Source organism: Pseudomonas sp. KCJK9016 (genome assembly GCF_046231795.1).
Taxonomy (GTDB): domain Bacteria; phylum Pseudomonadota; class Gammaproteobacteria; order Pseudomonadales; family Pseudomonadaceae; genus Aquipseudomonas; species Aquipseudomonas bananamidigenes.
The window spans coordinates 55,309-109,136 of record NZ_JBJJMM010000016.1; the positions used below are offsets into that span (position 1 = coordinate 55,309).

General features: G+C 61.2%; 58 protein-coding genes and 1 pseudogene (1 of these 59 running past the window's edge). 25 read left to right on the forward strand and 34 right to left on the reverse strand.

From position 1 onward, the window contains the following. Nucleotides 1–1,627 carry the 3' portion of a malate dehydrogenase (quinone) gene (gene mqo / locus ACK6BI_RS17035; RefSeq protein WP_409317960.1) on the forward strand. Its footprint begins 23 nt before the window's first position, so the window shows 1,627 of its 1,650 coding nt (coding positions 24–1,650); its start codon lies off the left edge, out of view; its stop codon occupies nt 1,625–1,627. A gap of 67 nt (nt 1,628–1,694) precedes the next feature. Here mqo and ACK6BI_RS17040 read toward each other — a convergent pair whose 3' ends face one another. Next, nucleotides 1,695–2,123, reverse strand: a complete 429-nt coding sequence (locus tag ACK6BI_RS17040; protein WP_409317961.1) for a nuclear transport factor 2 family protein — start codon at nt 2,121–2,123, stop codon at nt 1,695–1,697. Between the two features lie 419 nt (nt 2,124–2,542). On the opposite strand from ACK6BI_RS17040, the gene ACK6BI_RS17045 reads away from it, so the two are divergent. The 3 genes from ACK6BI_RS17045 to ACK6BI_RS17055 all read left to right on the forward strand — a co-directional run bounded on the left by ACK6BI_RS17045 (nt 2,543) and on the right by ACK6BI_RS17055 (nt 4,964). Beyond that, nucleotides 2,543–2,989: an NUDIX hydrolase gene (locus ACK6BI_RS17045; RefSeq protein ID WP_409317962.1), complete on the forward strand. Its 447-nt coding sequence runs from the start codon at nt 2,543–2,545 to the stop codon at nt 2,987–2,989. A gap of 98 nt (nt 2,990–3,087) precedes the next feature. After that, a complete protein-coding gene (locus tag ACK6BI_RS17050) occupies nt 3,088–4,299 on the forward strand; it encodes a helix-turn-helix domain-containing protein (protein WP_409317963.1) in 1,212 nt (403 codons plus the stop codon). Nucleotides 4,300–4,331: 32 nt separating this feature from the next. Then, on the forward strand, nt 4,332–4,964 hold the full coding sequence (locus ACK6BI_RS17055; protein WP_409317964.1) for a PQQ-binding-like beta-propeller repeat protein: 633 nt from the start codon (nt 4,332–4,334) through the stop codon (nt 4,962–4,964). A 4-nt stretch (nt 4,965–4,968) separates the two neighbouring features. Here the strand turns inward: ACK6BI_RS17055 and ACK6BI_RS17060 are convergent, their stop codons facing one another. Continuing rightward, entirely contained in the window at nt 4,969–5,835 is an 867-nt protein-coding gene (locus tag ACK6BI_RS17060; protein WP_409318039.1) for a CAP domain-containing protein, read from the reverse strand. Nucleotides 5,836–5,975: 140 nt separating this feature from the next. Then, a complete protein-coding gene (locus ACK6BI_RS17065) occupies nt 5,976–6,746 on the reverse strand; it encodes an alpha/beta hydrolase (RefSeq protein WP_409317965.1) in 771 nt (256 codons plus the stop codon). Nucleotides 6,747–6,848: 102 nt separating this feature from the next. On the opposite strand from ACK6BI_RS17065, the gene ACK6BI_RS17070 reads away from it, so the two are divergent. Then, nucleotides 6,849–7,793, forward strand: a complete 945-nt coding sequence (locus tag ACK6BI_RS17070; protein ID WP_409317966.1) for an aldo/keto reductase — start codon at nt 6,849–6,851, stop codon at nt 7,791–7,793. A 55-nt stretch (nt 7,794–7,848) separates the two neighbouring features. Here the strand turns inward: ACK6BI_RS17070 and paoC are convergent, their stop codons facing one another. Genes paoC through paoA form a run of 3 tightly spaced genes read right to left on the reverse strand, consistent with a single transcriptional unit; the run spans nt 7,849 to nt 11,635 of the window. After that, entirely contained in the window at nt 7,849–10,047 is a 2,199-nt protein-coding gene (gene paoC, locus ACK6BI_RS17075; protein ID WP_409317967.1) for an aldehyde oxidoreductase molybdenum-binding subunit PaoC, read from the reverse strand. Beyond that, nucleotides 10,044–10,997, reverse strand: a complete 954-nt coding sequence (locus ACK6BI_RS17080) for an FAD binding domain-containing protein (RefSeq protein WP_409317968.1) — start codon at nt 10,995–10,997, stop codon at nt 10,044–10,046. The genes paoC and ACK6BI_RS17080 overlap by 4 nt, the downstream gene beginning before the upstream one ends. Continuing rightward, nucleotides 10,994–11,635 carry an aldehyde dehydrogenase iron-sulfur subunit PaoA gene (gene paoA / locus ACK6BI_RS17085; protein ID WP_409317969.1) on the reverse strand — a complete coding sequence of 214 codons (642 nt, stop codon included), beginning with the start codon at nt 11,633–11,635 and terminating at the stop codon, nt 10,994–10,996. The genes ACK6BI_RS17080 and paoA overlap by 4 nt, the downstream gene beginning before the upstream one ends. 271 nt (nt 11,636–11,906) lie before the next feature. On the opposite strand from paoA, the gene ACK6BI_RS17090 reads away from it, so the two are divergent. Next, nucleotides 11,907–12,113 (forward strand): hypothetical protein, encoded by a 207-nt coding sequence (locus tag ACK6BI_RS17090; protein WP_409317970.1) that lies wholly within the window; start codon nt 11,907–11,909, stop codon nt 12,111–12,113. A gap of 42 nt (nt 12,114–12,155) precedes the next feature. Here ACK6BI_RS17090 and ACK6BI_RS17095 read toward each other — a convergent pair whose 3' ends face one another. Beyond that, nucleotides 12,156–12,428, reverse strand: coding sequence for a hypothetical protein (locus ACK6BI_RS17095; RefSeq protein ID WP_409317971.1), 273 nt, complete (start codon nt 12,426–12,428; stop codon nt 12,156–12,158). A 230-nt stretch (nt 12,429–12,658) separates the two neighbouring features. Between ACK6BI_RS17095 and ACK6BI_RS17100 the strand changes: the two genes are divergently transcribed. Both ACK6BI_RS17100 and ACK6BI_RS17105 read left to right on the forward strand, forming a co-directional pair. Further along, nucleotides 12,659–13,723, forward strand: coding sequence for a hypothetical protein (locus ACK6BI_RS17100; protein ID WP_409317972.1), 1,065 nt, complete (start codon nt 12,659–12,661; stop codon nt 13,721–13,723). Nucleotides 13,724–13,741: 18 nt separating this feature from the next. Next, a complete protein-coding gene (locus ACK6BI_RS17105; protein WP_409317973.1) occupies nt 13,742–14,095 on the forward strand; it encodes a DUF1428 domain-containing protein in 354 nt (117 codons plus the stop codon). Nucleotides 14,096–14,110: 15 nt separating this feature from the next. Here ACK6BI_RS17105 and ACK6BI_RS17110 read toward each other — a convergent pair whose 3' ends face one another. Further along, entirely contained in the window at nt 14,111–14,305 is a 195-nt protein-coding gene (locus ACK6BI_RS17110) for a hypothetical protein (RefSeq protein WP_065260347.1), read from the reverse strand. A 105-nt stretch (nt 14,306–14,410) separates the two neighbouring features. Here ACK6BI_RS17110 and thpR point away from each other — a divergent pair, with 105 nt between their 5' ends. Beyond that, complete coding sequence (gene thpR, locus ACK6BI_RS17115; RefSeq protein WP_409317974.1) at nt 14,411–14,950, forward strand: RNA 2',3'-cyclic phosphodiesterase; 540 nt, start codon at nt 14,411–14,413, stop codon at nt 14,948–14,950. A gap of 123 nt (nt 14,951–15,073) precedes the next feature. Here the strand turns inward: thpR and ACK6BI_RS17120 are convergent, their stop codons facing one another. From ACK6BI_RS17120 to ACK6BI_RS17140, 5 genes are all read right to left on the reverse strand, one after another. Beyond that, a complete protein-coding gene (locus tag ACK6BI_RS17120; protein ID WP_409317975.1) occupies nt 15,074–16,171 on the reverse strand; it encodes a polyamine ABC transporter substrate-binding protein in 1,098 nt (365 codons plus the stop codon). Between the two features lie 157 nt (nt 16,172–16,328). Next, nucleotides 16,329–17,204, reverse strand: a complete 876-nt coding sequence (locus ACK6BI_RS17125) for an ABC transporter permease subunit (RefSeq protein WP_065260344.1) — start codon at nt 17,202–17,204, stop codon at nt 16,329–16,331. After that, complete coding sequence (locus tag ACK6BI_RS17130) at nt 17,201–18,082, reverse strand: ABC transporter permease subunit (RefSeq protein ID WP_409318040.1); 882 nt, start codon at nt 18,080–18,082, stop codon at nt 17,201–17,203. The genes ACK6BI_RS17125 and ACK6BI_RS17130 overlap by 4 nt, the downstream gene beginning before the upstream one ends. Before the next feature lie 29 nt (nt 18,083–18,111). Then, the gene (locus ACK6BI_RS17135; RefSeq protein WP_065260342.1) at nt 18,112–19,254 is read right to left on the reverse strand and encodes an ABC transporter ATP-binding protein; all 1,143 of its coding nucleotides are present in this window, start codon (nt 19,252–19,254) and stop codon (nt 18,112–18,114) included. 375 nt (nt 19,255–19,629) lie between these two features. Continuing rightward, entirely contained in the window at nt 19,630–20,391 is a 762-nt protein-coding gene (locus tag ACK6BI_RS17140; protein ID WP_409317976.1) for a gamma-glutamyl-gamma-aminobutyrate hydrolase family protein, read from the reverse strand. A 282-nt stretch (nt 20,392–20,673) separates the two neighbouring features. On the opposite strand from ACK6BI_RS17140, the gene ACK6BI_RS17145 reads away from it, so the two are divergent. The 4 genes from ACK6BI_RS17145 (at nt 20,674) to ACK6BI_RS17160 (ending at nt 25,862) form a co-directional block, all read left to right on the forward strand. Then, nucleotides 20,674–22,050, forward strand: coding sequence for a glutamine synthetase family protein (locus ACK6BI_RS17145; protein ID WP_065260340.1), 1,377 nt, complete (start codon nt 20,674–20,676; stop codon nt 22,048–22,050). Between the two features lie 78 nt (nt 22,051–22,128). Next, entirely contained in the window at nt 22,129–23,619 is a 1,491-nt protein-coding gene (locus ACK6BI_RS17150) for an aldehyde dehydrogenase (RefSeq protein WP_409317977.1), read from the forward strand. 51 nt (nt 23,620–23,670) lie between these two features. After that, on the forward strand, nt 23,671–24,954 hold the full coding sequence (locus ACK6BI_RS17155; RefSeq protein ID WP_409317978.1) for an NAD(P)/FAD-dependent oxidoreductase: 1,284 nt from the start codon (nt 23,671–23,673) through the stop codon (nt 24,952–24,954). Between the two features lie 359 nt (nt 24,955–25,313). After that, the gene (locus tag ACK6BI_RS17160; RefSeq protein ID WP_065260337.1) at nt 25,314–25,862 is read left to right on the forward strand and encodes a cupin domain-containing protein; all 549 of its coding nucleotides are present in this window, start codon (nt 25,314–25,316) and stop codon (nt 25,860–25,862) included. A gap of 178 nt (nt 25,863–26,040) precedes the next feature. Here the strand turns inward: ACK6BI_RS17160 and ACK6BI_RS17165 are convergent, their stop codons facing one another. The 4 genes and pseudogenes from ACK6BI_RS17165 to ACK6BI_RS17180 form a co-directional block, all read right to left on the reverse strand. Then, nucleotides 26,041–26,472 (reverse strand): hypothetical protein, encoded by a 432-nt coding sequence (locus ACK6BI_RS17165; protein ID WP_409317979.1) that lies wholly within the window; start codon nt 26,470–26,472, stop codon nt 26,041–26,043. Nucleotides 26,473–26,597: 125 nt separating this feature from the next. Beyond that, on the reverse strand, nt 26,598–27,218 hold the full coding sequence (locus ACK6BI_RS17170; RefSeq protein ID WP_409317980.1) for a hypothetical protein: 621 nt from the start codon (nt 27,216–27,218) through the stop codon (nt 26,598–26,600). A gap of 7 nt (nt 27,219–27,225) precedes the next feature. Continuing rightward, nucleotides 27,226–28,119 (reverse strand): glycine zipper family protein, encoded by an 894-nt coding sequence (locus ACK6BI_RS17175; RefSeq protein WP_409317981.1) that lies wholly within the window; start codon nt 28,117–28,119, stop codon nt 27,226–27,228. Then, nucleotides 28,116–28,645, reverse strand: a pseudogene (locus ACK6BI_RS17180) (PAAR domain-containing protein). The gene ACK6BI_RS17175 and the pseudogene ACK6BI_RS17180 overlap by 4 nt, the downstream one beginning before the upstream one ends. A gap of 168 nt (nt 28,646–28,813) precedes the next feature. On the opposite strand from ACK6BI_RS17180, the gene ACK6BI_RS17185 reads away from it, so the two are divergent. The 4 genes from ACK6BI_RS17185 to ACK6BI_RS17200 all read left to right on the forward strand — a co-directional run bounded on the left by ACK6BI_RS17185 (nt 28,814) and on the right by ACK6BI_RS17200 (nt 31,723). Continuing rightward, nucleotides 28,814–29,203: a hypothetical protein gene (locus ACK6BI_RS17185; RefSeq protein WP_409317982.1), complete on the forward strand. Its 390-nt coding sequence runs from the start codon at nt 28,814–28,816 to the stop codon at nt 29,201–29,203. Between the two features lie 15 nt (nt 29,204–29,218). Continuing rightward, nucleotides 29,219–29,641, forward strand: coding sequence for an HD domain-containing protein (locus tag ACK6BI_RS17190; protein ID WP_409317983.1), 423 nt, complete (start codon nt 29,219–29,221; stop codon nt 29,639–29,641). A gap of 28 nt (nt 29,642–29,669) precedes the next feature. Continuing rightward, nucleotides 29,670–30,689, forward strand: a complete 1,020-nt coding sequence (locus tag ACK6BI_RS17195) for an AbrB family transcriptional regulator (protein WP_409317984.1) — start codon at nt 29,670–29,672, stop codon at nt 30,687–30,689. Between the two features lie 248 nt (nt 30,690–30,937). Then, the gene (locus ACK6BI_RS17200; RefSeq protein ID WP_409317985.1) at nt 30,938–31,723 is read left to right on the forward strand and encodes a DeoR/GlpR family DNA-binding transcription regulator; all 786 of its coding nucleotides are present in this window, start codon (nt 30,938–30,940) and stop codon (nt 31,721–31,723) included. A 95-nt stretch (nt 31,724–31,818) separates the two neighbouring features. On the opposite strand, the gene ACK6BI_RS17205 is transcribed toward ACK6BI_RS17200, so the two are convergent. From ACK6BI_RS17205 to ACK6BI_RS17235, 7 genes are all read right to left on the reverse strand, one after another. Then, nucleotides 31,819–33,102, reverse strand: coding sequence for an NAD(P)/FAD-dependent oxidoreductase (locus tag ACK6BI_RS17205; RefSeq protein ID WP_409317986.1), 1,284 nt, complete (start codon nt 33,100–33,102; stop codon nt 31,819–31,821). Nucleotides 33,103–33,135: 33 nt separating this feature from the next. Then, entirely contained in the window at nt 33,136–34,500 is a 1,365-nt protein-coding gene (locus ACK6BI_RS17210; protein ID WP_409317987.1) for a glutamine synthetase family protein, read from the reverse strand. A gap of 500 nt (nt 34,501–35,000) precedes the next feature. Next, complete coding sequence (gene moaE, locus ACK6BI_RS17215; RefSeq protein ID WP_409317988.1) at nt 35,001–35,462, reverse strand: molybdopterin synthase catalytic subunit MoaE; 462 nt, start codon at nt 35,460–35,462, stop codon at nt 35,001–35,003. A 3-nt stretch (nt 35,463–35,465) separates the two neighbouring features. After that, the gene (locus tag ACK6BI_RS17220) at nt 35,466–35,717 is read right to left on the reverse strand and encodes a MoaD/ThiS family protein (protein ID WP_408987595.1); all 252 of its coding nucleotides are present in this window, start codon (nt 35,715–35,717) and stop codon (nt 35,466–35,468) included. Then, entirely contained in the window at nt 35,714–36,199 is a 486-nt protein-coding gene (gene moaC / locus ACK6BI_RS17225) for a cyclic pyranopterin monophosphate synthase MoaC (protein ID WP_409317989.1), read from the reverse strand. The genes ACK6BI_RS17220 and moaC overlap by 4 nt, the downstream gene beginning before the upstream one ends. Beyond that, a complete protein-coding gene (gene fdhD / locus ACK6BI_RS17230; RefSeq protein WP_409317990.1) occupies nt 36,196–37,038 on the reverse strand; it encodes a formate dehydrogenase accessory sulfurtransferase FdhD in 843 nt (280 codons plus the stop codon). The genes moaC and fdhD overlap by 4 nt, the downstream gene beginning before the upstream one ends. 159 nt (nt 37,039–37,197) lie before the next feature. Then, on the reverse strand, nt 37,198–38,097 hold the full coding sequence (locus ACK6BI_RS17235; protein WP_409317991.1) for a LysR family transcriptional regulator: 900 nt from the start codon (nt 38,095–38,097) through the stop codon (nt 37,198–37,200). Between the two features lie 298 nt (nt 38,098–38,395). On the opposite strand from ACK6BI_RS17235, the gene moaB reads away from it, so the two are divergent. Next, nucleotides 38,396–38,935 carry a molybdenum cofactor biosynthesis protein B gene (gene moaB / locus ACK6BI_RS17240; protein WP_065260324.1) on the forward strand — a complete coding sequence of 180 codons (540 nt, stop codon included), beginning with the start codon at nt 38,396–38,398 and terminating at the stop codon, nt 38,933–38,935. Then, nucleotides 38,932–40,137 (forward strand): gephyrin-like molybdotransferase Glp, encoded by a 1,206-nt coding sequence (gene glp, locus ACK6BI_RS17245; protein WP_409317992.1) that lies wholly within the window; start codon nt 38,932–38,934, stop codon nt 40,135–40,137. Before moaB ends, glp begins: the two co-directional genes overlap by 4 nt. 6 nt (nt 40,138–40,143) lie before the next feature. On the opposite strand, the gene ACK6BI_RS17250 is transcribed toward glp, so the two are convergent. The 3 genes from ACK6BI_RS17250 to ACK6BI_RS17260 form a co-directional block, all read right to left on the reverse strand. Beyond that, nucleotides 40,144–40,632, reverse strand: a complete 489-nt coding sequence (locus ACK6BI_RS17250) for a GFA family protein (protein WP_409317993.1) — start codon at nt 40,630–40,632, stop codon at nt 40,144–40,146. 76 nt (nt 40,633–40,708) lie between these two features. Continuing rightward, nucleotides 40,709–41,326, reverse strand: a complete 618-nt coding sequence (locus ACK6BI_RS17255; protein ID WP_409317994.1) for a DNA-3-methyladenine glycosylase family protein — start codon at nt 41,324–41,326, stop codon at nt 40,709–40,711. A gap of 16 nt (nt 41,327–41,342) precedes the next feature. Then, entirely contained in the window at nt 41,343–42,425 is a 1,083-nt protein-coding gene (locus tag ACK6BI_RS17260) for a bifunctional transcriptional activator/DNA repair enzyme AdaA (RefSeq protein ID WP_409317995.1), read from the reverse strand. 109 nt (nt 42,426–42,534) lie between these two features. On the opposite strand from ACK6BI_RS17260, the gene ACK6BI_RS17265 reads away from it, so the two are divergent. Further along, entirely contained in the window at nt 42,535–42,948 is a 414-nt protein-coding gene (locus ACK6BI_RS17265; protein ID WP_409317996.1) for a VOC family protein, read from the forward strand. Here ACK6BI_RS17265 and ACK6BI_RS17270 read toward each other — a convergent pair. Beyond that, nucleotides 42,945–43,565: a LysE family translocator gene (locus ACK6BI_RS17270; RefSeq protein ID WP_409317997.1), complete on the reverse strand. Its 621-nt coding sequence runs from the start codon at nt 43,563–43,565 to the stop codon at nt 42,945–42,947. The two genes, ACK6BI_RS17265 and ACK6BI_RS17270, sit on opposite strands and share 4 nt — an antisense overlap. A gap of 261 nt (nt 43,566–43,826) precedes the next feature. Between ACK6BI_RS17270 and ACK6BI_RS17275 the strand changes: the two genes are divergently transcribed. Both ACK6BI_RS17275 and ACK6BI_RS17280 read left to right on the forward strand, forming a co-directional pair. After that, complete coding sequence (locus tag ACK6BI_RS17275; protein WP_409317998.1) at nt 43,827–44,432, forward strand: biliverdin-producing heme oxygenase; 606 nt, start codon at nt 43,827–43,829, stop codon at nt 44,430–44,432. Next, nucleotides 44,429–46,666: an ATP-binding protein gene (locus ACK6BI_RS17280; RefSeq protein WP_409317999.1), complete on the forward strand. Its 2,238-nt coding sequence runs from the start codon at nt 44,429–44,431 to the stop codon at nt 46,664–46,666. Before ACK6BI_RS17275 ends, ACK6BI_RS17280 begins: the two co-directional genes overlap by 4 nt. On the opposite strand, the gene ACK6BI_RS17285 is transcribed toward ACK6BI_RS17280, so the two are convergent. Next, nucleotides 46,644–47,429 (reverse strand): type 1 glutamine amidotransferase domain-containing protein, encoded by a 786-nt coding sequence (locus ACK6BI_RS17285; protein WP_409318000.1) that lies wholly within the window; start codon nt 47,427–47,429, stop codon nt 46,644–46,646. The genes ACK6BI_RS17280 and ACK6BI_RS17285 overlap by 23 nt on opposite strands. Nucleotides 47,430–47,569: 140 nt before the next feature. Here ACK6BI_RS17285 and ACK6BI_RS17290 point away from each other — a divergent pair, with 140 nt between their 5' ends. Together ACK6BI_RS17290 and ACK6BI_RS17295 are read left to right on the forward strand one after the other, a co-directional pair. Further along, a complete protein-coding gene (locus tag ACK6BI_RS17290) occupies nt 47,570–48,157 on the forward strand; it encodes a LysE family translocator (protein WP_260523116.1) in 588 nt (195 codons plus the stop codon). Nucleotides 48,158–48,512: 355 nt separating this feature from the next. Continuing rightward, nucleotides 48,513–48,884 carry a DUF6124 family protein gene (locus ACK6BI_RS17295; protein ID WP_409318001.1) on the forward strand — a complete coding sequence of 124 codons (372 nt, stop codon included), beginning with the start codon at nt 48,513–48,515 and terminating at the stop codon, nt 48,882–48,884. Nucleotides 48,885–48,924: 40 nt separating this feature from the next. On the opposite strand, the gene ACK6BI_RS17300 is transcribed toward ACK6BI_RS17295, so the two are convergent. From ACK6BI_RS17300 to ACK6BI_RS17315, 4 genes are all read right to left on the reverse strand, one after another. Further along, a complete protein-coding gene (locus tag ACK6BI_RS17300) occupies nt 48,925–49,758 on the reverse strand; it encodes an AraC family transcriptional regulator (protein WP_409318002.1) in 834 nt (277 codons plus the stop codon). Between the two features lie 35 nt (nt 49,759–49,793). Next, a complete protein-coding gene (locus tag ACK6BI_RS17305; RefSeq protein WP_409318003.1) occupies nt 49,794–50,297 on the reverse strand; it encodes a VOC family protein in 504 nt (167 codons plus the stop codon). Between the two features lie 80 nt (nt 50,298–50,377). Next, entirely contained in the window at nt 50,378–51,073 is a 696-nt protein-coding gene (locus ACK6BI_RS17310) for a class I SAM-dependent methyltransferase (RefSeq protein WP_409318004.1), read from the reverse strand. Between the two features lie 37 nt (nt 51,074–51,110). Beyond that, nucleotides 51,111–52,259, reverse strand: coding sequence for a GGDEF domain-containing protein (locus ACK6BI_RS17315; RefSeq protein ID WP_409318005.1), 1,149 nt, complete (start codon nt 52,257–52,259; stop codon nt 51,111–51,113). A 109-nt stretch (nt 52,260–52,368) separates the two neighbouring features. On the opposite strand from ACK6BI_RS17315, the gene ACK6BI_RS17320 reads away from it, so the two are divergent. Continuing rightward, nucleotides 52,369–52,761 (forward strand): GFA family protein, encoded by a 393-nt coding sequence (locus ACK6BI_RS17320; RefSeq protein WP_409318006.1) that lies wholly within the window; start codon nt 52,369–52,371, stop codon nt 52,759–52,761. Between the two features lie 36 nt (nt 52,762–52,797). Here the strand turns inward: ACK6BI_RS17320 and ACK6BI_RS17325 are convergent, their stop codons facing one another. Beyond that, nucleotides 52,798–53,628 (reverse strand): alpha/beta fold hydrolase, encoded by an 831-nt coding sequence (locus ACK6BI_RS17325; RefSeq protein WP_065260303.1) that lies wholly within the window; start codon nt 53,626–53,628, stop codon nt 52,798–52,800. Nucleotides 53,629–53,828 lie beyond the last annotated feature (200 nt).

Here is a 53,828-nt window from a genome sequence, read left to right on the forward strand (position 1 = left end):
CTTGCTGGGGCTGGCTTTGGCGATGGGGATGTCGTCCGCCAATGCCGAAGAAGCAAAGAAAGTCGACGTCCTGCTGATCGGCGGCGGCATCATGAGCACCACCCTGGGTGTGTGGATCAATGAGCTGGAACCGAGCTGGTCGATGGAAATGGTCGAGCGCCTCGACGGCGTCGCCCTGGAAAGCTCCAACGGCTGGAACAACGCCGGTACCGGTCACTCCGCCCTGGCCGAGCTGAACTACACCCCGGAAGACAATAAAGGCAACGTCACGATCCCGAAAGCCGTCGAGATCAACGAAGCGTTCCAGGTCTCCCGTCAGTTCTGGGCCTGGCAGGTTCAGCAAGGCGTTCTGAAGAACCCTCGCTCGTTCATCAACACCACGCCGCACATGAGCTTCGTGTGGGGCGATGACAACATCAAGTTCCTGAAAAAGCGCTACGAAGCCCTGCAGGCGAGCCCGCTGTTCGCCGGCATGCAGTACTCCGAAGACCCGGAAGTGATCAAGAAGTGGGTCCCGCTGATGATGGAAGGGCGTGACCCGAACCAGAAAATCGCGGCCACCTGGAGCCCGCTGGGTACCGACATGAACTTCGGCGAAATCACCCGCCAGTTCGCCGGTTACCTGCAGACCAAGCCTAACTTCGACCTGAAACTGTCGAGCGAAGTACAGGACATCACCAAGAACGCCGACGGCACCTGGCGCGTCAGCTACAAGAACCTGAAAGATGGCACCAAGACTGAAACCGACGCCAAGTTCGTGTTCATCGGCGCCGGCGGCGGTGCCCTGCACTTGCTGCAGAAGTCCGGTATCGAAGAAGCCAGGGAATACGCCGGCTTCCCGGTAGGCGGCTCGTTCCTGGTGACCGATAATCCGGCCATCGCCGAGCAGCACCTGGCCAAGGCCTACGGTAAAGCGTCGGTCGGCGCGCCTCCGATGTCCGTCCCGCATCTGGACACCCGTGTCCTGGACGGCAAGCGCGTCATCCTGTTTGGCCCGTTTGCGACGTTCAGCACCAAGTTCCTGAAAGAAGGCTCGTACCTGGACCTGCTGACCAGCACCACCACCCACAACATCTGGCCCATGACCAAGGTTGGCATCAAGGAATACCCGCTGGTCGAGTACCTGGCTGGCCAACTGATGCTGTCGGATGAAGACCGCCTGAACGCGCTGAAGGAATACTTCCCGAACGCCAAGGCCGAAGACTGGCGCCTGTGGCAAGCCGGTCAGCGTGTGCAGATCATCAAGCGTGATGAAGCCGCTGGCGGCGTGCTGAAACTGGGCACCGAAATCGTTGCTTCGAAAGACGGCTCCATCGCCGGTCTGCTGGGCGCATCCCCAGGCGCATCGACCGCTGCACCGATCATGCTGAGCGTGCTGCAGAAAGTCTTCAAGGACAAGGTCGCGACCCCTGAGTGGCAAGCCAAGCTGCACCAGATCGTTCCAAGCTACGGCACCCAGCTGAACAACGATCCAGCCAAAGTGGCTGAAGAGTGGGCCTACACCGCCAAGATCCTGCAACTGCCAACCCCGCCGGTGATTGGCCAGGCTGCACCTGCAGCGGCACCTGCTTCGGCTGAAAAGCCACAGGCTCCGAAAGAAAGCGCTGCACGTGACATGGCGCTGTAATTCAGACGCCTGACACACGAAGCCCACTGAACCGGTGACGGTCAGTGGGCTTTTTTGTGCCCGGAGTTCAGGCTTTGGCAGCGGCCAGATAAGCCCCCAACCGTCGACCCATTTCTTCGCCAAGCGCCTGCAACCCACTCAACGGCCGCACCATCACCTCGAACTCGACGATCTTGCCGTGCTCATCGAAGCGGATCATGTCGATGCCTTTCAGCTCTTTGGTCCCGACCTTGGCGCTGAATTCCAGCACCACGTTCAAGCCATCCGCCGTCGCCAGTTCACGGTGATATTTGAAGTCCTCGAACACGTTGAACACGGTGTTGAGGATCATCGAGACCACCGACGCGCCGGGGTAAGGCGTGTGGGCCATCGGCGAGCGAAATACGGCTTCGGGATCGAGCAGATCGGGCAGGGCCTTCAGGTTGCCGGTACGGATCATCTCGTGCCAGCGCTTCAGGGACTCGGCGGCGTTGGCGTGCAGGTTCAGTTCGGACATGGTTTCACTCCTGTATTTTTGTTGTTCTTGGCCTGGCGCCAATGACTCTAGATCAAAGCGGCGCAAGGGAAACCATCCGTAGTGGTCTGAATATCGAAGCATGCACAGGCCAGATCCATCTGATCCGCTTTTTCCGGTTGAATCTGCATCTGTAACCGTCTCAGCCAGGCGCCCAGAATAGCCCTACGGTTCGGCCACACATCACGCGCTTCATTCCGAAGCGCCCGGTGCGCCGGACATTCAGTATTCAGGAGGCCTGTATGGCTAAGATGGCGATTTTCCTCGGTGGCTTTCTTGTGTTGACCATCATGATCGGTGTTCTGGCCACGATTTCTCCGGTCTGACGCGTACCTGACACATCCTTCATGGGGCGTGTGATCTAATGCCGGGCTTTTCAACCAGCAAACGGATTTCACCCCATGGCCGAACAGCGTATTCGCGCACTTGCACTGTGTGTCTTTCAGCACCACGGCAAGATTCTGGTTAACCGCTTCCACGACCCGGTCGCAGACCAGACCTTCTACCGGCCCATCGGCGGTGGCATCGAGTTTGGCGAAACCAGTCGCGAGGCTATCGTGCGCGAGGTGCAGGAGGAACTGGGTCTTTCCATGAAGGATCTGCGGCTGCTCGGGACGCTTGAAAGCCTCTTCTTCTACAACGGCAAACCGGGGCATGAAATTGTTCAGGTGTACGACGCCCGTTTCGAAGACGGGCAGGTGTACGAGCAATCGCAGATCGTCGGTCACGAAAGTGACGGCTCTCCGTTCACTGCAACCTGGCAGGGCAGTTTAAGTTTCACTGAGCAATCACCGCTGGTGCCTGTCGGTTTGCAGTCGTTGCTCAAGGATGCCGGCATCCTCGGCTGAGATGGGCGCGGGAACACCAACCTCCAGACAAAACCGCATTCGGTATTAGACTCCACCCAGGATCGGATACCGGAACGCCTTGCCATGTCGAACCCTCCATGGACTCGCTGATCAACGCCGCCGGCCACGCCCTGGCGGCGGGTGACCCGTTGGCGGCGCTGAATTTCGTGGCTCTGCGTGAAGATCCACCGGCCCTGGCTCTGCGTGGAATCGCCATGGCCCAGCTCGGCGACATGGCGCGGGCCAAGGCATTGCTGCAACGGGCGGTAAAAGCGTTCGGCGCCAACGAGCCGTTGTCCCGGGCGCGCTGCGTGGTGGCCGAGGCTGAAGTGGCGCTGGCGGCGCGGGATCTGGGCTGGCCGGTGAGGGCGCTGGAAGCTGCGCGGCAGACACTGCACGATCACGGCGACTGGCTCAACGCAGCGCACGCGCGCTACCTGCAGATTCGTCGGTTTTTATTGATCGGGCAGTTGAATGAGGCTGACACGCTGCTCGATGAACAGACACCTGCACCGTTACCCCCAGCCTTGCGCGCCGCCCATGAACTGATGTCAGCCGGGATCGCGCTGCGGCGAGTGCAGGCGCACAAGGCGCAAGCGGCGCTGGAGCGTGCACAGCGGGCGGCGCAGTTGGCTGACATTCCGGCGCTGCTGGCGGAGATCGAACACACCCGGCAAACCCTCGACGCTCCCGCCGCCCGATTGCGGATTGCCGGTGACGTGAAAACGGTGACGCTCACACAGGTCGAAGCCTTGTTTGCGTCTGCGACGATGGTGGTGGATGCCTGTCGCTACAGCGTGCGCGGAGCAGGCATGACGGTGGCGCTGGCAACCCGACCGGTGTTGTTCAATCTGCTTCAACTGCTCGCTGAAGTCTGGCCCGGGGATGTTCCCCGAGAAACGCTGATCGCCAGGGCCTTCCGTTTGAAACTCGATGATGAATCCCACCGCGTCCGATTGCGGGTCGAGATTGGCCGGCTGCGCTCTGCACTGAAGCCGTTGGCCGGAATCACTGCAACGTCCCGTGGCTATGCGCTGGTCGCGCAGGATGTGGCGCTGCTGACATTGCCGCTCGAAGACAGACACGCCGCGCTGCTGGCTCTGCTCGCCGACGGCGAGGCGTGGTCGAGTTCGGCGCTGGCGCTGGCCTTGGGCAGCAGTCAGCGTCAGGTACAACGGGCGCTGGAAACGCTGGCCGCGCAAGGCAAAGTCCAGGCATTCGGTGTCGGTCGGGCACGACGCTGGCTGACCCCGCCGGTGCCGGGTTTCGCGACGATCTTGTTACTCCCGGTGTCGTTGGGCAATGGCTAGGCTGGACTCACCCACTCAACGAGGTAGTCAGCATGAAACAGGCAAACGCAGAAATCCTTCGGGAATACGGCCCGTTCGAAGGCATCCATGGCGTCCACGGTGTGACCTTTGACGGCCAGCAGGTCTGGTTCGCCAGCGATGGTCAGCTCAATGCACTGGACCCGGCCAGCGGCGAAACGGTGCGCACGATCAAGGTCGGCGCCGATGGTGGCACCGCGTTCGATGGCAAGCATCTGTATCAGATCGCTGACCGCCGTATCCTCAAGATCGATCCGGCCACCGGCAAGGTACTCCATACCATCGCGGCGCCCGGTGGTGGAGGTGATTCGGGCATGGCCTGGGCCGAGGGCTCGTTGTGGGTCGGGCAGTATCGCGAGCGCAAGATCCATCAGATCGACCCGGAAACCGGCAAGATCCTCCGCACGCTGGAGTCGAACCGCTTTGTCACCGGCGTGACCTGGGTCGACGGTGCGCTGTGGCATGGGACGTGGGAGGGCGACGAGAGCGAGATCCGGCGCATCGATCCGGGCAACGGCGAAGTGCTCGAAAGCCTTGCGTTGCCCGTCGGCATCGGTGTCTCGGGGCTGGAGGCCGATGGCGGTGAGCGTTTCTACTGTGGCGGTGGGAACACCAGCAGTGTGAAGGCGGTGCGTCGGCCCAAGTGAAACCTCACGGCGCGCCGAACAGCATCGTCCAGTACACGCCGTTGTCACTGCGGGCGTCACTGGCAAAACCGGCGCCGACCTGGGTGAACATCGGGTTCATCAGGTTGGCGCAATGCCCGGGGCTGGCAAGCCAGCCGGCCATTGCACTGCTCGGCGAACTTTGCCCGGCGGCGATGTTCTCGCCGATCTGCCGGCCACGGTAGCCGGCGGCGCGGGCACGGTCGGCCGGCATATCGCCGTCCGGGTCCTGATGGGCGAAATAGTTGCCGTAGGCCATGGCCTTGCTGTGGCCCTGGGCAGCGGCGCCGAGGGACGGGTTCCAGCTCAAGGGCCGGGCAGCGGCGAAACGCTGGCGTCCGCACAGACGCGGCCGGGCGCGGGCAGCGTTGACTTGTGCCAGCAGGGCCTTGCCGACACTGCGGTTGTCGCCCATGTGACTGTCAATGACTGGCCGCGCCAGTACTACCTGCCATTCATTGCGGGTGCGGCTGATGCCGATGTCGGCATACTGCGCATCGACCAGTGCGCTGCAATGTTCGTCCTGCAACTGATCGAATGCCTCTTCGGCATCCTCGGCCCCGACAATGCGGATGCTGCGCACGGCCACCGCCGCATAACCGGAAGCCTTCAATTGCTCGCGCAATCCACCGCCGTAGCCATAGCCGATGGGCAACGCAATATTCTGTTTGAGCGCCAGGGGTGCCAGCCGTTGTGCCGCACGCCAGTCGCAGCGTTGCGGATGGGCGCGCAGGTCATTGATGGCGGCCGCCAGTTGTCGTTCCGCGCCGGCATGGGCGGAGGAGGCGAGCAAAGGAGAGAGGATCAACAGGCACAGCGAAACGAAGCGAGACGAACGAACGGCGTGGCGTATGGGACGCAAGACTCTGAAAAAAGACAGCGCTGACAGGGAGTTAACCGCGAATGCGGCGCGCGTAGGACTGGCCTTTTTGTGCTTGGTTCACGAAGCGGCGGGGGCTTTCGCCGGCTGCCGACGAAGTGCACAAATGCCGTTCAGCGATTCAGCATTTCCTTCATCGATTGCAGGTATTGCGGCCGCTCGGAAATCGAGTTGTGCGCCGAATCCTTCACGACTTCGAGCGTCGCCACACCGTCGGGAAAGCTGTGCAGCAGGCGCTCCGTGCTGGCCCGGGGGACAACCTCGTCATCGCTCGCTGCCAAGAGCAGCGTCGGCACACGGATGTGCGCCGCATATCTGCCCGACTCGAAATGCTCCTTCAGCAGCCACTTCACCGGCACCCACGGGTAATGCTCGACGGCGAGTTCCACAAGGCTGTTGAACGGCGTGACCAGAATCAGTCGTGTCACCGGTCGCTGACTGGCCAGCCGTACCGCAACGCCGGAGCCCAGGCTGCGCCCGATCAGGGCGACCTGCGGATGCCTGGCAAACACCTGATCGAACAACGCGAGGGCATCCCGGGCAATCGCTTCTTCGGACGGGGAACCGCCACTGCCACCGAAGCCGCGATAGTGCAGCAGGTAGATCGCGTAGTCGGGAAACGCCTCGGCAAAGGCCGGCAGATTGCGCGAGACGTCCTCGGCATTGCCGCCGAAGTAGATCAACGCCCGCGCCCCTGAATGCTCGCGGACACTGACGCGTATGTTCGCATCGGGCATGGTCAGGGTCATCCGCGATTGCGCCGAATCCACTGCGCCTGACTGCGGAAAATAGATCAGCGAGCGCTGGAACACGAACAGCGCCGCACACAGGATCAGGTACAGAGCCAGCAGCAAAGCGACGAGTGACATCAGGATTCTGGACATTCGACTAACTTTAACGGGACGTGAAGGTTCGCCCATGCAGTGTAGTTGAGCCTTCCCCGGCGACCGCCGCCGCACACAAGGTGCAACAACAAAGAGGCGAGCATGAGCCACACTGAGGGTTGTTCACGTCGCCGTCTGCTCAAACTGGCAGCCGGTGTTACCGCGCTGTTCACCGTTGACCGGGCGTTGGCTGCCGCCACGTCGTCGAGTGCCCCCGGAGGCCTGACCATGCAGACCCGCGCCATCCCTTCCAGCTCCGAGCTGTTGCCTGTGGTAGGGCTGGGCACCTATCGCGGCTTCGACGTCGCGCCCGGCGAGCCGGCCTATAGACAATTGCCGGCAGTGCTCGACGAGCTGTTCAGGAAGGGCGGCACGCTGATCGACAGCTCACCCATGTATGGCCGCGCCGAAGAAACCACCGGCGAGCTGCTGTCGATTCACCAACCGCGCTCACCGGCGTTTCTGGCGACCAAGGTGTGGACCCGCGGGCGCGAGGAGGGCATCGCGCAGATGGAAAACTCCTTTCGCCTGCTGCGCACCGACCGCATCGATCTGATGCAGATCCACAACCTGCTGGACTGGCAAACTCATCTGCCGACCCTGCGCGAATGGAAAGAGCAGGGCCGCATCCGCTACATCGGCATCACCCATTACACGCCCTCGGCCTACGACGAAGTGGAAGCGGTGCTGAAGGCCGAACCGCTCGACTTCCTGCAGATCAACTACGCCCTGGACGACCGTGGCGTGGAGAAACGCATCCTGCCGTTGTGCCGCGAGCGGGGTGTGGCGGTGATCTGCAACCGGCCGTTTGGCGGTGGCGGGCTGCTGGCCCAGCTCAAGGGTAAACCGTTGCCGGGCTGGGTGTCCGACGTGCAGGTCAACAGCTGGCCACAACTGGCGCTGAAGTTTTTGTTGTCGAACACGGCAGTGACTTGCGTGATCCCCGGCACCGGCAACCCGCGTTACATGGCCGACAATGCCGGCGCCGGGTTCGGGCCGATGCTGACCGATGCACAGCGCCAGCAGTTGATTGCACTGGTCGGGTAATTTCCATCGCGGACGTGAATAGCGCACCAGCATCCCATGCTGGTGCGCGAGCGGATCAGATCATCGGCGGCAGCGAGTCCAGAATCTTGTCCAGGGTAATCGGATACTCCCGCACTCGTGCCCCGGTGGCGTTGTAGATGGCATTCGCCACCGCCGCACTGACCCCGCAGATGCCCAGTTCGCCCACGCCCTTGGCCTTCATCGGCGAAGAGATCGGGTCGGTTTCATCGAGGAAGATCACCTCCTGATGCGGGATGTCGGCATGCACCGGCACTTCGTAACCGGCCAGGTCGTGATTGACGAAAAAGCCCAGGCGTTTGTCCACCGCCAGCTCTTCCATCAGTGCTGCACCGACCCCCATGGTCATGGCACCGATCACCTGGCTGCGGGCGGATTTCGGGTTGAGGATCCGCCCCGCAGAGCAGACCGCGAGCATGCGCCGCACGCGCACTTCGCCGGTGAAGGCATCGACCGCGACTTCGACGAAATGTGCACCGAAGGTCGATTGCTGATACTGCTTGGCGAGGTCGACGAACTCGATGCTGTCCTCGGCTTCGATCGCGCCGTTTTGCGCGGCATTGCGCAATGGCACCTGTTGGCTGCCGAGCTGCACGTGACCCTCGGCGAACAGCGCTTCGCCTTCGGTCATGCCCAGTTTCTTCGTCACCGCTTCGCGCAGTTTCATGCACGCGGCGTAGACCCCGGCAGTCGAGCAATTGGCGCCGAACTGGCCGCCGGAGCCGGATGACACCGGAAAACTCGAATCCCCCAGATGCACCGCCACGTCTTCCAGATTGACGCCCATCATTTCGGCGGCAGTTTGCGCGATGATCGTGTAGCTGCCGGTGCCGATATCGGTCATGTCGGTTTCCACGGTGATCTTGCCGTCACGCTCCAGCCGCACCTTGGCGCCGGATTTCACCAGCAGGTTATTGCGAATCGCTGCCGCCACGCCCATGCCGATCAGCCAGCGACCTTCGCGACGGGTGCCGGGTGTTGCGTTGCGCTTGTCCCAGCCGAAGTGTTCGGCGCCGGTTTGCAGGCATTCGATCAGGCGTCGTCGGGAGAACGGTCGCTCGGTTTTCACCGGATCGACCTGGGTGTCGTTGAGGATGCGGAACTGGATCGGGTCGAGTTTGAGCTTTTCCGCCATCTCGTCCATGGCGATTTCCAGCACCATCAGTCCCGGGGCTTCGCCGGGGGCGCGCATGGCGTTGCCTTCCGGCAGGTCCAGCGGCGCGAGACGCATGCTCACCAGACGATTTTCCCCGGCGTAGAGCAACTGGCTCGGTTGCGCGGCCAGTTCGACCTTGCCCTCGGCCAGGTTGCCCGACCAGCCTTCGTGGGCGATGGCGGTGAGTTTGCCGTCCGCCGTGGCGCCCAAACGAATACGCTGGAGGGTGGCCGGGCGGTGCGTGGTGTTGTTGGCCATCTGTGGACGGGCGAGGGCGACCTTCACCGGGCGGTTGGCCAAACGTGCGCCGAGGGCGGCAAGAATCGCGTCGGCGCGGATGAACAGCTTGCCGCCGAAACCCCCGCCAATGTAGGGCGAAATCAACCGCACGTTGTCTTTGGGCAGGCCCAGTGTGGCGGCGATGTCACCGACGCTCCAGGCGATCATCTGGTTCGAGGTCCACAGGGTCAGATGATCGCCTTGCCAGGCGGCGAGGGTTGCGTGGGGCTCCATCATGGCGTGGGACTGGTCCGGGGTGCTGTAGGTCTGGTCGAACTGCACCGCAGCGGCGGCGAAGGCCGTGTCGAAGTCGCCGTGCCTCATGTCCGGCAACTCGTCCTTTGGCTCTACGCCTTGATCGCGCACGGCGGCCAGATCGAACCGGCCTTTGTCGACGCTGTACTCGACATGGACCAACTGCGCCGCAGCGCGGGCCTGTTCGAAGGTTTCGGCAACCACCAGCGCCACAGCCTGGTGATAATGCTGCACCTCGGGGCCGGCCAGCAGATGCGCGGCGTTGTACTTGCCCTTGCCGAGCTTGCCGGCATTGGACGCCGTGACGATGGCCAGCACGCCGGGCGCGGCGCGAGCCTGATCCAGGTCCATGCGCGTGATGCGGCCCTTGGCGATGGCGGAGCCGACCATGAAACCGTAGGCCTGATGCTGCGCCGCTTCATGCTGCTCGTAAGCGTAGGGTGCCTGGCCGCTGGTTTTCAGCGGGCCTTCGATGCGGTCGGTGGGCTGGCCGATGACCTTCAACCGGTCAATGGGGTTGGTGGTGGCGGGCGTGTCGAATTTCATGCTTCGTCCCTCGCTTGGGCCAGCACCGAGACAAGCGTGCGCTCCACCAGCGTTACCTTGAACCGGTTATCAGGGGTGGGCGTGGCGCCGTCGAGCAGGCGCGCCCTGATGGCTTTCGCGCCCTGCGGCAACAGCGCTTCGGCGGCTTCAACCCGCCAGGGTTTCGGCGCGATGCCACCGACGGCGATGCGACCGCTGCCGTCCTTTTGCAGGATCAGACCGACGGACACCAGCGCGAAGGCATAGGACGAGCGATCCCGCACCTTGTGATAAATGTGGGTGCCGCCAACCGGCGCGGGCAGGGTGACGCCGGTGATCAATTCGCCGGGTGTGAGCGCGGTTTCGATATGCGGCGTACTGCCGGGCAATAAGTGAAAATCGGCCATGGCGATGCGCCGGGTGCTGCCATCGGCTTTGAGGGTTTCGATCTGCGCATCCAGCGCCCGCAGGGCAATCGCCATGTCGCTCGGGTGTGTGGCAATGCACGCGTCGCTGACCCCAATGATGCCGAGTTGCCGGGTGACCCCGCCAATCGCCGCGCAACCACTGCCGGGATTGCGTTTGTTGCAGGCCTGGTTAGTGTCGTAGAAGTACGGACAACGGGTGCGTTGCAACAGGTTGCCGGCGGTGGTTGCCATGTTACGCAACTGCCCCGAGGCTCCGGCCAGCAAGGCACGGGAGAGCAGGCCGTAGTCTTTGCGCACACGCGGGTCGGCGGCCAGGTCGGTGTTGCGCACCAGCGCACCGATGCGCAGACCACCCTCGGGAATGGCTTCGATCTGGTCGAGGCCCAAGTGATTGATGTCGATCAACTGCTGCGGCGTTTCGATGTCGAGCTTCATCAAGTCCAGCAGGTTGGTGCCGCCGGCGATGAACCGCGTGCCTTGTGCTAGCGCCGCTTGCGCAGCGGCGGCGGGAGAATCGGCGCGACTGTAATTGAACGCTCTCATGCCGAGACCTCCGCGACTTCGCTGATGGCTTCGATGATGTTGGAGTAGGCGCCGCAACGGCAGATGTTGCCGCTCATGCGTTCCTGCAACTCGCTGGCGATCAGTTGCGGCGGCTCGGTCAGGCTCGGGCTGGCGTGACTGGGTATGCCGTCGCGGATTTCCTTGAGTACCGCTACCGCCGAACAGATCTGCCCGGGCGTGCAATAACCGCACTGATAACCGTCATGTTTGATGAACGCCGCTTGCATCGGATGAAGCCGGTCCGGTAAACCGAGGCCTTCGACGGTGGTGACTTTGGCGCCGTCCTGCATCACGGCCAGGGTCAGGCACGAATTGATTCGCCGGCCATCGACAATCACCGTGCAGGCGCCGCACTGGCCATGGTCGCAGCCCTTTTTGCTGCCGGTCAGGTGCAGGTGTTCACGCAGGGCGTCTAGCAACGTGGTGCGGTTATCGACTTCAAGGGCCCGCGGCTTGCCGTTCACCTCAAACGTCACTTTGGTCATGGCCGGTTGCTCCAGATGGGCCGCATAGGCCTTGAGGCTGATGAAAGGTGGCAACGCAAACGCGGTGGCGGTCACGGCGCCGAGAATCAGAAACCGGCGTCGGGACAGCCCCGAAGGCGGATGATCGTTCATGGCTGGTAGTCCTCTGATCAGGTCGGGCGGGCGACAAATGACCCGCGCGTGAACGCCGGCGTGGTGGCCGGTTCTGGTCTGTTCTAGGAGTGACCGCAGGGGGAAGGAAAAGGTTTTGTCGGGTTTTGGCCCAGGCGCCAGGCCTGCATACGGAGCGATCAACGGTCATGGGCCGTCAGTGAATCATCGGCGTTTTCCCCGGTCGAAGTCGCGGCTGCGCACCGCGCTGACCATTTCCGTCGTCAAGACCCAGGTTTTAGGGAAATTCCGAATGATGCGTGCAACAACCCTGCTGCTGACTGTTTCCGCTGCCGTTTTGCTGGGCGGCTGTGTGGCGGACTTTGATGATGACTATCGCCATGGACGGCATTACGACCGCGATCATGGCCGTTACTACGAACATGACCGGCGTTGGGACGACCGCGATTACGATCGCCGCGACGGGCGTCGCTATTACCGTGACCGGGATGATGACTGATCGAAATGAACAGGGCGTTCCCGATGGGAACGCCCTGCGGCATTAAAAATGAGCGTTCGCCCGGACGCTGGATCGCGCAGGCACGGAGGCCTCGATGTCCAGCAAATGGGTGGCGAGTATGTCGCTCAGAAAACGGAACTGATCGTTGAGGCCCACCACTTCATTGCTGAAATGATTGCTCGCCGCGGGCATCAGCAGATCTTCGAAATCTTCGTTGAACACCAGGGTATGTGACTTCAGCGACACCACGTGCTGATCGTAATAGTTGTTGCCGAAGACCGGGAAACTCACGGCGAGGGTAACGGTATGACTCATGATGTGAAGGCCTCGCGGTGTGTGTCTCGGATGGGTGAATCCTGCGCCAGTCGCGCTTGATGCGGAAGGCAATCGTCGCGATGGTGAATATCGACGCTATTGATGATTGGAACCTGTGCTGAACTCGCTCCCCGGAGCCGGTGAGTGGCACAAACGGACAAACGGCTGATACCCGCACCTATACTCAAGTCGTTACCTCCAGATCTGATCCATCAAAGGACACCGCCACCGTGAACCTGCGTGCGCTGATCGTCGCCGCACTGATGTTGCTGGCCGGTTGCGCAACCACGGCGCGGGGCCCGGCGAGCGCGCCGGCGGTGGTGGTTTCGCCGGCCACCTGGCAGCAGATCGACCAGGACATCGTCGCCGCTTCCCGGCAATCCACCGAGCAGGTCAAGGCATTCGCCCGCGGTTCGATGGAACATTGGCGCATTCGGGTCTACGAGCAAACTGAAGAAAAATTCATCCCGTGGTTCAGCAGCTACTGGACCCAGGAATGGCTGTCGATGAAGGTCAGCTGGTACACCCTCAGCGCCGGGGGGGAACAGGATGCCTCTTCAAAGCGACTGGCCGCCTATTTGCTGGAGCAATATCAGGAGCGGGTACTGGCGCCAGTGGCTCTGGAGATTGACCCGGACGCGATCCTCGCCCAGTCCACCGCGTTCTACGCACAACTGATGGCGCAGCAGATGCCGGTCATCGCCCAGCGCTACGGCGTGCCCGTCGCTCAGCTCAACGGCCACTTGCAGAAAATTCCCGCCATCGCCCTCGGTCCACCGTCGGCCCGGGATGCCTCGCTGTATCAGGTGGTCAGCACCGAGCCGTTGAACACCTTGCCGGCCTATGCCGCGTTGATCGACAAGATCCACACCGAAGGCGGGGCCAAGGGCATCGCCTCGACCGATGCAGGCATGGCTCCGGTGGCCAAACGCGCCAGTCAGCGCATGGAAGCGGAAATGGCCCCCCGTGGGGCCGCGAGTGCCGTGGCGGCAGCGGCAGGCAAGCTCGTCGGCGGGCTGATTTCGGCAGGTGTGGCAGGCATTCGCGCCATCCTTCAGGCCAACGACCGCCCAGACAGTGAAGCGCTGATCCGCAGCAGTCTGGGCAACACGTTCGACAAAAGCTGGCTGAAACTGCTGCAGAACCCGACGACCGGCGTGATGGCCGGCACGCTGCACATGGCGGCGCACGTGGAGGGGATCCTGAGCGGGACGGACGAACCGTCGGTCGGATCGGGTGCAACACCCGTCGAATGGCGCCCGCCCGAGTCGACTATCCAGCAGATGGATCCCTAAACCCGCAGGAGAACGACCATGGCTTACATTGATGTTTTTGTCGCGCCCGTCCCGAACGCCAATCGCGACCAGTACAGGAAACACTGCGAAATCGCGGCGAAGCTGTTCAAGGAGTACGGCGCACTGGAGGTGATTCAAGGCTGGGGTGATGACGTGCCGGACGGCAAGGTCACCTCATTTCCGATGGCCGTGAAACTCAAGGACGGAGAAACCGTGTCGGCCGGCTGGCTGGTCTGGCCGGACAAGGCCACCCGCGATGCCGGCATGGGCAAAATGATGGAAGATCCGCGCATGCAACCGGACGTCAATCCAATGCCGTTCGATGGGCAGCGGATGATTTTCGGCGGCTTCAAGGACATTCTCGAATCTTGATGCAGCCGTGCCGGATCACTCCGCCGACGGGGTGATCCGGCAGCCTTTTCGATTGCGGATCTGCTCGTCCGTCGGCCGCTCGCGGACAAATTCGAAACGCGGTTCTCCCTCGCTGTAATGCACCAGCCAGCCCCATTCCAGTTCCTTCTCATCCTGTCCGGGATTCGGTGGCCGAGCCCACCAGGGTTCTTTGCTGAGGACCTCGCGCATGGCGTTCTCCGGTTGACGGCAATCGTTGAACTATAAACCCCACGCCGGGAGTCGCCAGGATCGGCCGTGTAGAATCGACGGATCGACATCGAAGGGAGCAGGGCCATGACGGATGAAAAGCACGGCGAACAACCATTCAAGCGGCTGTTCTTCGCCCTCGACTGCCCACCGGCACAACGCAAGGCGATTGCCCAGTGGCGCAGCGAGCTGGGGCTGCGTACCGGCAAACCGGTGCCGGCGGACAATTTTCACCTGACGCTGCTGTTTCTCGGCGCAGTGCCGTTGGCGCAGATTGGCGAGGTCTGTGAGGCGGCATCCAAAGTGAGTACGCCGGGTGAGGTGCTGAGAATTTCGCTGGATCGCTTGCAGGTGTGGCGGCGTGCCGGGGTGTTGTCGCTGGCGCCGGAGCAGGCACCGGCAGGGTTGTTGCGGCTGGTTTACGGATTGGAGCAGGCGATGTTGCCGTTCGGGTTCGAAGAGGCGACGCGCGAGTATCGTCCGCACCTGACGCTGGCCCGGGACTATCAGGCGCCGGAGCCGGAATCCGCCACGCCACCGGAATTCCTCCTGCGTGCCGAACGGTTTGCGCTGTTCGAATCCCACAAGGGCCGCTACCGCTCGCTGGCCGATTGGCCGCTGACCTGAACCCACAAAAAAAGGCGCCCGAGGGCGCCTGAATTCACCTGAACCGAGGGAGGCCAGGTGAGGCCGTTCAGAGCGAGGGTGCAGCGGTGGTAAGGCGCTGCGTGAACGGAAATCGATGTGTGTTTATTTGCCGAGTTTTACGCGAGTCCAGCCCCGGGTCATGATCCGTTGCGTGGCAATCGGCTGATCCGGCACCGCATACAGGGTGGCCATCACTTCCTGCGACGGGTACGAGCCCGGATCGTTGCGGATCGCTTCGTCCACCAGCGGCGTCGCCGCCGCGTTGGCGTTGCTGTAGCCGTTGCTGTTGGTGATCTCGGCGATGATGTCCGGCCGCATCAGGAAGTCCATGAACAGGTAAGCGTTCTCGACGTTCGCCGCATCGCGCGGGATGGCGACCATGTCGTAGAAACTGCCGGCTCCTTCCTTGGGAATGCTGTAGTCGATCACCACCTTGTTGCCCGATTCCACTGCGCGGGCCTTGGCCTGCAACACGTCTCCGGAGTAACCGACCGCCACGCAGATGTTGCCGTTGGCCAGATCCGAGATGTATTTCGAAGAGTGGAAGTACGCCACGTTCGGGCGAATCTTCATGAACAGCGCCTCGGCTTCCTTGATGTGCGCGGTGTCCTTGTCGTTCACCGGATAGCCCAGGTAGTGCAGGGCCGCCGGGATCATTTCGGTCGGCGAGTCGAGGAAGCTGATGCCGCACGCCTTGAGCTTCTCGGCGTTCTCCGGTTTGAACAGCAGGTCCCAGGAATTGGTCGGTGCGTTCTTGCCGAGCACCTCCCTGACTTTGGCCGGGTTGAACCCGATGCCGATCGAGCCCCACATGTACGGGAACGCATGGGCGTTGCCCGGATCACTGGCGGAGGCGTTTTTCAGCAGCACCGGGTTGAGATTCTTCCAGTTCGGCAGTTTCGATTTGTCCAGGGGCTGGTAGACCCCGGCCTTGATCTGCTTGGCCAGGAAACTGTTGGACGGCACCACGATGTCGTAGCCGGACTTGCCCGCGAGCAAACGCGCTTCGAGGGTTTCGTTGCTGTCGAACACATCGTAGGTCACGCGGATGCCGGTCTCGTCCTCGAACTTCTTGACGGTGTCCGGGGCGATGTAGTCCGACCAGTTGTAAACGCGCAGCACCTTGTCGTTGGCCTGGGCGCCCGTGGCGATTGCGCCCAATAAGGACAGTGTCAGCAGAGTCCTGCCAAACATTTTCATCGGTACAACTCCATTCTTTTTATTCAAAACATTGGTGCATGTAGAACGCTGTGGCGAGGGAGCCTGCTCCCGCTTGAGTGCGCAGCACTCACAAGTTTCCGGGGTTGCTGCGCAGCCCGGCGGGAGTAAGCTCCCTCGCCACAAAAGCGGTAACTCTTCAAGCAGTGGCGGCGCGTTGCGGTTGCTGCCACGATTCGTTGGCGGTCTGATCCATCGCTTCCTGAATCGCACGCTTGCGGTTGGCTTCTGCCTTGCGACCGAAGTACCAGACCAGGAAGGTCACCAGTGACACCGCCAGCAGAATCAGGCTGGCCACGGCGTTGATCTCGGGCTTCACGCCCAGACGCACCGCCGAGAACACTTCCATCGGCAGGGTGGTGGAACCCGGGCCGGAGACGAAGCTCGCCAGCACCAGATCGTCCAGCGACAGGGCGAACGACATCATGCCGCCCGCCGCCAGCGACGGCGCGATCATCGGGATGGTGATCAGGAAAAACACCTTGAACGGTTTCGCGCCCAGATCCATCGCGGCTTCTTCAATCGACAGGTCCAGTTCACGCAAGCGGGCGGAGACTACCACCGCCACATAAGCGGCACAAAACGTGGTGTGGGCGATCCAGATCGTGACGATGCCACGCTCCTGCGGCCAGCCGATCAATTGCGCCATGGCCACGAACAGCAGCAACAGCGACAGACCGGTGATCACCTCGGGCATAACGAGCGGCGCGGTCACCAGGCCGCCGAACAGCGTACGACCCTTGAAGCGCGTGACGCGGGTCAGCACGAACGCGGCGAGGGTGCCCAGTGCCACTGCCGCGACGGCGGTGTAGCAGGCGATCTCCAGCGAGCGCACTACCGAGCCCATCAGTTGTGTGTTGTCGAGCAGGCCCACATACCACTTCACCGACCAGCCGCCCCAGACCGTCACCAGTTTCGAGGCGTTGAACGAATAGATCACCAGAATCAGCATCGGCAGGTAGATGAACAGCAGGCCGAAGATCAGCATGAACTTTGAAAATCCGAAGCGTTTCATCCCCGTCCCTCCATCTCTTTGGCCTGGCTGCGGTTGAACAGCAGGATCGGCACAATCAGGATCAGCAACATCACCACCGCCAGGGCGGACGCCACCGGCCAGTCGCGGTTATTGAAGAACTCTTGCCACAGCACGCGACCGATCATCAGGGTCTCCGGGCCACCCAGCAGTTCCGGAATCACGAACTCGCCCACCACCGGAATGAACACCAGCATGCAGCCGGCGATGATGCCGTTTTTGGCCAGCGGCACGGTGATTTTCCAGAAGTTGTTGAAGTTGCTCGAGCCCAGATCCTGCGCTGCTTCCAGCAGGCTGCCATCGTGCTTCACCAGGTTGGCGTAGAGCGGCAGCACCATGAACGGCAGATACGCGTAGACCACGCCGATATACACGGCGGTGTTGGTGTTGAGGATCTCGATCGGGTGATCGGTGAGCCCCGTCCACATCAGGAACGCGTTGAGCAGACCGTTGTTGCTGAGGATGCCCATCCACGCATACACGCGGATCAGGATCGCGGTCCAGGTCGGCATCATGATCAACAGCAGCAGGACGTTCTGCGCTTCCTTGCTGGCCTTGGTGATCGCGTAAGCCATCGGGAAGCCGATCACCAGGCACATCAGCGTGCTCAGTGCCGCGACCTTCAGCGAACCGAGGTAGGCCGACAGGTACAGCTCGTCTTCGCCGAGCATGGTGTAGTTGCCGATGTTCAGGAACAGCTGGAATTTCTGTTCGGCGTAGGTGTAGATCTCCGAGTACGGAGGGATCGACAGCGCGGCTTCCGAGAAGCTGATCTTCATCACCAAAAAGAACGGCAGCATGAAGAACAGGAACAGCCAGATGAACGGGATGCCGATGACGAACTTTCGCCCGCTGGGCACCAGGCGCAGGCATTGCTGATTAAAGGTTCTCATGAGCGCAGTACCACGCCGCTGTCGTCTTCCCACCAGACGTAGACCTTGTCGTCCCAGGTCGGACGTGCGCCACGGCGTTCGGCGTTGGCCATGAACGACTGGACGATCTTGCCGCTCGGCAATTCGACGTAGAACACCGAATGGCCGCCGAGGTAGGCGATGTCATGCACCTTGCCTTCGGACCAGTTGTAGCGGGTCTCGGGCTTGAGGGTGCTGACCAGCATTTTTTCCGGGCGGATCGCGTAGGTGATGGATTTGTCCTGCACCGAGGTGCTGACGCCATGACCGACGTAGATCTTTTGCTGCAGGTCCGGGCTGTGAATGATCGCGTGACCTTCGAGGTCCTCGACCACGGTGCCGTCGAAGGCGTTCACGTTGCCGATGAATTCGCAGACCATGCGGTTGACCGGCGCCTCGTAAATGTCGACCGGGCTGCCGACCTGAGCGATCCAGCCCAGGTGCATGATCGCGATGCGCTCGGCCATGGTCATGGCCTCTTCCTGATCGTGGGTCACCATCACGCAGGTCACGCCGACGCGCTCGATGATCTCCACCAGTTCCAGCTGCATCTGCGAACGCAGCTTTTTATCCAGCGCGCCCATCGGCTCGTCGAGCAGCAACAGCTTCGGACGCTTGGCCAGCGAGCGGGCGAGGGCCACGCGCTGACGCTGACCGCCGGACAGTTGATGCGGGCGGCGTTTGGCGTATTGGGTCATGTGTACCAGACGCAACATCTCTTCGACGCGGGCATCGATTTCGCTGGCCGGCAAACGGTCCTGTTTGAGGCCGAAGGCGATGTTCTGCGCGACCGTCATGTGCGGGAACAGCGCGTAGGACTGGAACATCATGTTGATCGGCCGCTCGTACGGCGGCATGTCGGTGATGTCGACACCGTCGAGCAGAATGCGTCCTTCAGTCGGCCGTTCGAAACCGGCGAGCATGCGCAGCAGGGTCGACTTGCCCGAACCGGAGCCGCCGAGCAGGGCGAAGATCTCGCCCTGATGGATCTCCAGGGACACATCGTCCACAGCGGTGGTTTCGTCGAACTTCTTGGTGACTCGATCGACTTTCACCAGAACCTTTTTCGGTTGCTGATGACCTTCAAGAGCCTTCCTGTAAGTGCTGGAGGCGTTTGCCATGTGAAACTCCCAACAGGTTTCAGTCGCCGGGCCAACGCGGCCTGGCTTAAGAGTGGATTGCAGAGCTGTGCGAGATGTCCGTCAGTTATGGCGCAGAACCTGTGGGAGCGAGCCTGCTCGCGAAAGCGGAGTGTCAGTCGACATCGTTGTTTGCTGATACACCGCTTTCGCGAGCAGGCTCGCTCCCACAAGGGGAATGCGTTTACCTGGCTGGCATTGCCCGCACCGATCCGGCTTGGTCGGCGCCGCCGTCCTGGCTGCCTGGGTAGTACTTGTTGTTATTACGGTTTGTTGTTTTCACGGATGACGGATGCGCAAGCGCGCAGCCGCCGACCCCGCGGGGGCAGTAAATGGTTTTGCAATCGTTGGGTGGCGTCAGCGCAGGTTGCGTCGCGCCGCACGCTGGCGGCAGGCCTCGCCGAACGCCTGGAAGATCCGCAGGTAATTCGGGTTGTCCAGCACCTGCCATTCCGGGTGCCATTGCACGCCGAGCGCGAAGGTCGGGCTGTGCTCCACCGAGACCGCTTCGATCAGGCCGTCCGGCGCCACGGCTTCGGCGCGCAGGCCGGGAGCGAGGCGGTCGATGCCCTGACTGTGAATCGAGTTGACCTGGAATTCGCCCGGCAGCTCAAGCGCTTCGAACACGCCGCCCGGCAGTACCGACACGGCGTGGGCCGGGGCGTATTGCACGGCGACATCCGGGCTGTCGGCTTCGCGGTGATCGAGCATGCCCGGCAGTTCATGCACCTTCTGGTGCAGGCTGCCGCCGAACGCCACGTTCATTTCCTGGAAACCCCGGCAAATGCCGAGTACCGGAACGCCCGCCGCGATGGCTGCACGCAATAGAGGAAGGGTAGTGGCATCCCGCGCCGGATCGTGATCCGTACCGGGTGCGCTGGCCGGGCCCTGATAGTGGAAAGGCTCCACGTTGGACGGCGAGCCGGTCAGCAAAAGACCGTCGAGTTGACCCAGCAGGTCGTCGATTTCAGTCAGTTTGCCAAGGGAAGGAATGACGACAGGCAACCCCAGCGCCGCAACGCTGACAGCGCGAACATACTTGTCGCCGCTGATGTGATAGGGGTGCAGGCCAATCTGTTTGACGCACGCAGTAACGCCGATCAATGGCTTGAATGCCATTTTTATTCACCTCGAAGTTTGACACTTGAACGAGCTTTTCCGGAGCTTAGCCTCGTTGATTTTAATTAACAACTCCCATGTAAAAAATTCTAAACGCCGTTCATCACATCGTCATCAAGGCCGGGGCTCTGGCGCCTGCCTTGGCACGAGAGTGTTAAAAAAAGCCTGAAAAATAAACGCTGAACGGCCCTGTGTTCGCTATTGACTTCACTTTGCCGTTCGGGTTGACTGGCTCCGCGAAACAGCAGTGAACATAATAATTAACAGCTAAATAGGTGCATCATGTCGGTCCCTCTGCGTGCCGTTCAACTCAACGAAGCAAACGCATTCCTTAAGAAACATCCTGAGGTTTTGTACGTCGACCTTCTGATTGCAGACATGAACGGTGTGGTGCGCGGCAAGCGCATCGAGCGCACCAGTCTTCACAAGGTTTACGAGAAAGGCATCAACCTGCCGGCCTCGCTCTTTGCCCTCGACATCAACGGCTCCACGGTGGAAAGCACCGGCCTGGGCCTGGATATCGGCGACGCCGACCGCATCTGCTATCCGATCCCCGGCACCCTGAGCATCGAACCCTGGCAGAAGCGCCCGACCGCTCAACTGCTGATGACCATGCACGAACTGGAAGGCGAGCCGTTCTTCGCCGACCCGCGTGAAGTGCTGGCCAACGTGGTGCGCAAATTCGACGAACTGGGCCTGACCATCTGCGCCGCGTTCGAACTCGAGTTCTACCTGATCGACCAGGACAACGTGAACGGCCGTCCGCAATCGCCGCGTTCACCGGTGTCGGGCAAACGTCCGGTGTCGACCCAGGTTTACCTGATCGATGACCTCGACGAATACGTCGACTGTCTGCAGGACATCCTCGAAGGCGCGAAAGAGCAGGGCATTCCGGCCGACGCCATCGTCAAGGAAAGCGCCCCGGCGCAGTTCGAAGTCAACCTGCACCACGTGTCCGACCCGATCAAGGCCTGCGAATACGCGATCCTGCTCAAGCGTCTGGTGAAAAACATCGCCTACGACCACGAGATGGACACCACCTTCATGGCCAAGCCGTATCCGGGCCAGGCGGGCAACGGTCTGCACGTACACATCTCGATTCTGGACAAGGAAGGCAACAACATCTTCGCCAGCGAGGATCCCGAGCAGAACGTCGCGCTGCGTCATGCGATCGGCGGTGTGCTGGAGACCCTGCCGGCGCAAATGGCTTTCCTGTGCCCCAACGTCAACTCCTACCGCCGTTTCGGCGCGCAGTTCTACGTGCCGAACTCGCCGAGCTGGGGCATCGACAACCGCACCGTGGCCGTGCGAGTACCGACCGGTTCGCCGGACGCCGTGCGCATCGAGCATCGCGTGGCCGGTGCCGACGCCAACCCGTACCTGCTGATGGCTTCGGTGCTGGCCGGTGTGCATCACGGTCTGACCAACAAGATCGAGCCGCCGGCCCCGACCGAAGGCAACTCTTACGAGCAGAACGAGCAGAGCCTGCCGAACAACCTGCGCGACGCCCTGCGTGTGCTGGACGACAGCGAAGTCATGGCGAAATACATCGATCCGATGTACATCGACGTCTTCGTCGCGTGCAAGGAAAGCGAGCTGGCCGAGTTCGAAAACTCGATCTCCGACCTTGAGTACAACTGGTATCTGCATACCGTCTGACGCTCAAGCGCGTACCTCGCAAGCACCGCCGCTCCCATGTGAGCGGCGGTCACCTCTTTCTCTGTGTGAGTCACCCCCATGACCATGACCCGCAACGACTGGGAACAACGCTTCCAGTCCCTGACCATTGAATCCCGCGCCTTCATCAACGGCGAATACCGCCCGGCCATCAGCGGCGCCACCTTCGAGTGCCTGAGCCCCGTCGACGGCCGTTTCCTGGCCTCCGTGGCCAGCACCGATGAAGCCGATGCCAACCTCGCCGTCGAAGTCGCACGGCAATCCTTCAATTCCGGCGTGTGGGCCAGCAAGGCCCCGGCCGAGCGCAAGCGCATCCTGATCCGCTTTGCCGACCTGATCCTGCAACACCAGGAAGAACTGGCGCTGCTCGAAACCCTCGACATGGGCAAACCGATCAGCGATTCGATGAGCATCGACATCCCGGCGACCGCCAACGCGATCCGCTGGAGCGCCGAGGCCATCGACAAGATCTACGACGAAGTTGCCGCCACCCCGCACGACCAGCTCGGTCTGGTGACCCGCGAGCCGTCCGGCGTGGTCGCGGCCATCGTGCCGTGGAACTTCCCGCTGATCATGGCCAGCTGGAAATTCGCCCCGGCGCTGGCGGCAGGCAACTCTTTCATCCTCAAGCCTTCGGAAAAATCCCCGCTGACCGCGATCCGCATCGCGCAACTGGCGCTGGATGCCGGCATTCCGAAAGGCGTGTTCAACGTCCTGCCAGGCTTCGGTCATACCGTCGGCAAGGCGTTGGCGCTGCACATGGACGTTGACGTGCTGGCCTTCACCGGCTCCACGGCGATTGCCAAGCAACTGATGATTTATGCCGGCCAAAGCAACATGAAACGCGTCTGGCTCGAAGCCGGGGGCAAGAGCCCGAACGTGGTGTTTGCCGACGCACCGGACTTGCGCGCGGCAGCACAAGGGGCGGCCGGCGCCATTGCGTTCAACCAGGGCGAAGTCTGCACCGCCGGCTCGCGCCTGCTGGTGGAGCGCTCGATCCGCGAGCAATTCATCCCGCTGCTGGTGGAAGCGCTGCAAGCGTGGAAACCGGGCCACGCCCTCGATCCGGCAACCAATGTCGGCGCCGTGGTCGACCAGCGTCAACTGGACAACGTGCTGCGCTACATCAGCATAGGCCGGGAGCAGGGCGCCGAATTGATCGCCGGTGGCCGACGCGCCCTCGAAGAGACCGGTGGCACCTACGTCGAACCGACGATTTTCGACGGCGTGACCAATGCCATGACCATCGCCAGGGAAGAAATCTTCGGCCCGGTGCTGTCGCTGATCACCTTCGACACCGTCGAGGAAGCGCTGCAGATCGCCAACGACAGCATCTTCGGCCTCGCCGCCGGGGTCTGGACCAGCAACCTGAGCAAGGCCCACACCTTCGCTCGCGGCCTGCGCGCCGGCAGCGTATGGGTCAACCAGTACGACGGCGGCGACATGACCGCGCCGTTCGGTGGTTTCAAACAGTCGGGCAACGGTCGCGACAAATCGCTGCACGCATTCGACAAGTACACCGAGCTGAAAGCGACCTGGATCAAGCTCTGACTCTTTTACAACGGTGGCCGCCTGCAACCGGCGGCCTTCGGAGAATAAAAAATGAAGCAACAACACGTGAACAGCTACTACGCCGCCACACGCAACGAAGTGATCGATTTCCCGATCCTCGAAGAATCGGTGGAGTGCGACGTCTGCATCATAGGCGCCGGCTACACCGGCCTGTCCTCGGCGCTGTTCCTGACCGAAGCCGGCTATAAAGTGACGGTGCTGGAAGCGGCAAAAGTCGGCTACGGCGCCAGCGGCCGCAATGGCGGTCAACTGGTCAATTCCTACAGCCGCGACGTCGACGTGATCGAAGAGCGCTACGGCGACAAGACCGCGGAAATCCTCGGCAGCATGATCTTCGAAGGCGCCGACATCATCCGTTCGCGCATCAAGGAATACGACATCAAGTGCGACTATCGCCCGGGCGGTATCTTCGCAGCGATGAACAAGAAACAGCTCAATGGTCTGGCCGAGCAGAAACGCAACTGGGAACGTTACGGCAACCGCAATCTGAAGATGCTCGACGCTGCGGACATCCGCCGCGAAGTCGGTTCCGACGCCTACGTCGGCGGCCTGCTGGACATGCAGGGCGGCCACATCCATCCGCTGAACCTGGCCCTCGGTGAAGCCGCGGCCATCGTGCGTCTGGGCGGCAAGATCTATGAGCAATCGGCTGCGGTGGAAATCAAGTACGGCGAGCCCAACGTCGTGCGCACCGCCAAAGGCCAGGTCCGCGCCAAGTACCTGCTGATCGCCGGCAACGCCTACCTGCCGCAAGGCCTCGACAACCGCGTGACCGCCAAGAGCATGCCGTGCGGCTCGCAGATCTGCGTCACCGAACCGCTGACCGAAAAACAGGCGCGCAGCCTGATCACCAATAACTACTGCGTCGAAGACTGCAACTACTTGCTCGACTACTACCGCCTGACCGCCGACAACCGCCTGCTCTACGGTGGCGGTGTGGTGTATGGCGCCCGTGAACCGGACGACATCGAAACCCTGATCCGCCCGAAAATGCTCAAGACCTTCCCGCAGCTCAAGGACGTGAAAATCGACTACCGCTGGACCGGCAACTTCCTGCTGACCATGTCGCGCATGCCGCAATTCGGCCGTATCGAGAAAAACGCCTACTACATGCAGGGCTACAGCGGCCACGGCGTCACCTGCTCGCACCTGGCTGGCAAACTGATTTCGGAAATGATCCGTGGCGACGCCGAACGCTTCGACGCCTTCGCCTCCCTGCCACACATGCCGATGATCGGTGGCCGCACGTTCTCCGCGCCGCTGACAGCCCTCGGCGCCGTGTACTACTCGCTGCGTGACCGTTTCGGCATCTGATTTACCTCCCCGGCGGTGGCCCCGCACAGGCGCCGCCGGTTTTTTACTTGGCAAGCAACACCACAAACCCTGTGGGAGCGAGCTTGCTCGCGAAAGCGGTCTATCAGCAAAAGGGATGTTGAATGTGCCGCCCAATCGCGAGCAAGCTCGCTCCCACAGGTCTTGTGCCTGACCCGCAATTACCAGCAGCAGGCTCTTTTCATGTGCCGTCCATCGAACCTGCTGAGCAACACCGACAAACGTGATTTAATAGCCGCCTTTCACGGTTCCGGGACACGGGAGCAACGTGATCCGCGCGCCTTGCGCGGCACCCGCCACCCACCCCCATTACCCTTAAGTCGTTCTCACATAAGGCTGTCATGGATACGGGTTCTCGACTCAAACTAGTACGCGAAAGCTACAAACTCTCCCAGCGCGAGCTGGCCCGGCGTAGCGGCGTGACCAATGCCACCATCTCCCTGATCGAACAGAATCGTGTCAGTCCTTCCGTCAGCTCCCTGAAAAAGCTGCTCGAAGGCATCCCGATGTCCCTGGCCGACTTCTTCACCTTCGACCAGCCCCCGCGCGAACACCAATACGTTTTCCGCGCCAACGAACAACCCGACCTCGGCCGCCACGGCCTGCGCCTGCTGCTGATCGGCGCCTCGGTGCCCAGCCGCCAGATGCGCCTGCTGCGCGAGCAATACGCGCCGGGCGCGAGTTCCGGGGAAGAGCCGATTGTTCACACCGAGGGTGAAGAGTGTGGACTGGTGACCCGTGGCACGGTCGAGTTGACGGTGGACGGGCAGGTGAGCGTGTTGAGTGCGGGGGACGGGTATTACTTTCCGACGACGCTGCCGCACAAGTTCCGCAATATCGGGGCGGATGAGGCGGAGATAATCAGTGCGAATACGCCGGCGAATTTTTGATTCGGATAATTCGTCAACGCAAAATGCGATGCCCAGGAGAAACCGCAGAGATGCGGTTTCTCTTTTTCATATGCAGGCCTGTTTCGCAGTCCAGCGGGAGCACGCTCCCTTGTCACGGATACAAGGCTTTCAGATCGCGACCCGTCGGTGTCTCTTTTTCATGGGCGCATATACGCCGTTATTTCGCCTTCCAATGCCCACCCCCGTTCTCACAATCAATCCGCGCCTGCGCCAGATGCTCCATGTCGTAGTAATACGTGGTCACTTGCGCGCTGTCCGGGATGTTCAGGGCTTTGGCGTTTTTGTCCTTGCTGGTGGAGTGCGGGTTGGCCAGGGATTCCTGTGTGAGGGTGGCGATACACGACGCCTGATAGTGGTCGGCGCAGTGTTTGACCCTGGTTTTGCTGCTGTTGAGCATATCCTTGCTTTCGTTGCTGCATGACCAGTCGATCGCGTTGATCGGCATGCCTTCGTATTCGTAGCAGCTGTGCGTCTCCACGGCGGGCACCGAGGGACTGGAGGAGCGGGTCCTGACGTCGCAGCCCTCGGCCATGACGCACGTGGGAATGACGCTGAAAGTGGCGATCAGGAGCAATAGTCGGATGTTCATCGCGGAACTCTCCCATGACCCCGTGTTTGATCGTGAGCGGGGCGCTTACGGTTTCGAGGTTGGCTCGTCTCGGAAGGTTCCATCAACCATTCCGGTGAGAGTAGGCGAAGATGCTCCTGTTCAACTCACTCGGTGTCGTACATTAACTCTAACCTTTCGATCCATTCATCAGTTGCGCGAAACCTCGAATAATAAGATTGCTTTTCAACGTCACTCAATTGAGTGAAAAAACTGAAAAAGTAGTTGTTGTCGTAATATTCTTGAGCACCTTGCATGCTGCCTCCCCACCAAGAAGGCTCGTAGCCCTCAAAAACAAACCATGGCGGAGGAACCGCGAATTTTTTGCGATTAAGCATCGTTAGAAAGTCAAGGCTGTTAGTTATTAAACGAATCGTGACAGAGTTGAATTCTCTAGAAGATGCGAAGAATATCAGTCGGTCTCCGCTTAATGCGCTTTCGTATTCAAATACCGGAAGATCATTGAAGGTTCTTTCAGTATTTTTTCTGAAGTGAGATTCAACGAGTGATTCGAATTCAAATAAATCTTTAGGTTCGATAAGGAACTGCGAAAAAAATGCGCAGATATCAGCGCTTTCCAATGAGGTAGTGGGAGGCTGAACGGGTAGGTTGGTATGAGCTAAAGGCCGAAAGAATAAGTTTTTAAGCTCCTGCTTGCTGTACCCGGCAATTTGCTCTTGTCTAGGTTCTGGCTTCAGCAGTGCCATTGTTTTTTTGATAAAGCTCATGCTGCTCTCACTCTTCCATATATTCAGTTAGCAAAGTAGCACCTAAATAACCGGCAGTGCCAAATATAATGCCCCCGATGGCGCCGCTGACAACTGCGCCAGGGCCTGTTTCGATTCCCACTGCTGCTCCGACCACCACGCCAATCCTGGCGCCGGCTATCGCCGCACCCCAGCCGCCAGCCTGTTTGACAACCTCAACGGATATCGGCTTGATGCTATTTTGTTTAATTGATTCTTCAGTCGCGATCTTCAGATCGTATGCAGTGAATGCAATCCCGAACACCTGAACAACCCTTGCGCCTTTTATAAAGGCATTTGTGACTTTGTGGGACGTAGGCGTAAAAATCGCTTTTGCTGGGACTTTGTCTGCTTGAACTAATACTTCTTTGTCGATGTTTTTTACCCATCCAGCGATTTCATCGATTTTTGCTACGTTTTTTGGTGCGTGTTTTTTGTAGTCTTCGAGGGCTTTTAGAATTTCTTCAGTCGATACTAGCTTTGCGCCTGCGGCTTTAGCTTTCTCAATATCAATGTAGACAGTTTTTCCATCAAATCTTGGTGAGCCATTCGGGAATTCGGAACTCGTGGAAATATAGCCTGAGGGGTACTTTCGGCTACTGTAAACATGTTGGGCAACTGTAGCGCCAGAATCCGGTGCAACAGAACGCATTCCGTATTTTTCCGGCCAGATCTCGTTTTTGATCTGAAGTTCGGAAAGATTTTTTGCGATCAGGTGAGGGTTGTCGGGCGACGAGTAAATTTTCCTGACTAGAAATCCGTCCTTGCCGATCTCATCTACCACAACAAATAAATGAATATTGGCCGGCATCAAATAGCCGGGCACATTGCTAACGGAGTTTGCCTGCTTGTTTGTTGGTATTTTGCAAGAGAACTCCGTCATACGTCCTCCCATTTTTCAAGCGCGGCTACACCGGTTGTAACTTCAAGGGTTTCTTGCTTGCTAGTTGCGATGCGAGGTGTGTGACCAGATTCATCAGAAAAGCCTGTATAAACCCTGCCTGCTTCGTCTTTGATGTGGTACGGCACATTGGCGAGGGGCTGGCCGTCACTCCCGACGATGCAAAACTTTTCGTCAAATTTCATGGCCCAGAGAGGTATGGCTGACGGGGGGATGAATTCTGCGGGTGTGTGCGAATTTCCGATAATTACAGTTGATGAGCCGGCGATTACTTTATTGCCGTGGCCTCCGACACTTCCCACGGTTGCGGCAGGCATGCCGTTGATGAGCACGCTAGACGCAACGTCTCCCACGATGGGGCTGCCACAGGCACTCTGATCGTTCTGTCTGGCCGCGGGTAGACCATCAAAAAAACGTCGGGGGAGCCAGCAGCGATAGGATTGACGCCATGCCCAGGTAGCGGACAGGAAGTTGGATCAGTAACTCGGGCAGCAGGTTTTCCAGACACAGTGAACATCCTTGTAAATACGCTGTTTTGGAAATGTTACACAAAAGAGGGTGGTTTTAACCATTTCACTTGCCTCTCCACATCTCATCACCAAAGGTTCCCCCCACCCGCACCACGTCGTAGACTGCGAAACAAGTTGTAACGCCTCTGCCACGGACGGAACCGCGCATGATTCAAATCGGCAGCCACAACAACGCCCCCACGCCGCAGCACAAAACCCAGGACATCTACATCTTCAGCATCGACCTGTCCCGTCCGGCGACGCCGTTCTGCTTCGAGCAATCGATCGGCGGCGGACATGGCGAACAGGGCGGTGCGCGGTGGCTGGCGCTGGATGAGCTGGATAGCTGGCCCGGTGAATGGCGGGAGCATTTGAAGAAGGCCGGATGCGCTTGGGTGGCCGAATTGCTGGATGCGCATTCGGGGGAGAGTCAGGCTGATCTGGTTTCGCTGATTCTCCAGCGCTACGCCGAGCCGGCGCAGCCAACCGGGCGTTTGCAGGCGATTGGCCGCTGGTTCAAGCGTCATTTCTATATTGGCGGCCGGTATGGCGTCTGACCCGAGGAAACGCCCATGACTCAGACTCTGGAACGCGCCATCGCCATTGCTGCCACGGCCCATGCCGGGCAGGTTGACAAGGGCGGTGCGCCGTACATTTTGCATCCGCTGAAGGTCATGTTGCGCATGAGCAGCCTGGAAGAGCGCATCGTCGCCGTGCTGCACGATGTGGTCGAGGATTGTGGCATCAGCCTGGATGATTTGCGCAAGGAAGGCTTCAGCGAAGAGGTTTTGTGCGCCATCGAATCGGTGACCAAGCTGCCCGGCGAGTCCTACGAGGACTTCGTCGAACGCGCCGCGCAAAACCCCATCGGCAGGGTGGTGAAACTGGCGGATCTGGAAGAGAACAGCGACCTGTCGCGGATCGCCTCGCCCAGCTGGGAGGATCTGGAGCGGATCGAAAAGTATCGGCGGGCGATTGGACGGTTGCGCGCCTGACGTCATTTGAATAGCCAGGAAGGCGACCATGAAATCCATTCTATGTCTGTTGATCGCTGCCGGATTCGGCGCGCTGTTGCAGTTCGAAGGCGTGCCCCACGGCTTGCTGTTGGGCTCGATTCTCGTCACCGCACTGGCTGCCACCAAATTTGGCTTCGCGCCCAGGACCCCTTATGGCCTGGGTTACATCCAGGTCAGCCTCGGCATCGCCACAGGCTTGATGTTCGAGGCCTGGGACAGCGCGACCGTCTCGACAATGTTGCCAAGCCTCGGCGTGTTGCTGCTGTGCCTTGCGCTGCAAGTGATGTTGTCGGCCTGGTGGCTGACGCGCGGGGCAGGGTGGAATCGCACCGACGCCTTGCTGGCGGTGTATCCCGGCGCGCTGGCGGCGGTGTTCGATTTGCTGGAATCACATCGGGCGTCGAGCAAGGTGATCATCGTGCACCTGATACGCCTGCTGTTCATCACCGTGCTGGTCAGCCTGCTGATTCCTGGACAGGCTGTGGGCACGCCAGCCGAGGTCGATCCGTTGTCCACGGGCATGGCGTTGACCGTGTTCGGGCTGATCCTGTTGAGCGTGATCGTCGGGCGTTTGCTGCTGGCCATAGGCGTGCCGGCGCCGTTCATGTTGACGGCGATTATCCTGACCGCCGTGTTCCTGAAATCGGGATGGCTGCACGGTTTTCACATGCCGGACTGGAGCCTCAATCTGGCGGCCGTGATTCTCGGGGCGCGCATCGGCTCACGTTTCCAGGGCCTCGGTCTCGCGGAGCTGGCACGGCATGGGCGAGCGGCGCTGGTGTCGGTGGGTTTGATGATTCTGGTTGCGGCGGGATTCGCCGAAGTGGCGGCGCGATTGCTGGGCAGTGATGCACTGTCGCTATGGCTGGCCTACATGCCCGGCGCAATCGAAACCATTGCCATCGTGGCATTCGGTGGCGGGTTGAACGTGGTGTTTATCCTCACTCACCATCTGGTGCGGATGGTGGTGTTGCACTTTACGCCGGCGTTGCTGGTGCAGTTAAGAAGAGCCCCCAAGCCAGACTGAATCACGCATGCCCCAACGCAATCGCGAAAGACACGACGATCATGCACGCAAACGCAAAATTGAGATTCATGAGCTGTTCATCCTGAGCTTTATTGAAGTGGTGCCATTGTGAACAGGCTGAAAGCAAAGAAAAAATTCGGCTTCATGATTTCAAAGATCGAAACAATTGATATCAGCCGGTTTGTGTTTGGCAGAGGCATTGGTTAGGCTCGCCAAACCTGCAACTACAAGCACAAACAGGCAAAACCATGCACGATCATTCCGCTTCCGAGCTTCCCTCCCTGCGTCGGCAAAAAATCCTGCTGCTCCTCGAACGTGACGGCAAGGTCATGGCTTCCGAGTTGAGCCAGCACTTCGCGGTGTCCGAAGACACCATCCGCCGCGATCTGGCCGAGCTGGATAATGCCGGGCTGGTGCAGCGGGTACACGGTGGGGCGCTGCCGAGGCCGAAGGATACCGGCAAGGATTACTTCACGCGGATCAGTGAAACCGACGAGGTGAAAACCAGCCTCGCGCAGCTCGCGGCCGCAAGGGTGAAGGACGGGCAGATCGTGCTGTTCGATTCCGGCACCACCACATTGCAGATCGCCCGTTTGTTGCCTTCCGATATTTCGATCACCGCCGTGACCACGTCACCGATGACGGCGATTACCCTGGCCGAATACAAGGGGATCAAAGTGATTCTGGCTGGCGGACAACTGAATCTGGCGACGATGTCGGTCAGTGGCCACGAAACCGTGCGACTGCTGCAAAGCATCAAGGCTGACGTGTTGTTTACCGGGGTGTGTGCGATTCATCCGGAAGTGGGCCTGAGTTCGCTGTATTTCGATGAAGTGCCGGTAAAACAGGCGTTGTTCGACAGTGCGGCGCAGGTGATTGCCGTGACCACCGCCGACAAGCTGGGTGCGGTGGAGCCGTTCGTGGTGGCGCCGTGCAGCCGGGTGCATACGCTGATTACCGAGCGGCATCTGGCGTCGGGGAGTGCCGAGGATTATCGGCGGTTGGGGATGGAGGTCGAACAACTGCAGGATTGAGATTTTGTGGTGGGGTTAAAGGCCTCTTCGCGAGCAAGCCCGCTCCCACAGTAAATCGTGTGGGAGCCAGCCTGCTGGCGATGGGGCCCGTTCGATCAGCGCAGTTTTTCCAGCATCTGGTAGTACCACATGCCTGCCGCGAGCATCGGATTCCCCAGCAGATCCCCCATCGGCACGCGAATGTGCGAGCACGCGGCAAACGTGTCGAACTGCTGCATCTGCCCGGTGATCGCCCGGCTCATGATTTCGCCCATGATGTGGGTCGTGGCGATGCCATGGCCGGAGTAGCCCTGGCAATACCAGACGTTGTCCGAAAGCTTGCCCAGTTGCGGGATGCGGTTGATGACGATGCCCATCGCGCAGCTCCACTGGTAATCGATCTTCACCCCTTTGAGCGCCGGGAAGGTCTGCTCGATGCATGGTCGCAACTCACCTGCGATATCCCTTGAGTCCTTGCCGCTGTAGTTGGCGCCGCCGCCGAACAACAGGCGACCGTCGGCGGTGAGGCGGTAGTAGTCGAGGACGAAACGGCAGTCGTACACGGCGAGATCTTCCGGGTTGATCTGCCGGGCCAGGTCTCCCAGCGGTTCGGTAGTGACGATGCCGCCCATGGCCGGGAAGATTTTGCCCTTGAGCTGGCCCGGTTCGAGTTTGTGATAGACATCGCCGGCGAGCAGCACTTGATTGGCGTCGATCTGCCCCTGAGCCGTGCGCACGCCCGGGCTGTCGCCGTGAATGATCTCCAGCACTTCGCTGTTTTCGAAGATCAGCGCGCCGAGGCTTTCCGCCGCCCGTGCCTCGCCAATGCATAGATTGAGCGGGTGCAGATGCATGTTGCGGGTGTTCTTGATTGCGCCGTGATAGAGGTCGCTCTGCAGCAAATCGCGCACCTGGCTGCGGTCGAGCAGGCTGACGTCTTCGCCCATCCCGCGTCGCACGGCCTCTTCGTAATCACTGCGCAAACCGGCCATATGGCTTGGCTTGTACGCCGCATGCAAGTGGCCGTGCTTGAGGTCGCAATCGATGCCGTATTTCTCGACGCGCTGCTTGATGATTTCGTGGCCTCGCCAGCGCAGGTGCCAGATGAAATCGTCGACCTCATCGCCCAAGGTGTTGCGCATCTGTTTGCGCATTGCGCCGTCGCCGGACAGGCTGCCGGTGACCTGTCCGCCATTGCGCCCGGTGGCGCCCCAGCCGATCTTGTGGCTTTCGACGATGGCGACTTTCAGGCCTTTTTCCGCCAGTTCCACGGCGGTGGCGACCCCGGTGAAGCCGCCGCCGATGATCGCCACATCGACCTTGTGCCGGCCTTGCAGGGTCGGGTAGTCGGTGTCGCGGTTGAGGGTGGCGGTGTAGTAGGAGTTGGTGCGTTGAGTCATGTCAGTGTCCAAGGCAAAAAAAGGAAAAAAGGATCAGGCTTCGGTCAGGTACCAACGCCAGTCCTGCTCACCCACTTCGGCCATGAACTGCCGGTATTCCGCACGCTTCACTGCCAGATACACCCCGAGAAATTCCTGTCCCAGCGCATCCCGCGCCCAGGCCGAGCTTTCCAGCGCCGTGAGCGAGGTCAGCCAATCGGTCGGCAGTAATTCCTTCGCCTGCGCATAGCCGTTGCCTTGCACCGGTTCGCCCGGATCGATGTCTTCTTTTATCCCGCGATGAATGCCCGCCAGGATCGCCGCTGCCGCCAGATACGGGTTGGCATCGGCGCCACAGATGCGGTGTTCGATGTGCCGGGTGTTGGCCGGACCGCCCGGCACGCGCAGGCTGACGGTGCGGTTGTCGACCCCCCAGGTCGGCGCCAGTGGCGCATAGCTGTTGGCCTGGAAGCGACGGTAGGAGTTGGCGTTGGGGCAGAACAGCAGCAGCGAATCGAGCAACGAGGCGAGCATCCCGCCAATCGCGGTACGCAGCAGCGGTGTGCCCGCCGGGTCTTCGGAGGCAAACAGATTGCGCCCCTCGGCATCGGCGAGGCTGACATGCATGTGCATGCCGGTGCCTGCCAGATCATCGAAGGGCTTGGCCATGAACGTCGCCTGCATCCCGTGCTTGTGCGCTACGGCTTTGACCAGCCGTTTGTAGCGCACGGCCTGATCCATCGCCTCCAGCGCATCGCCGTGTTCGAGGGTGATTTCCACCTGGCCCGGCGCGTATTCCGAGATCGCGGTACGGGCCGGAATGCCGTGCAGTTTGCAGGCGCTGTAGAGGTCGGCGAGGAACGGTTCGATCTGTTCCAGCTCACGCAAACCGTAGACCTGTGTGTGCCTCGGTCGACCGCCGTCGGCATCCAGCGCCGGTTGCGGGCGGCCGTTGTGATCGCGTCTGGCGTCGAGCAGATAGAACTCCAGCTCACAGGCCATCACCGGGTGATAACCCTCGGCCTTGAGGGCGTCGATGACCTTGATCAGCAGGTGCCGCGGGTCGGCGATGCTCGCCGGCAGGCCTTGTTCCGGGTGCATGCTGACCTGCACCGCAGCGGTGGGAATCTGCCGCCACGGCAGGCGCACCAGACTGCCCTCCAGCGGGTAGGCGCGGCAGTCGATGTCGCCGACGTCCCACACCAGACCGGAGTTCTCCACGTCTTCGCCGTGCACGGTCAGACCGAGGATGGTGCTCGGCAGCGGGCGGCCGCTTTCGTAAACGGCGAGCAGTTCTTCACGGTGCAACAGCTTGCCGCGCGGCACGCCGTTGGCGTCGAGGATGAACAGCTCGATCATGTCGATGTCGGGGTTCTGTTCGAGAAAGCGACGGGCGTCTTCAATGGCTGCGAATTTCATGATCAATCACTCACGATGGCGCCGCACAGGCGCGCAGATTCGGGCCGGACGCAGTGCGGCAAAAGGTGCGGGCGTCCTGGCAGGGATATCGAAAAAGAATTTAGGCTTGTGGCGAGGGAGCTTGCTCCCGCTGGACTGCGCAGCAGTCATTTCTGCTCTGGGGACACTGCGTGTCCCGGCGGGAGCTTGCTCCCTCGCCACAGGATCAGCGGATATCCGGCGGGCGTGCGGAGTGACGCAGCTTGGAGCGGCTCAGGGCCATGGGGAGATTGACGATGCGATTCATGCGCGGCCCCTGTGAAGGAGGGCGCACAGTGCAGAGACGTTCAACGGTTCTGATTGTTGTAGTGACGTGCTCATGACGCGTGTTTCCGTTGGCGGAAAACGTCGGCGGCGGGTGTGTCCCGCCATGCCGGTGTGGCTGGATAGTAAGGGGGAAGTCCGGGATAAGTAAACGCCTGATTCTGATGTCAGGCTTTGCTGCAGCCGACAGTGCCGTGTCAGGCGTGCGCCAGACTCCAGCGAAACGCCGCATTCCGATCACTCTCCCGCGCCTCGACCCAATGCGAGCCCTCTGGCGTCGTCTCACGCTTCCAGAACGGCGCACGGGTCTTCAGTACATCCATGATGAAGGCACAGGCTTCGAATGCTGCATGCCGGTGTTTGCTGCTGACGCCGACGAATACGATCGGCTCGGCCACCGACAGCGTACCGACCCGATGCACGATCTCCACTGCCTGCAACGGCCAGCGTTCGCGAGCCTGATCGGCGATCTGCTCCAGAGCCTTTTCGGTCATGCCCGGATAGTGCTCCAGAAACAGCTCGGTCACCGACTGCCCGACGTTCAGATCCCGCACATAACCAATGAAATTTACCACCGCACCCACCCGTGGGTTGCGCGCATGCAGATCGGCAATCAGCTGACCGGCATCGAAACTTTTTCGCTGGACTCGAACGCCCATGACTCACCCCCCCGTGACCGGTGGGAAAAAAGCGATCTCGTCGAAATCCTCGATAGCCTGATCCGGCTGGCACAACTCCTGATTCACCGCACACATCAGGTTGCCGGCCCCCAGCACTTCACGCCACAGGTCGCCCCGGGCCATGAGCATCTGTCGCACATCCTCGACACAGGCGAGGGCGCTGCTGGCCGGAATCTTTTCACCGCCCAGATTGAGCCGGTCACGGTAGCTGGCAAAGTAGTTGATCAGAATCATTGCGGGTTCTCCCATTGAAAATGGCCTGAGCGGCCGCCCAGTTTGCTCAGCAGGCGGATGTCGCCGATGACCATCGCCCGGTCCACCGCTTTGCACATGTCATAGATCGTCAGCGCGGCGACGCTGGCGGCGGTCAAGGCTTCGAGTTCGACCCCGGTCTGGCCGGTGAGGCGGCAGGTGCTGGTGATCTGCACGCGGTCCGGTTCGCAGGCCTTGAGCTCGACGTGGATCGAACTGAGCAACAACGCGTGACACAACGGAATCAGTTCGTGAGTGCGCTTGGCCGCTTGAATCCCGGCGATCCGCGCCACGGCGAACACGTCGCCCTTGGGGTGGCCGTTGGACTGGATCATTTGCAGCGTTTGCGGACGCATTTGTACCCAGGCCTGAGCGGTGGCTTCGCGGCGAGTCGCGGCTTTGTCGCCGACATCGACCATGTTGGCGCGGCCCTGATCGTCGAGGTGGGTGAGGGTGTTGCTCATGCAATAGGCTCCTGGGTCGGGCTGTAGATTCGCGGGGCGTTGTGGTGCGGAACATGGATCAGGTTCAAGCGGTGCTTGAGAGCCCAGCGCACCGTCAGCGCAGTGGGGGCAGACAGACTGACGAGCGTGCCGAGGCGGGCGCGCACGGCTTTGTGAATCAGCTCGAGACTGCAACGGCTGGTGACCACGACGAAGCCCTGGCGCGCATCGAGCCCTGCGAACTGCAGGGCGCCGATCAGCTTGTCGAGGGCGTTGTGGCGGCCGATGTCTTCGCGGCACAGCAGCGCTTGGCCGTCGGCGTCAAAGTACAGCGCCGCGTGCAGGGCACCGCTGCTGCGGGCCAGTTGCTGGGCCTGTTCGATGCGTTGGCGAATGCCGTCAAAGTGCGCGGCGGGCGGCAACGGTGCCGGCGTCAGGATTTCCAGTGGCGGCAGCGCCTGCTCAAGGGCTTCCACACCGCAAAGGCCACATCCGCTGGTGCCCGCCATCTGCCGACGATGATCCTTCAGGGCCCAGAACGCCCGGCTGGAAATCTGCACCTCGGCCTGACAGGCCTGATCGAAATGGGTCAGGCGGATGTCATGGATATCGTCAAGGCTGCCGACGATGGCGTTGCTCAGGCTGAATCCGCGAATGAAGTCCTCGATGTTGCCCGGCGAGACCATCATCACGGCCTGGTTCAGGCCGTTGTAGCTGATGGCCAGTGCTATTTCTGCCGCGAGGGCCGCGTGGGACAGCGGCGCGTCGTCGAGGTATTCGCGGTAGGCCACCTGCGAAGGTTGTGGCGCGGGGGCGTTGGCATCGCCCGTTTCGATGGGTGGTTGAACCTGGCACAGCATCTTGAAAGTCCCCGAAGCGCTGAAGTGGGTTCAGGCTACGGGGCGGGGAAAAGTGCGTCCAATCGCTTGTTCCGATGCAGTGATTGGATTGGTCGATGACCGCAGGCGAACCTGAAGACGTTGCACCGAAGTGCAACGTTTCACGCTACTTGGAGAGGGTTAAACGGCAGGGGCTTCGATCCCGAACATCTTCCGCGCCTCGGCAAAACACTTCTCGGCAATCGCCGAGCGCGGTTCGGTCTTGCGCATCACCAGCCCCAGCGGCGCAAGTACGCTGGCGTCCGGCAGGTTGACGAAGGCCAGGTGCTCGATCGGTTCTTCAAGGCCGCTGTCCAGCGGCATGATCGAGCAGCAGAAACCCTGGTGAATTGCCTGCAGCAGCTGATAGGTCGAATCGCTTTCCATGATCGGCTGCGGGTTGAGTCCGCGACTGCGGAAACTCAGGTCGATGGATTTGCGGTAATGCATGCCGGTGGTAATCATCCCCAGCGGCAGTTCGGCGGCCTCTTCCCAGCTCATTTCCGGGCCCTCGAAATGGAAATGACGGGTGTCGTAGAGCAGGCCGACGCGGGTTTCGCCGATTTCGAAAAACTCGAAATAGTTCGGGTTGACGTGGTCCAGATAACACACGCCCAGGTCCAACTGATTGTTGCCCAGCCCCTCGATGATCTCGTCCGAACTCAGCGACGACAGGCTGTATTTCAGCTCGGGGAATATCCCCGACAAACCCTGAATGTAATTGACTGGATTGAAGTTGCTCAGCGGCACCAGCCCCAGACGCAGGCTGCCGACCAGTTGCCCGCGACAGGCAGCGGCTTCGGCAAATAACCCGTCATGGGCGGCAAGCAGCGTGCGGGCCCAGGCCAGTACGCGTTCGCCGGCCTGGGTGAAGCCTTCGAAGCGCTGGCCGCGATTGACCAGCACCAGATCCAGCTCGTCTTCCAGATTGCGCAGGCGCATCGACAGGGTCGGCTGGGTGATGTGGCAGCGCGCGGCGGCCTGGCCGAAGTGGCGGGTTTCGTCCAGCGCGATCAGGAACTTGAGTTGTTTGATGTCCACGATGGCACCTGCTCGAATGGGAAATTTGATTGAGTATTGACGCAGATGCGTACGGCGCACGAAAAGCGCAGGCGGCGACGATCCCACTGATCGGCGTTTTCGTCCAATCGGAAGCGTTGAAGAGGCTATCGAGGGATTCAATCATGGCCGGTTTCATTGGCTGGAACTGTGTTTTCGGTCCACTGAAAAAACGCCGATAGAGCGGGTCGATAAAGTGGTTGGTGAGAGTGATTAGACAGTCTCGACAAGTGGCACTTAGGCTCTGGCCCAATTGAATTGGCGAAGGCCGGAGAGTGCCATGAGTGTTAAAGCGGATGCCCTGTTTGTTCCCTTGAATATTGCCGTGCTGACGGTCAGCGATACCCGTGATTACGCCAGCGATACCTCCGGCCAGTTGCTGGTCAGCCGTCTGCTCGAAGCGGGTCACACCTTGAGTGAACGTAACCTGCTCAAGGACGACTTGTACAAGATCCGCGCCCAGGTCGCGCACTGGATCGCCGACGACAACATTCAAGTCGTGCTGATCACCGGCGGCACCGGTTTCACTGGCCGCGACAGCACCCCGGAAGCCGTGGCCTGTCTGCTGGACAAACAGATCGACGGCTTCGGCGAACTGTTCCGCGCCATTTCGATTCTCGACATCGGCACCTCCACCGTTCAAAGCCGCGCACTGGCGGGGCTGTCCAACGGCACGCTGGTGTGCTGCCTGCCGGGTTCCACCGGCGCGTGCCGCACGGCGTGGGAAGGCATCCTCGCCGAACAACTGGATAACCGTCACCGCCCGTGCAACTTTGTCCCGCACCTTAAACCGGTGCAAGCCTGCGGGCCACGGGGATGAGCAAGGCTGCATTGATGCCGGTCGAGGAAGCGCTCGACCAACTGTTGGCGATGGCCAATGAACGACGCCTGCCGGACAGCGAATCGGTGCCACTCAATGAGGCACGCGGACGAGTATTGGCCAGCGATCTGGTCGCCACTCTCGATCTGCCGCCGTGGCCGAACAGCGCCATGGACGGTTACGCCTTGAACCTGGCCGATCTGCATCGACAGCCGTTGAGGGTGTCGCAGCGGGTCTACGCCGGGCTGGCGCCGGACGCCTTGCTGCCCGGCACCTGCGCGCGGATCTTCACCGGCGCGCCGTTGCCGCTGGGGGCCAACTGCGTGGAAATGCAGGAAAACACCGAAGTGCTGGAGGACGGTCGCGTGCGTTTTCTGCAACCGCTGAAAGTAGGCCAGAACATCCGCGCCCAGGGCCAGGAGAACCGCGTCGGCGACACACTGCTGCGAGCCGGCAAACGCCTCGGTCCGTTCGAACTGGCAGTGGCCGCCGGGCAGGGCATGACTCATCTGCCGGTGGTGCGTCGTCCGCGGGTGGCGTTGCTGTCGACCGGTGACGAATTGGTGGAACCGGGCCAGCCGTTGCGTCCCGGCAGCATTTACAACAGTAACCGCACCTTGCTCGACCACTGGTTGCGCGAGCTGGGTTGCGAGGTGATCGACGCCGGTATCCTGCCGGATCGCCCGGCGCAAACCCGTCTCAAGCTTGAACAGTTGCAGGTGGCCGCCGATCTGATTCTGACCACCGGCGGCGTCTCTGCCGGTGACGCAGACTGCCTCGGCCAGGTACTGCGCGAGAACGGCAAACCGCTGCTGTGGAAGCTCGCAATCAAGCCCGGCAAACCGCTGACGGTGGGCCATTTCGGCACGGTGCCGGTGATCGGCCTGCCAGGCAATCCGACCTCGGCGCTGGTGACCTTCGGCCTGCTGGCGCGGCCGTACCTGCTGCGCATTCAAGGCGTGGAAGCGGTGCTGCCGTTGAGCTTCACCGTCAACGCCGGGTTCGACTGGCCGAAACCCGGCAGTCGTCGTGAATACCTGCGGGCGCGTCTGGAAGGCGGGCAGGCAGCGCTGTATCCGAACCAGAGTTCCGGCGTGCTGCTTGGCGCGACCTGGGCCGACGGGCTGGTGGAAATCCCGCAGAACAGCACGTTGCGAATGGGCGATCCACTGCGCTTCATTCCGTTCAGCGAGCTGTTCTGAATATCGTCAACGGCTCAGCCCCAGCCGTTCGTGCCATTGCGCGATTGACTCTTCAGGGTAGACCTCGAATTGCTGATCCTTCGCGCTCGCCTGGACTTCGACCCACGATGCTTTCGAGCCGAGCATCAGGTGGGTGTGTTCCGGGGGGACTGGCAACGGCGTGTCGATCGCCGAGGCGAACGGGTGGATCAGTTCCGGCCATTGCGGGCTGAACAGCCACAGACCGCTGCCGCACAACGAGCAGAAGTGCCGTTCGGCGGTGCTGCGGTGGGCGCGTGTATCGCCTTCGTCCTTCATTTTCGCGTGGTAGATCGTGATGTGTTTGCGCCCGCGCACCTTGAGGCTGGCCGCATCGCCGCCGAGGTTGATCGCATAGCCGCCACCGCCCTGGGTCTTGCGGCAGATCGAGCAGTAGCAGCGCTGATAAGGGTAGGGGTGGGCGCTGTCGAGAGTGAATGAAACCGCGCCGCAGTGGCAGGAGCCTTCGAGGTGCATGGTGGCCTCCGATGGGGCTTTGTCGATGCGCTTCAGCCTAGAAGAGATGTGTCTTCTGTGCCGCCGCCATCGCGGTCTACGGCTTGGCCACCCGCCACAAATACCAGGCCGCCACCGTGCGAAACGGACTCCAGGCCAAGCCGATCTCAACCATCTGCCTGCGCGTCGGCTGCACCTCCAGCCCCTTCAACCGCCGATACCCCTCGCGCACGCCAAAGTCATCCGCCGGCAGAATGTCCGGACGCTCCAGGCTGTAGATCAACAGCATCTCCACCGTCCAGCGCCCGACGCCGCGCAGGCTGACCAGACGCTCGATCAGCGCTTCATCCTCCATCGCCTGCGCAGTCGAGTAATCCGGCACCACGCCGTCCAGAGTGGCCCGGGCAATCCCCTGAATCGTCGCAATCTTGCTCGCTGAAAAGCCGCAACTGCGCAAGCGTTCGAAATCCGTCGCCAGAATCTGTTCGGGGCGCGGAAACGTCTGCCCGGGAAACAATCCCACCAACCGCCCGACAATCGCATCGCCTGCCCTGGCGTGCAGTTGCTGATAGGCAATCGCCCGTACCAGCGATTCATAAGGATCCCGCGCCGGATGCGGTTGATGCAGACATGGGCCGACCGCCGCGATGTGGCGCTGCCAGTCGGCGTCGAGGCTGGCGAGAAACTCGCTGGCCGGTTGATATGAATCAGGCATGTTTATGGTCGGTTTGTCAGAAAGCCAGCGGTTGCGTCAGTTGCACGGCGGCAGTTTCCAGCCTGAGCAAAAACGCCTTGCGCGGTTGCCCGCCACCATAGCCGGTCAGCGAACCGTCGGCACCGATCACCCGATGGCATGGCACCACGATCGCCAGTCGATTGTGCCCGTTGGCCAGCCCCACGGCGCGACTGGCGCCGGGTTTGCCCAGCCGTGCGGCGATGCTGCCATAGGTGCTGGTGTGGCCGTAGGGGATCTGCTGCAGTTCGGCCCAGACCTGGCGGGCAAACTCGCTGCCGGGCAGGTGCAGCGGCACGCTGAACTCGCTCAGCTTGCCCGCGAAGTACAGCGCCAGTTCGTTTTCGATCTGCTGCAAATGCGCGTTGTGCCCCGGTGCGACGACATAGCTGTAACGGCTTTGCAGTTCTTCGATTTCCCGGGTCAGCGCCGGGCGATCGAGAAACTCCAGCAACACCAGGCCGCGTCGTTCGGCCATGGCAATCATCGGCCCCAGCGGCGTGGTCAGGCGGGTGAACAGCAGCGGTTCGCTGGCCGCTGCGCGTCCCGGCGTGATGTGGAATGACTTCTGGAATGCATCGCGAAAACCGCTGAGGGATTCATACCCGGAGTCGAACGCCACATGGTCGATGGACGTGCCTTGCTTGATCCCGCCCAACGCCACGCCAAGCCGGCGGGTGCGCAGCCACGCATGGAACGTCATGCCGAAATGCTGTTTGAACCAGCGCCGCAGTTTCAGCGGTTCGATGCCTTCGGCGAGTAATTGCGCATCGCTCCAGCGCACCTCCGGATCGGCGTCCACGGCCTTGAGCAGCCGCTGAACCCAGTCCGGGGCGATGGCGGCAGCGTCCAGCGGCTTGCAGCGCAGGCAGGCGCGATAACCGGCGGACAGGCAGTCGTCGGCGTGGGCGAAGAACTCGACGTTTTCCGGTTTCGGCTTGCGTGCCGTGCAGGTCGGGCGGCAAAAGATCCCGGTGGTTTTCACCGCCGTGAAGAACACGCCTTCATAGGCAGTGTCGCTGGCGAGCATGGCGCGAACCATTTCGGCGTGAGGGGGCAGGACAGCAGTCTGTATGTTCATGGGCCGAGGATAAAACCAGTTATTCGATGGCTCCACCGAAAAATCGACAGTGAATTTTCCGGCCGCTGCACTACAGTGACCGGGTCGCTACAACTCGGGATATGCCTGTATGCCACCGTTCACGATTCACCACATCGATCACATCGTGCTGCGCGTTGCCGACCTGCAACGCAGCATTGATTTCTACGACCGGGTCTTCGGCGCCGAAGTGGTCAAGCACAACGAAAAACTGGGCCTGGTGCACCTGCGGGCCGGTACGTCGATGATCGACCTGGTCGATCTTGACGGGGAAATCGGTCGCAAGGGCGGCGCCGCTGCCGGCAGCGAGCGGCGCAATGTCGATCACTTCTGCCTGCGCATCGAGCCGTTCGATGAAGCGGCGCTGGTCAGCCACTTGCGATCCTGCGGCCTGGACGTGGAAAAGGCCGAGACCCGTTTCGGCGCCGAGGGCAACGGCCTCTCGCTGTATTGTTTCGACCCCGACGGCAATCAGGTCGAACTCAAAGGCCCGTCCGGAGCCTAGGCCCTTTTGGCCATCAGCAACACCGAAGCTGCCGCCGACAGCAGCCCCGCGCAGCAGCGATTGAAAATCCGCTTGCCGCGCGGCTCGGCGAACCAGCGACGCATGTGCAGGCCCATCCAGGCGTACGCGCTGATGGCGATCCATTCGAGCAGCAGGAACAGCACCCCCAGCAGAATGAACTGCGGGGTGATGGCGCGAGTCGGGTCGACGAATTGCGGCAGGAAGGCAGTGAAGATGAGGATTGCCTTGGGATTTCCTGCGGCCACCAAAAACTCCTGACGTGCCAAGGCCAGAAGTCCACTGGTAGGCGCGGTAACTGTGTCTTCTGCAGCAGGGTTGGCCCGCCACAGCTGCCACGCCAGATACAGCAGGTACCCCGCGCCGACAATCTTGATTCCGTAAAACAGCAATTCGGATGTCTGCAGTACCACCGCCAGCCCTGCCGCCGCGAGGGCGATCATTCCGGCGAACGCCAGCAACCTTCCGGTTCCCGCCAGGCAGGCGCGCCGATAGCCATAACGGGTAGCGTTGCTGACCGACAGCAGATTGTTCGGGCCGGGCGCCATGTTCAAGGCGAAACAGGCGGGCAGAAACAGCGAGAGGGTGGCGAGATCCATGGTGCGGGCTCCGGTGACGGGAGCGTCATTTTTATCATGGGATCATGCGGGCCGGACCGTACAGTCGTGCTGCAGAGTCACAGTACAGCGTCAGTGGGAGGGGAAATGACTTCGAACTTTCTCCCGTTGCGTCAACTCTCAACTTCTTGCAGGGAGGCGGAATCGGCTGAAAACCGAATCAATCGGTCAGAAAGCGTCATAGCCGTGTAAGCTTGTTTCCATTCCCCCATGGCCCCGACGGCCCACTGCACGAGCGACTACATGCAAGCAAAGGCCCGCGAGGTTCATGTACCACCGGTGTTGCAGGATCTGCGTGCCGGCACGGCCGAACTGCACATTGCACTGGAAAAGCGCCTTCCTTTCTTCTCCGACACCCTTGATCTGCGCGCTTTCGAGCGATTGATGCGCGCCTATTACGGCTTTTATCAACCTCTCGAAGCCGCGTTGCGGGATAGCGGTGCGCTCCCGGCCGATTTCGATCTGGATTCGCGCCTCAAAGCACCGACCCTGCAACGTGATCTGCAAGCGCTGGGCGCCAACGGTACGGACTTGTCCGACTGCCGGCAGTTGCCCGTCATCGACTCCACCGCCGCAGCGCTGGGCGTGTTGTACGTGCTGGAAGGCGCAACCCTCGGCGGGCAGATCCTGCGCCGGGAAATCGCCACACGCCTGAACCTTGGCGCAGACAACGGCGCAGCGTTCCTGGACATCTACGGTGCTGCCACCGGCCGACGCTGGCGCGACTTCATCGAATACCTGGGCTGCCGCCCGATGGATACCGACGAGCGTGAAGCCGTCGTGGCGGCTGCCCACACCACATTCAGCTGTTTCGAGCGCTGGCTCGAAAGCCAGGAGGTTCTGGTATGACCCCGCAAGACAAAGAAGCCTTTGAAGAGTTGCTGGCCAACTGTGCCGACGAGCCGATCCGTTTTCCCGGTGCGATCCAGCCTCACGGTCTGCTGTTGACCCTGAGCGAGCCGGACCTTTCGATCATCCAGATCAGCGCCAACGTCGAGACCTTGCTTGCGCGCCCGGCTCAGGAACTGATCGGCCAGCCACTGCAAAGCCTGATTGGCGATGCCCATGCCGAACAGGTTCGCGAGGCCTTGCAGCAGCCGACCCTGTCCGACGCGCCGCCGCTGCATTTTCGCCTCAACGGCACGGCGTTCGAAGGTTTGCTGCATCGCCATCAGGATGTGTTGATCCTGGAGCTGGAAATCCACGTCGAAAACTTCCAGCCGCGCAACGTCGCCGGCACCGAAACCCACCTGGGGCGGATGCTCGCGCGCCTGCAAAAGGCCCAGAGCCTGCAGGCGCTGTACGACATCAGCGTCAAGGAAATCCAGGCCATGACCGGTTACGACCGGGTGCTGATCTATCGCTTCGAAGAAGAGGGCCATGGCCAGGTCATCGCCGAAGCGTCCGATCCGTCGATGGAAGTGTTCAACGGCTTGTTCTTCCCGGCGTCCGATATCCCCGAGCAGGCCCGGGAGCTGTACCGCACCAACTGGTTGCGGATCATTCCGAACGCCGACTACCAGCCGGTTCCGCTGGTGCCCAAGCTGCGCCCGGACACCCAGACCCCGCTGGACCTGAGTTTCGCGACGCTGCGCAGCGTCTCGCCGATTCACTGTCAGTACATGAAGAACATGGGCGTGCTGTCGTCGATGAGCATTTCCCTGCTCAAGGGCGACAAGCTCTGGGGCCTGATCAGTTGCGGCAACCGTCAACCGCTGCACGTACCCCATGAACTGCGCACGGCGTGCCAGACCATCGGCCAGGTATTGTCGTTGCAGATCAGCGCGATGGAAGCGCTGGAAGTCAGCCGCCAGCGGGAAGAAAAGGTCGAAGCGCTGGCACTGCTCAATCAGGCAATGATCGACTCGCCGCAAAATGTCTTCGATGGCCTGGCCAACCGGCCACAGGTTCTGATGGCGCTGACCAATGCCGGCGGTATCGCGATCATCGAGGACAAGCAATTGCACCGTTACGGCAATTGCCCGGAACCGGAGGAGATTCGTGCCCTGCACAAGTGGTTGCAGGAACGTGGCGAGCCGGTGTTCGCCAGTCATCACCTGGCCAGCGTTTACCCGCCAGCCGCGCAGTATCAACAGGTCGCCAGCGGCGTGCTCGCCATGAGCCTGCCCAAACCGGTGGACAACGGCGTGCTGTGGTTCCGCCCCGAAGTCAAAGAGAACATCAACTGGAGTGGCGATCCGCGCAAGCCGCTGGATCTGGAGAACTCCGACGCCGGCCTGCGCCTGCGGCCGCGTACTTCGTTCGAGATCTGGAAGGTCGAGATGGCCGGGATTTCCACCAAGTGGAGCCACGGCGACCTGTTTGCCGCCAACGACCTGCGCCGCTCGGCGCTGGAAAATGATCTGGCCCGCCAGGTGCGCCGCGAGCAGGAAGCGGTGCGGGCCCGCGATGAGCTGGTGGCGGTGGTTTCCCATGACCTGCGCAACCCGATGACCGTCATTTCGATGCTGTGCGGCATGATGCAGAAGGCCTTCAGCTCCGACGGCCCGCACACCTCGCGACGCATTTCCACGGCCATCGACACCATGCAGCAAGCCGCCGGGCGCATGAACACGTTGCTGGAAGACTTGCTCGACACCTCGAAAATCGACGCCGGGCGCTACACAATCGCGCCACAGAAACTCGATGTCGCGCAGATGTTCGAGGAGGCGCAATCACTGCTGGCGCCGCTGGCGCTGGACAAGGACATCAGCATCTCGTTCGAGGCCGACCCCGATCTGAGCATCCATGCCGACCCCGAGCGGCTGTTTCAGGTGCTGTCGAATCTGGTCGGCAACGCGATCAAGTTCACGCCGCGCCTGGGCACGGTCGATGTGGTGGCCAAATCGGTCGGCGACGACATCGTCTTCACCGTGCGTGACAGCGGTGAAGGCATTCCCAAGGATCACCTGCCGCATGTGTTCGACCGCTACTGGACGGTGAAGGAAGGCAACCCGAACGGCACCGGGCTGGGCCTGTACATCACACAGGGTATCGTCGAAGCCCATGGCGGACGGATCGTGGCCGAGAGCGAGCCGGGGCAGGGCAGCGAGTTCCGCTTTACCGTGCCGCGTCTGGACTGAGCAGCGGATCGCGCCGGGTGGCTTGCAACATGGCCACCCATTCGGCGGCGAAGCGATGGCAGTCGCCGGGCCAGCGTGCGGTGAGCAGTTGACCGTCGCGCACCGCAAATCCGGCTTGGGGTTTCTGCGCGCAATCGCGTTTGGCGATCAGCGGCCCGCGTACAAAATCGGCCTTGCTGGCCAGTGCGGTTTTCACTTCTGCCTCGACCGTCTGTTTGTAGGTGCGGTAGTAGCGTCCCAGCCACGCAGCGGTCATCAGCCACGCCGGCAGTTCCATGGTTGCCGCGAGCAACGTCGTGACTTTGCGCCCGAACAACACCGAACGCCCGGTGTCCGGATCGAGGGTGCGGGCCAGCAACAGCACGCCGTGACACACCGCTGCCACGGGTTTTCCGGCCTTGAAAAATTGCAGGGCGATCTGCCGGGCCTGCGTGGACTCCAGCAATGTGCGCATCCCCTTGGCATGACCGCCAGGGATCAGCAAACCGTCAAACTGCTTCGTGTCGACATCGGCATACGCCAGCGGCTGCCTGAACGCCTCGGACTCGATCATTTGCGCGTAACTGTAAAGGTCGGCTTCACGCGTCATCAGCATCGAACTCAGCAAGCCGAAGCCGATATCCACCAATCGTGGATCGGCGTGGGCGGGCAAGCCCTGCGGTGTGGCAAAGCGCACTTCGATGCCCGCATTGCGCATCGCCTGCCAGGGCACGCTGCTTTCGGTGGGATCGTAATCGGCGGCTGGCAACAGCATCAGAATCATGGAGGCGACGTCCTGGTCGAGAGTGGTCACTGAGGTAGAGCGTAGTGGACCCGCGCGTGCGGGGGTAATTTCCTTCAATACCGCCGGTTGACTGCGGACTACCGTGGGCGCCTTGTTCCTCGATCTGAAGCAGGTGTGCGATGAGTCTGATTGTGTCGATGGCGGCGTTTGCCCTGGCCGCGTCCATAACCCCGGGGCCGGTGAATATCGTGGCGTTGAGTTCGGGGGCGCAGTTCGGCTTTCGTGCCAGTCAACGGCACGTGGCCGGGGCGACGCTGGGGTTCGTGTTGTTGCTGGTGCTGATGGGGCTGGGGCTTCACGAAGTGTTGAAACAGTGGCCGTCGCTGACCCGCGTGGTGCAACTGGCCGGGGTGGCGTTTCTGCTGTTCATGGCCTGGAAACTGGCCACCGATGATGGGCAGTTGAATACGGGGGAATCGGGCAGGGCGCCGTCGATGCTCTACGGTGCGGTCATGCAGTGGCTCAACCCCAAGGCCTGGCTGGCCTGCGTGGCGGGGATGGGCGCGTTTGTCGCCGATGGCGAGGCGCGGCTGGTGTGGCAGTTTGCGGCGGTGTATCTGGTGATCTGCTATTTGTCGGTGGGGTGCTGGGTGTATGCCGGGACGTTTTTGCGCGGCTATCTGGGCAACCCGGCGGGCATGCGGTTGTTCAATCGGGTGATGGCTTTGTTGCTGGCGGTAAGTGCGGGGTATTTGCTGTTGCCGTAAGCGCGGCGGGCCTTGGGTTTAAAGGTGTTTAAGGATGCTTCCGGCAAGCTACGACACCTTGCGCCATTGCCTACGCATCCGACAGAATCCGCCGGCTTGTGGGCCTTGAGGGCGGGTTTTATCGTTTCCGGGTCGCTGACGAATCAGCGACCGGACTTGACCGTCCGGCTCAATCAAGGCGCCAGCGTGCCGTTTCCGTTCAGCTCTTGTGGCTGTTCGTTTTATGGCGGTTGTGCGCGGGATACCTTCGGGTATGCCGGGTTCCTTGATTCCCGGTCGGTCAACCCGCGTACAGCTGCCACCTGTTTCGATTGACCGCGAACGGTTGCAGCTCCGCCTATCAAGGAGCTTCACCATGATCAAACCAACGCCAAACCCGCCTGAAACAGATTCAACCTCGCCCTACGAAACCCTCGATTCAAAGAAATTCCACGAAGCCGCCGAGCGCGCCCTCGATCACTACCTCAATCCGTTCCAACCCAGAAAACCGCTGCTCAAACCCGGCACCCGCTACCTCATCGCCCCCGGCATTGCGAATGAAGAACTGCTGGCCGACGCCTGCGAAACCCTGACCTCGGCCAAAACCATGGCCAGCGATTTCGCCGGGATGCTCGATGCGCCACAGCGGCATGTGCTGTCGGGCATCGGGCAACTGATCATGCTGGCGGAACTGGCGGTAAATCGGGTGCTGGATAACCAGGATGTGGCGGCAGAGCCCCGTGTCTGAGTGCTGAAACCGAAACGGCCCATTGCGGGCCGTTTTGTTGTTATCCCCGATACTGCCCCGGCGTAGCCGCCAGATGCTGCTTGAACGCCCGCTGAAAATGCGCCTGGTCAGCAAACCCGGCCTCCAGCGCCACATCCGCAATCAACTGCCCGTGACGTAAACATTCGCGAGCAAACTGAATGCGCTGGTTGACCAAGAACGCATGGGGCGTCATGCCGAAGTGTTGTTTGAAGGCGCGGATCAGGTAGGACGGCGACAGTTCGGCAGCCGCGCAGATGTCGTCGAGGCTGAGCGGTTCGGTGCGGTGCTGGCGAATGAAATCGGCGGCGCGTTCGAGTTTGAAGTTCGGTTCGCGAAGAGGCGATTCGATGGGGTTCAGGCGCAGTTGCAGGTCGCTGAAAAACTCCACCGCCGCGCTCTGTTTGCGCAGCACGTCTTGCTGCTCGTCGACCAATATCGCGTACAACGCATTCAAGTCGTCAAACAGGCGAACGTCATGCAAATGGGTATCGGAAAACCGTCGAAACTCAAGTTCCGCACTGAAGCCCAACTGATGCTGCAGATCGGTCAGCCACGGCGTTTCCACGTATAGCATCAGATAAGACCACGGCTGATCATCGATGGGGTTGCACGCGTGGACATCCCCCGGATTCATCAACACCACGGTGCCGGCCGCCACTTCGAATGAGGATTGCTCATGCACGTAGGTACTGCGCCCGGCGGTGATCGCACCGATGGAAAAGTGCGCGTGGGAATGTCGGGAATAACAGACCTCACGCCCATCGGCGATGGCCCGCGCTTCGATGAAGGGCAGGGCGTCGTCGCGCCAGAAGCGCGGGGCTTGTTCGGTATTTTTGGCGGCAGCGTGTTTCATCGTTATGGTTCTCGGCAGGCCAGTGCCCGAGTGTATTAGCTCTGGCCGGCGAAGGCTCGCTCGAGTTCGGCGATATCGAGTTTTTTCATCCCGAGCATGGCCTGCATCGCCCGTTGGGCCTTGGTCTGGTCGGCGTCGGTCATCATGTGCATGAAGGCCACCGGGACGATCTGCCAGGACACACCGAACTTGTCCTTGAGCCAGCCGCATTGCTGCGCTTCCACCGGCCCGCCGGCACTGAGGTTGCCCCAGAAATGGTCGACTTCTTCCTGGTTCTGGCAGTTGACCTGAAACGACACCGCCTCATTGAACTTGAACAGCGGCCCGCCATTGAGGCCGGTGAAGGTCTGGCCGTCGAGTTCGAAACTGACGGTCATCACCGAGCCTTCGGGGCGACCATGAAACTCCTGGCCGGCCTTGCCGTAGTGGGTAATGGCGGTGATTTTCGAGTGGTCGAAGATCGAGCAATAGAACTTCGCCGCCGTTTCGGCCTGATCGTCGAACCACAGGCACGGTGTGATTTTCTGGAAACGTTGCATGGCAGTCATCCTCGGCAGGTTGGACACGCTGGATTGACAGTCTAGTCGGCTTGGCAGCCGTGGGGTGGCGGTTGCCGTGTTCAGCTCAGGTCCGGGGCCGACAATGCGTCTTGTCGCTCGGCCACCAGCAACAAGGATTGCGGCGCAGGGCTTTGCGGATGTTGTGGTTCGCGCAGGCTGGTCAACTGAAACCCGGCCATGTCCAGCGCATTCAGCCAGCTGGACAAGGTGCGGAAATACCACGGCATCGGCTGCCACTGGCCCTTGAAGCCGTCGAAGGTTTCCTCCCGCCAGCCGTCCTGATAATCACCGGCGGCCACCGACCACGGATGCAGTGTCTGGATCACCAGCGCACCGCCCGGCACGAGCAGGGCGTTCATGGCAGCAAGCAGCGGAATGATGTCCTGATGCAGCAGGGAGAAATTGGCGCAGATCAGGTCGTAATCGCGGCCGATGTCGACTTTCGCTTCTGCCAGATCTTCATAGCTGGCGACGTACACGGGAGACGATCCCGCCGCTTGCGCTGCCTCGACCAGCGTGGCATCACCGTCCACGCCGACTGCTTCGATTCCCCGTTCTGCCAGTGCCCGCGACAGCCAGCCTTCGCCGCATCCCAGATCGAGTACGCGCTCCGGCTGGCGCCCCATCACCGCCAACAGAATCGCCTGATCGGTGACTTGTTGGCGGCTTTCGATGGCACCGCTGCGGATGGCTTGCGTCCATGCCTGAGCGTTGTAGCTCCAGCTCTGGAGGAGGGTGGATTCAGGCGAGGACATGGCGAACTCCGAGGATGCGGATGCAGGCAAGGATAGGTCAGGTGCAGTCCGCCAGACGAATCCGGTTGCGTCCGCTGCGCTTGGATTCGTAGAGCGCACTGTCGCCCTGTTCGATCAACGCCGCAAGGTTTGCCGGCGGCTGGTCGAAGACCTTGGCGCCAATGCTCAGGGTGACGGCCTGCGGGGTGCTGTAGGTTTCTGAGGTCAGGGCCTGAAACTGTTCGCGCAGTCCACTGCCCAGCAGCATGATCTGTTCGTGAGCGGCATCGCCCAGCAACATGACGAATTCGTCACCGCCCAGCCTCGCCGCCAGCGCGCCCTGAGGCAGTTGCGAGCGGATCATCTCGCTGAGCGAAATCAGCAGGCGGTCGCCGGCGGTGTGGCCATACAGATCGTTGATCAGTTTGAAGTTGTCGATGTCGATCAGCAGCAGGGCGCCGGGGCGGTCGCTGGAGACTTGATCGAGCAGGCGCGGTGCGCGGACTTCGAGGGCGCGGCGGTTGTACAGCGCGGTCAGCGGGTCCCGGGCGGCCAGTTCGGCGATCTGTTTTTCGCGACGGTAGCGCTCGGTGCCGGTCATCGACAGTGCAATCAGCATGATTGCCATGGCGCCTTCGACCAGGGAGATCTGAATGATCGTGCCGCGAAACGCCGTCAGATCGATCAGCGTCCCCGGTACCACTGCCGTGATTGCCTTGGCGAAATAGAACAGTCCGTGAAGCAACAGCACATAGCGAAGTTGCACGGCACCGATGCTCAGCGAACGGCCGTGAGGGCGCAGCAGCAGGCTGGCCCGCAGCATCAACACGGCCACCAGCAGCGAGTTGGCCATCAGCATGATCTTCGACCACGACGGATCATCCGGTAACAGCAGCAACGCCAGCCAGAGCAGGAACATCAAGTACCAGGCTCGCGATAACGAGCGCTGGGTAAACCGCGCAACACCCAGCAGGAACAACCAGTGAGCGACCACCAGCAAGCCGTTGGCGAACCAGATGCCGAGCAGCGGAAAACCGTTGGCGCGCAGCAGCGCCAGGCTCGAGCCGACGGTGATGGTGGCAAAACCGGCGCTCCAGAACAGCAGTGAGGATTCGCGGATGCTGCGCCATTCAACCGCCAGGTACAGGGCGGCTGCCGCTGCCAGGGCGACGGAAAGGGTGAGCATCGTAAGGGGGTCGAGCGCCATGAAGGAAAGGGTCTGTCTGAGTAGTGTTAATGGGCCACGATTGTAAGCGTTCCCCCGGAGGGCTGCTATTTTCACTCACCGGATATTCCATTTTCAGACGAGGTGTCCCATGGATCGATTGACCGGTGGCTGTCTGTGCGGCGAGGTGCGTATCGAGGCGTCAGGGCGACCCTGGCGGGTTGGCGTCTGTCATTGTCTTGATTGCCGCAAACATCATGGCGCGCTGTTTGCGTCGGCGGCGATCTTTGCGGCGGATGCGGTGAACATCACCGGCGAAACCCGAGAATATGCCGGACGGTTTTTCTGCCCGCGCTGTGGCTCGTCGGTGTTCGGCCGCAGTGGTGATGAAGTCGAGATCAGTCTGGGCGCGCTGGATGCGCCCGATCAATTGCAGCCGACCTATGAACTCTGGACGGTGCGTCGCGAGTCGTGGCTGCCAGCCTTTCCCGTGGCCAGACATTACCTGCGTGATCGTGAAGGTTCCGGGCGAACCGAAGAATAACCGGGGCCAGAGAGCGCCTGACCCCGGCCAACGGGATCAGCCGCGAATGAAGGCCAGCAGATCCGCGTTGATGGTGGGGGCCTCGGTGGTCGGCATCCCGTGGGGGAAGCCCGGGTAGATTTTCAGCGTGCTGTTTTTCAGCAATTTGGCCGACAGCACGCCGGCGTTTTCGTACGGCACGATCTGATCGTCGTCACCGTGCATCACCAGCACCGGAATCGAAATGCCTTTCAGGTCTTCGGTGAAATCGGTCTGCGAGAAGGCGACGATGCCGTCATAGTGCGCCTTGGCGCCGCCCATCATGCCCTGACGCCACCAGTTGAGCACGACGGGTTCCGAAGGCTTCGCTCCCGGCCGGTTGTAGCCATAGAACGGTCCGGCCGGCACATCGTGATAGAACTGCGCACGATTGGCTGCCAATTGGGCTTGAAGATCGTCGAACACCGACTTCGGCAGACCACCCGGATTGCTCTCGGTCTTCACCATCAGCGGCGGTACGGCGCTGATGATTGCGGCTTTGGAGACCCGATCCTCGCCATGCCGGGCAATGTAATGGATGACTTCACCGCCACCGGTGGAGTGGCCGACGTGCACGGCTTTCTGCGTCCCCAGATGATTGACCACCGCCGCCACGTCGTCGGCGTAATGATCCATGTCGTGGCCGTCCCACACCTGGCTCGAACGCCCGTGCCCCCGTCGGTCGTGGGCCACCACCCGGAAGCCCTGAGCGAGGAAGAACAGCATCTGCGCATCCCAGTCGTCCGCGCTCAGCGGCCAGCCGTGGTGGAAGTGAATCACCGGGGCATCTTTCGGGCCCCAGTCCTTGTAGAAGATTTCGACGCCGTCTTTCGTTGTGACATAGCCCATGTTTGCTACTCCTGAAAAATGTGAAAGGGCAGGTCTTGCGATGGCAACCGGAATCAACTGTAGGAGCAAAATCAGTCCTTTGATCGGTGAATTCCCGAACGGTGCTGCATGACCGGTGGTCGCGGCGGCTGGTCGTCGGATGAAAATGCGCTTAGCTGAAAGGGATAAGCCGAGGCGGGCACAGCATAGAAGGCTGTAGC

Coding starts and splice junctions, on each gene's coding strand:
- ACK6BI_RS17165 (WP_409317979.1), bottom strand. CDS start 26,472: ATGAACATCCGACTATTGCTCCTGATCGCCACTTTCAGCGTCATTCCC.
- ACK6BI_RS17190 (WP_409317983.1), top strand. CDS start 29,219: ATGACTCAGACTCTGGAACGCGCCATCGCCATTGCTGCCACGGCCCAT.
- moaE (WP_409317988.1), bottom strand. CDS start 35,462: ATGGGCGTTCGAGTCCAGCGAAAAAGTTTCGATGCCGGTCAGCTGATT.
- ACK6BI_RS17105 (WP_409317973.1), top strand. CDS start 13,742: ATGGCTTACATTGATGTTTTTGTCGCGCCCGTCCCGAACGCCAATCGC.
- paoC (WP_409317967.1), bottom strand. CDS start 10,047: ATGAAATTCGACACGCCCGCCACCACCAACCCCATTGACCGGTTGAAG.
- thpR (WP_409317974.1), top strand. CDS start 14,411: ATGACGGATGAAAAGCACGGCGAACAACCATTCAAGCGGCTGTTCTTC.
- ACK6BI_RS17295 (WP_409318001.1), top strand. CDS start 48,513: ATGATCAAACCAACGCCAAACCCGCCTGAAACAGATTCAACCTCGCCC.
- ACK6BI_RS17195 (WP_409317984.1), top strand. CDS start 29,670: ATGAAATCCATTCTATGTCTGTTGATCGCTGCCGGATTCGGCGCGCTG.
- ACK6BI_RS17140 (WP_409317976.1), bottom strand. CDS start 20,391: ATGGCATTCAAGCCATTGATCGGCGTTACTGCGTGCGTCAAACAGATT.
- ACK6BI_RS17120 (WP_409317975.1), bottom strand. CDS start 16,171: ATGAAAATGTTTGGCAGGACTCTGCTGACACTGTCCTTATTGGGCGCA.
- ACK6BI_RS17200 (WP_409317985.1), top strand. CDS start 30,938: ATGCACGATCATTCCGCTTCCGAGCTTCCCTCCCTGCGTCGGCAAAAA.
- ACK6BI_RS17300 (WP_409318002.1), bottom strand. CDS start 49,758: ATGAAACACGCTGCCGCCAAAAATACCGAACAAGCCCCGCGCTTCTGG.
- ACK6BI_RS17090 (WP_409317970.1), top strand. CDS start 11,907: ATGATGCGTGCAACAACCCTGCTGCTGACTGTTTCCGCTGCCGTTTTG.
- ACK6BI_RS17265 (WP_409317996.1), top strand. CDS start 42,535: ATGCCACCGTTCACGATTCACCACATCGATCACATCGTGCTGCGCGTT.
- ACK6BI_RS17040 (WP_409317961.1), bottom strand. CDS start 2,123: ATGTCCGAACTGAACCTGCACGCCAACGCCGCCGAGTCCCTGAAGCGC.
- ACK6BI_RS17290 (WP_260523116.1), top strand. CDS start 47,570: ATGAGTCTGATTGTGTCGATGGCGGCGTTTGCCCTGGCCGCGTCCATA.
- ACK6BI_RS17065 (WP_409317965.1), bottom strand. CDS start 6,746: ATGTCCAGAATCCTGATGTCACTCGTCGCTTTGCTGCTGGCTCTGTAC.
- ACK6BI_RS17095 (WP_409317971.1), bottom strand. CDS start 12,428: ATGAGTCATACCGTTACCCTCGCCGTGAGTTTCCCGGTCTTCGGCAAC.
- ACK6BI_RS17045 (WP_409317962.1), top strand. CDS start 2,543: ATGGCCGAACAGCGTATTCGCGCACTTGCACTGTGTGTCTTTCAGCAC.
- paoA (WP_409317969.1), bottom strand. CDS start 11,635: ATGAACGATCATCCGCCTTCGGGGCTGTCCCGACGCCGGTTTCTGATT.
- ACK6BI_RS17055 (WP_409317964.1), top strand. CDS start 4,332: ATGAAACAGGCAAACGCAGAAATCCTTCGGGAATACGGCCCGTTCGAA.
- moaC (WP_409317989.1), bottom strand. CDS start 36,199: ATGAGCAACACCCTCACCCACCTCGACGATCAGGGCCGCGCCAACATG.
- ACK6BI_RS17170 (WP_409317980.1), bottom strand. CDS start 27,218: ATGAGCTTTATCAAAAAAACAATGGCACTGCTGAAGCCAGAACCTAGA.
- ACK6BI_RS17320 (WP_409318006.1), top strand. CDS start 52,369: ATGGATCGATTGACCGGTGGCTGTCTGTGCGGCGAGGTGCGTATCGAG.
- ACK6BI_RS17070 (WP_409317966.1), top strand. CDS start 6,849: ATGAGCCACACTGAGGGTTGTTCACGTCGCCGTCTGCTCAAACTGGCA.
- ACK6BI_RS17185 (WP_409317982.1), top strand. CDS start 28,814: ATGATTCAAATCGGCAGCCACAACAACGCCCCCACGCCGCAGCACAAA.
- ACK6BI_RS17315 (WP_409318005.1), bottom strand. CDS start 52,259: ATGGCGCTCGACCCCCTTACGATGCTCACCCTTTCCGTCGCCCTGGCA.
- ACK6BI_RS17310 (WP_409318004.1), bottom strand. CDS start 51,073: ATGTCCTCGCCTGAATCCACCCTCCTCCAGAGCTGGAGCTACAACGCT.
- ACK6BI_RS17135 (WP_065260342.1), bottom strand. CDS start 19,254: ATGGCAAACGCCTCCAGCACTTACAGGAAGGCTCTTGAAGGTCATCAG.
- ACK6BI_RS17260 (WP_409317995.1), bottom strand. CDS start 42,425: ATGAACATACAGACTGCTGTCCTGCCCCCTCACGCCGAAATGGTTCGC.
- ACK6BI_RS17050 (WP_409317963.1), top strand. CDS start 3,088: ATGGACTCGCTGATCAACGCCGCCGGCCACGCCCTGGCGGCGGGTGAC.
- ACK6BI_RS17305 (WP_409318003.1), bottom strand. CDS start 50,297: ATGCAACGTTTCCAGAAAATCACACCGTGCCTGTGGTTCGACGATCAG.
- ACK6BI_RS17275 (WP_409317998.1), top strand. CDS start 43,827: ATGCAAGCAAAGGCCCGCGAGGTTCATGTACCACCGGTGTTGCAGGAT.
- ACK6BI_RS17250 (WP_409317993.1), bottom strand. CDS start 40,632: ATGCACCTCGAAGGCTCCTGCCACTGCGGCGCGGTTTCATTCACTCTC.
- glp (WP_409317992.1), top strand. CDS start 38,932: ATGAGCAAGGCTGCATTGATGCCGGTCGAGGAAGCGCTCGACCAACTG.
- fdhD (WP_409317990.1), bottom strand. CDS start 37,038: ATGCTGTGCCAGGTTCAACCACCCATCGAAACGGGCGATGCCAACGCC.
- ACK6BI_RS17280 (WP_409317999.1), top strand. CDS start 44,429: ATGACCCCGCAAGACAAAGAAGCCTTTGAAGAGTTGCTGGCCAACTGT.
- ACK6BI_RS17150 (WP_409317977.1), top strand. CDS start 22,129: ATGACCATGACCCGCAACGACTGGGAACAACGCTTCCAGTCCCTGACC.
- ACK6BI_RS17205 (WP_409317986.1), bottom strand. CDS start 33,102: ATGACTCAACGCACCAACTCCTACTACACCGCCACCCTCAACCGCGAC.
- ACK6BI_RS17080 (WP_409317968.1), bottom strand. CDS start 10,997: ATGAGAGCGTTCAATTACAGTCGCGCCGATTCTCCCGCCGCCGCTGCG.
- ACK6BI_RS17270 (WP_409317997.1), bottom strand. CDS start 43,565: ATGGATCTCGCCACCCTCTCGCTGTTTCTGCCCGCCTGTTTCGCCTTG.
- ACK6BI_RS17175 (WP_409317981.1), bottom strand. CDS start 28,119: ATGACGGAGTTCTCTTGCAAAATACCAACAAACAAGCAGGCAAACTCC.
- ACK6BI_RS17285 (WP_409318000.1), bottom strand. CDS start 47,429: ATGATTCTGATGCTGTTGCCAGCCGCCGATTACGATCCCACCGAAAGC.
- ACK6BI_RS17210 (WP_409317987.1), bottom strand. CDS start 34,500: ATGAAATTCGCAGCCATTGAAGACGCCCGTCGCTTTCTCGAACAGAAC.
- ACK6BI_RS17110 (WP_065260347.1), bottom strand. CDS start 14,305: ATGCGCGAGGTCCTCAGCAAAGAACCCTGGTGGGCTCGGCCACCGAAT.
- ACK6BI_RS17125 (WP_065260344.1), bottom strand. CDS start 17,204: ATGAAACGCTTCGGATTTTCAAAGTTCATGCTGATCTTCGGCCTGCTG.
- ACK6BI_RS17160 (WP_065260337.1), top strand. CDS start 25,314: ATGGATACGGGTTCTCGACTCAAACTAGTACGCGAAAGCTACAAACTC.
- ACK6BI_RS17145 (WP_065260340.1), top strand. CDS start 20,674: ATGTCGGTCCCTCTGCGTGCCGTTCAACTCAACGAAGCAAACGCATTC.
- ACK6BI_RS17325 (WP_065260303.1), bottom strand. CDS start 53,628: ATGGGCTATGTCACAACGAAAGACGGCGTCGAAATCTTCTACAAGGAC.
- ACK6BI_RS17255 (WP_409317994.1), bottom strand. CDS start 41,326: ATGCCTGATTCATATCAACCGGCCAGCGAGTTTCTCGCCAGCCTCGAC.
- moaB (WP_065260324.1), top strand. CDS start 38,396: ATGAGTGTTAAAGCGGATGCCCTGTTTGTTCCCTTGAATATTGCCGTG.
- ACK6BI_RS17155 (WP_409317978.1), top strand. CDS start 23,671: ATGAAGCAACAACACGTGAACAGCTACTACGCCGCCACACGCAACGAA.
- ACK6BI_RS17220 (WP_408987595.1), bottom strand. CDS start 35,717: ATGATTCTGATCAACTACTTTGCCAGCTACCGTGACCGGCTCAATCTG.